Below are 57,671 nucleotides of genomic sequence, written 5' to 3'. Positions count from 1 at the left end.
TATTCTTGCATAAGGACAGACATAAATACAAAATTTTTCTTGTAAATAGGTAATATCCAAAGTAAAAAGTAAGCTAGCACAAAATAAAACTCCAAGTAAAAGTAGATGCTCACCAGGATTTTGAATATAATTGAAAAAATCTTCAGGAGGAATAAAGTACCAAAGTAAATTACTAACAGCAACTAAAGATATAAAATAAAAAATTATTACTCCAAGAAATTTTTTAAAATATTGTCCCTCATATTCTTTTTGTTTGTTATTGATATTTTTGCGAATTTTAAGAATTTTAGTTTGTATGATATCTCTATATATAACTCTAAAAATTGTTTGTGGACAACTCCAAGCACACCAAATTCTTCCACCTAAAGTTGTAATAAAAAAAATAAATAAAAAAAGAAATATAAGAATAAAAGGCATGAGATAAAATTCTTGTGTTGAAAAAGAAATAAAAAATAGGTTTAATTTAGAGTGATCAAAACTTAAAAGAAAAAAATGATTTTCATTAATTCTTATGAAAGGTAGAGCAAATATGACAATACTTGCAATTAAATATATAAAATATCGTTTTTTTGTATAGTTTGTAATGTGTCCTTGCATTTTTAGACCTTAATTATAATTTTTAGCACTTTGTAACTAAGGATTATAGCTGATAAAAACTAAAACAATTTTTAAATGCTTTCTAAGTTAGAATTAATAAGAAGTGTTTTATAATTATATTTCACAACAAAAATTTACACAGAAAGGTGGTGAGGACTGTGCCAGGAATCAAGGTGCATCCTAACGAGTCTTTTGATGAAGCGTATCGTAAATTCAAAAAACAAGTAGATAGAAATCTAGTTGTAACTGAAGTAAGAGCAAGAAGATTTTTCGAGCCTATGACTGAAATTCGCAAAAAACAAAAAATTTCAGCACGCAAAAAAATGCTTAAAAGACTTTATATGCTTAGACGCTACGAGTCAAGACTCTAACCCAAAAGCCCGAAAGGGCTTTTTTTATATCTGCAAACTTCATTTGGTATTAAAAAGTATTTATTATTTTTTGTTAAAATTTCTAATCTAGATTTTCTGTTTTTAGGATAAACTTATGAAAAAAATCAAAAAAATCATTCAAATTGGTATGATAGGTGGTTTAGCAGCTGTTGCTGGAGGTGCTTTAGCAGGTTGTGGAAGTAATAATGACAATGCAGATACTTTAAATCAAGCAGCTAATGCTCAAGGAGCTTTTGTAATTATCGAAGAAACAGCTCCAGGGCAGTATAAAATCAAAGATCAATATCCAAGTGATGAAACAAGGGTAGTTTTAAAAGATCTTAATGGTACAGAAAGAATTTTATCTAAAGAAGAAATGGATGCTTTGATTAAAGAAGAAGCAGCTAAAATTGATAATGGAACTTCAAATTTAACTAAAGACAATGGACAAATCAGTAGCGGAGGATTGAGTTTAGGAGAAACTTTACTTGCAAGTGCTGCAGGTGCTATTTTGGGAAGTTGGATAGGTTCAAAACTTTTCAATAATCAAAATTTTGCTAATCAACAACGCGGTGCTTTTTCAAATCAAAGTGCTTATCAAAGAAGTGTGAATAGTTTTAATAAAGCAGGCTCAACGAGTTCTACCTCAAGCGCTAAAAAATCAGGCTTTTTTGGTGGAGGCTCTAAAGCTGCAAGTTCTAGTTCTTCTTTTGGTTCTTAAGGATAAATAATGCAATTATTACAAGTAGACAAACTTCAAAAAGATTATTTAGAAAATATAGGTTTTTCTTGGCATACAGATGAAGATGGAAGTGATTATATTAGCAATAAGTTAGTTTGTGTTAAGGAAAGTGAAGCTAATGCTTATTATGAAGCGGTAAATGAGCTTTATGATATGTTTATTGCTGCAGCGCAAGAAGTGATTGATAATGATCGTTTTGATGAGCTTGGAATTCCTTTTAATCTTATTGATGCGATTAAGATGAGTTGGGAAAATGAGGTTCATTGGCATTTATATGGGCGTTTTGATTTAGCGGGTGGACTTGATGGTAAGCCTATAAAACTTATAGAATTTAATGCTGATACCCCTACTGCTCTTTTTGAAAGTGCGATTTTACAATGGGCGCTTTTAAAACAAAATGGAATGGATGAAAGCGCACAATTTAACAGCATTTATGAAAGTTTGATGGATAATTTTAAAAGACTTATTACCCTTGATGAAAGTGTTGAAGGGTTTGAAGAGCATTATCAAGGATGGAAAATTCTTTTTTCAAGTGTTGCAGGAAGCAAAGAAGAAGAAATCACTACAAAATTACTTTCTCATATAGCCAATGAAGCAGGTTTTCAAACTAATTTTTCCTTTGTAGATGAGGTAGAATTTAGTGAAGAAGGAATTTTTAAAGAGGGTGAAAATTATGAGTATTGGTTTAAGCTTATTCCTTGGGAGGATATAGCTATAGAAGAGGGTGAACTTGCTATGCTTTTAACTCAGATCATGCGTAATCAAAGAGCGATTATTTTAAATCCTGCTTATACGCTTTTATTTCAATCTAAGGGAATTTTAAAAATTTTATGGGAGCTTTATCCAAATCATCCATTACTTTTAGAAACAAAAGATACTCCTTTAGAGGGTAAAAATTATGTTAAAAAACCTGTTTTTGGTAGAGAAGGCGCAAATATAAGTATAATTAAAGATGGAAAAACTTTGCATGAAAATGTAGGTCCTTATGGGAATAATAAGGCTATTTATCAAGAATATGTAGAGTTTAATTCATGTGAAAACGAATACTATCAAGCAGGTGTTTTCTTTGCCTATGAAGGGTGTGGCTTAGGATTTAGAAAAGGTGGTCTTGTGCTTGATAATTATTCTAAATTTGTAGGACATATTATAAAGGATTGAAAAATGAAAATTGTTTGTTTAGATGCGGCAACTTTAGGGGATTATGATTTAAGTGTTTTTGAAAAATTTGGTTCTTTACAAATTTATACTACAACAAATAAAGAGCAAACCATAGAGCGTTTAAAAGATGCTAATGTCGCCATGACAAACAAGGTTGTAATTGATAAAGATGTGATTGATGCTTGTAAAAATTTAAAACTCATTTTAGAAACTGCTACAGGGGTTAATAATATCGATATTGAGTATGCTAAAGAAAAAGGTATTATTGTAAAAAATGCTGCTGGGTATTCTACTATGAGCGTTGTGCAACATACTTTTGCGTTTATGTTTGCTTTTTTAAATCAAGTGCTTTATTATGACAAATGGAGTAAAGAGGGTAAATGGTGTGAAAGTCCTATTTTTACAGATTATAGCAGAATTTTAAATACCTTAAGCGGTAAAAAACATGGTATTATAGGCTTAGGAACTATAGGTAAAGAAGTGGCAAAAATTTCAAAGGCTTTTGGAGCTGAAATTTATTATTGTTCTACGAGTGGAGCTAATAAAAACGCAGATTTTATACATTTAGAATTAAAAGATTTATTAAAAACTTGTGATATTATAAGTATCCATGCACCTTTAAATGAAAAAACTAAAAATTTACTCACCTTTGAAGAATTAAAGATTTTAAAAGATAATGCGATTTTGATTAATATAGGAAGAGGTGGGATTGTCAATGAAAATGATTTAGCTAAAATCATAGATGAAAAAAATATTCGTGTAGGGCTCGATGTTTTAGAAATTGAACCTATGATGAAAAATCATCCGCTTTTAAGCATTAAAAATAAAGAAAATCTTATTATCACCCCTCATGTTGCATGGGCGAGTAAGGAAGCTTTAAATGCTTTAATGGATATAGTTTATAATAATTTAAAAGAATGGATAGAAAATGGCAAGTGAACATAGTTTTGATATTTCAGCAGCTTTAGATAAGCAAGAGTTAAAAAATGCTTTTGAACAAGCTAAAAAAGAACTTGATAGTCGTTATGACTTAAAAGGAATTAAGTGTGAGATTGATTTAAGCGAAAAAGAGAGTATTTTTAAACTCAGTTCTTCTAGTGAAGGAAAACTTGATGTTCTAAAAGATATAGTGATTTCTAAACTTATCAAAAGAGGAATTAATCCTAATGCTATTAAAGAGCTTTCTCGTGAAAGTGGAGCAATGTTTCGTTTAAATTTGAAAGCAAACGATGCTATTGATAGTGAAAATGCTAAAAAAATCAATAAAGCTATTAAAGATAGCAAGCTTAAAGTTAACTCTTCGATTCGTGGTGAAGAAATTCGTGTTGTAGCAAAACAAATCGATGATTTACAAGCTGTGATGAAGCTTGTAAAAGAGCTTGATTTAGAGTTAAATGTCAGTTTTAAAAATCTCAAATAAGGTTAAATTTGAAACATTGTTTAGCTCTATGTTTTGTTTTTTTTCTTTGTGCTTGTAGTGTGAAAAATCAAAATTTTTCAAGTCAAAGCTTGATGGTTTTGATTGCTTCTCCTATGATAAAAATCAATGATGCAGCTTTTTTAAAAAAAGAAAATAATGCTTTAAATTTAGAAGTTTATAAACTAGGGCAAGCTTTTTTTGAACTCAAAATCAAGGATAAAATTTGCATCAATGCAGTGTGTTATGATAAAAAAGTGTTTAATCAAAAATTTTTTAAAAATGTATATTATGATGATATTTTAAGTGATGTTTTAAAGGCAAATGCTTTATGGCAGGGTAGAAATTTAGAAAAAACTGATTGTGGTTTTGAACAAAATTTAAAAGCAAAAAATTATGAAATTTTTTATCAAGTTTGTGATAATAAAGTAAGTTTTTTTGATAAAATTTCACATACTAAAATTATCTTAACGCATATTCAAAATTGAAGGATAGAGTTTGAAATTTTTTTTACTGGTATTTTGCTTTGTCAATCTAGCTTTAGCACAAGTTTATAAAGGTGAATTGTATTTTTATCATTTGCAAGATAAAGAAATTTTTGCCATAGTTTATGATAATGCACCTATGACTCCACTTTTTGACAGGGATAAAAATCAAACAAGTTCTAGTTTTTTAATTATTGATGATATAAATGGAAATTTAGAGATTCCGCTCGTTAAGACAAATGATTTTTGGCAGGATGAGCGTAAAAAATATAAAATCAATTCTTCTAAAATGCTTACATATGATAATAAAAATTTTCAAGGAGAAAATTTAGGAACAACTACTTTAGAACTTGTTGAAACGCAAGATGGCATTCGTATAAAGCGTAGTCTTGATTTTATAGGTTTTAATGATGATTTTAAAGAATTTCATCCTGTTCATAAGGGTGTATTTAGTTTTGAACAAATTCGCCAAAAACCTATTTTTTTACAAGATGGAAAAATTAGTTTTGAAGAATGGTATTATTTTTATGAAGATGGTATGAGTCGTGCTATTTTAGAGTTAAATAATTTTGTTTATGATATTAATGCTCACGCATTTGTAAAACTAAATGATTTGTATAATACTGAAAATCAAAAATTTCAAAATCTTTTACATGAGAAGCTTAAAAATACATGTGATGAGTGTTTTGAAGATCTGCAAAATCTACAATTTAATAATAATTTTTTGTTTAATAATGGAAAACTAAAAATTTGTTATCTACCTTTTGAAGGTCATTTTTTAGATGAAAATATTTGCGTAGAATTTAACGAAGATGAGCTTAAGGAATTTAAAAAATAATGGAAAAATTAAAAAATTTTTTAAGTTTAAAAAATATAGAAGATACTCAAATTTATAAAGAGCTTAAGTGTGCTAAAAATGAGGCTTTGATTCTTAGAGAACTTTGTAGAAATTATGTCGTTTCTATTTCTTCTATCAATGCCTTTACTTTATTATCGACAATTTTTGGAAATGATAAGTATCTTTATCTTGATGCTTTGGAGGATTTAAAAAAACTTATCGAAAGAGGTTTTGTAAATCAAAATTCGAGTTTTTTTAAAAGTTTAGAAAATAATAAAACTCAAACATTAACTCTTGCCTTATTGCAAAGTGAGCTTAGTCTAAGTGAATATTTTTTAGAATTTTTAGAAGCAAAACCTCGTTTAAACTTTGAGAAACAAGAGGCTTATGCAGATTATTTAGAATATTTAAAAGATGAATTTGTGCGTATTCAATTATACGAAAGATTAAGTTTTATACAAAAAAGTGCTTATAATAGTGAAATAAAAAATCAAATTAAACTTTATGAAAAACATATCAAAGAAAGATTAAAAAAAAGTAAATTTTATAATGTATTGGCTGATATTTTTAAAGAATACAATCTTGAACATAAAGAACAAATTATTTTTCTAGCACTTTTAAAAGAAGAATACGCCTTAAGTAATGAAAGTTCGATTTCTAGAGAAATGAATTCTTTACTTTCTTTAATCAGTGAAAATGATTTAGAAAGGCATAAAAATAAAAAACTATTACAAGAAAATGCTCCTCTTTTAAACTTAATCGAGTATGATGAATATTTAAATGCTTTTGGAGATATTTCTAAAAGTTTTTTTATTATTGATGAAATTTTACAAAGAATTATAAATTTTGAACCAAAACAAAGTAAAAAAATCAAAATTGAAAGTGTTTTAAAAGATCAAGATATTTTCGAGCTTATAGAACCAAGCACTGACATCAATGATATTATTATGCCTGAAAATACAAAAGAGCTTTTAGAAAATATTTTAAAACAACAAGATAAAAAAGTCCTAGAAAGACTTCATTCTTGGGGTATAAAGAGTAATAAAAATATAGAAGCTAAAATTATTTTTTATGGTCCTGCTGGTACTGGAAAAACTATGTCAGCTTTAGCTATGGCTAAATCAATGAAAAAATCTGTTCTTAGTTTTGACTGTTCTAAAATTTTGAGCAAATGGGTTGGAGAGAGTGAACAAAATGTAAGAAAAATTTTTGATACTTATAAAAATATCGTGCAAACTTGCAAACAAAGTCCTATTTTACTTCTCAATGAAGCCGATCAGTTTTTAAGTACGCGTGTAGATGGAAGTAGTGGTAGTGATAAAATGCATAATCAAATGCAAAATATATTCTTAGAGCAAATTGAGCGTTTTAGTGGTGTGATTATCGCTACGACAAATTTTTTAGAAAGCTTAGATAGTGCATTTTCAAGAAGATTTGATTATAAGATAGAATTTAAAAAACCTGATTTTAAAGATAGGCTTAAAATTTGGGAAAAATTTCTACCTAAAAAAGCATTATTTGAAAAAGATTTTGATATAAATATTTTATCAAATTATGAATTAAGTGGAGCACAAATTTTAATGGTGGTGAAGAATACAGCTTTGAAAGTAGCTGTATCACAAGATGGGGTTTTTAAAATGCAAGATTTTATAGAAAGCATACAAAAAGAATTAAATTCAAGTTTTGATAAAAGTAAGATTGTTGGATTTTAACTTTTTTAATGTTTTTGTATAGCGAACTATAAAATAAAACAAAGCTATAATTAAAGCACTCCATTCCCAAAACATAGGAATTTTTGGGGTTAAAAAATAATGATAACTTGCCAAAACTAAGCATAAATATCCTAGTTTTCTGATTTTACTAAGTTTTTTAAAGATTTTAAAAGAACTTAAAAGCATTAAAAATATGATTAAAAATGCGATAAATCCACTTGCTTCTAATAAACGATGTGAAATATCATCGAAAAGCCTTAAAATTTGAGCATTTCTATCAAAAATAAAATAATTTAAAAAGTGCAAAATCGCCCAAAAAGCTGCAAAAATACCTAAAATTTTAGGATAATTTTTTGTTTTTTTAAATTTAAGCAAAGAAAATAAAAGACTTAAATTTAAAAAGATCAAAGCAAATATTCCGGTGTAAATATAGGCTTCTTTTACAAAATCAAAGGCTTTTATGATGCGATAAAAGCCATAGATTAAACTTATGATAAAGCTAAAATAAGCAAGAAATTTAAAGTATTTTGTCTGCATTAAAAATTCACTTTCAAGTCCATGTTTTTATATAAACTTGCTACTTCTTTTTCATAGTCATTAAACATTAAAGTAGGCTTGGTAAAGAAGTCTCCTAAAGCCCTCTCGTTAGCTTGAGACCATCTAGGATGAGAGACATTAGGATTGACATTGGCATAAAAACCATATTCGTTTGGAGCGTAACTTTCCCAAGTGGATTTAGGCTGTTCTTTGGTAAATTCTATTTTAACTATGGATTTAATACTTTTAAAGCCATATTTCCAAGGGACAACAAGGCGTATTGGAGCGCCATTTTGAGGCTTTAAGGCTTTTTTATACATTCCTACTGCAAGCAAGGTAAGAGGATGCATAGCTTCATCCATGCGAAGTCCTTCTACATAAGGATAGTCTATAGTTGGAAATAAAGCGTCTTGATCGGGAAATTGGCTCTTATCTAAAAGAGTGGTGAATTTAACAAATTTTGCCTCGCTTGTAGGTTTTGCCATTTCAATCAAACGACGCAATTCAAAGCCTACCCAAGGTACCACCATAGACCAAGTTTCAACACAGCGAAAACGATAAATTCTTTCTTCTAGCGGGAATTTTAAAATATCCTCCATGCTTAAAGTTAAAGGTTTTTCTATTTCTCCACTGATATCGATTTTCCAATTTTGAGTATTGAAATTTTGTGCCAATGATACAGCCTTTTTTTTATCTGTTGAAAATTCATAAAAATTGACATAATTTGTAGCCAGTTCTTCATCGCTGATTTCAAGTTTGTTTGGATTAGTATCGCTTGTGAAATTTAAAGCAGATAATTTAGAAGCAAGCACGCTTGAACTTATTAAAGCACCTGCTCCAAGTTTTAAAAAATCTCTTCTTTTTTTATATAAATTCTCAGGGGTTATAATCATAATTTTTCCTTGTTAAAAATTTTTATTATTAAAACATAACAAGGATAATGATTATTAAATTTCTTGTAGAATTTTTTCGCAAATTTTTCTAGGGTTATTATCTTTATAAATAGGGCGTCCAACTACTATAAAATCGCTTAAATTTTCTTTAGCCATTGTTAAATTAGCGACGCGTTTTTGATCATCATTTTTCTCTCCAAATGGACGAATTCCTGGAGTGAGAGTTAGGAAATTTCTTTGAGTGTGTTCTTTGATGATTTTACTTTCAAAAACAGAGCATACCATACCATCAAGTCCATTTTCATAGGATATTTTTGAAAAATTAATTACAGCTTCTTCGATTTTTTGTCTATAAATACTAAAGAAATTTTCTTCATCAAAACTCGTAAGAGCAGAAACTGCTAAAACTAAAGGTCTTTTTGAAAATTTGCTAAGCCGTGTCATAACTTCTTGCATAGCTATTTTTCCAGCACTTGCGTGGATATTGATCATATCAACACCAAGTTTTGATATTTCTTCGCAAGCATCTGCCATAGTGTTGGGAATATCATGAATTTTAAGATCAAGAAATATTTTAAAATCATCAACTTTTTTAAGTTCTTCTATGAATTTAAAACCATCTCTTAAATATGCTCTTAAACCTACTTTTAACCATATGTCTAAATTTTTTAATTCTTTAGCAAGTTGCAAGCATTCTTCTTTTGTAGAAAGATCAAGTGCGACACAAAGCTTCATTTTTTAGCCTTTATCAAGGCATCTAAAACTCCATTTATAAATTTTGGAGAATTATCATTAGCAAGTTCTTTAGCAAGTTCTATAGCCTCATTGATAACAATGGCGCTAGGAGTATCGGTAAAAAGTAACTCATAAGCTCCAAGTCTTAGTATAGCTCTTTCTACATGTCCTAAAGCTGTAATTTGATTATCATTTAGAAATGAATTTAAGGTTTCATCAATATTGTTTAAATTGTCTAAAATTCCATGATATAAATTTAAAGTAAAATTTTTTTGTTCATTGCGTATTTTTTTTTCATCTAAAATTTCATCTACAAAAACGTTGTTTTGAGAATTTAATTCAAAAGCATAAAGTAAGGAGATGACGCTTTGGCGAACTTGATGACGCGTTGCCATTAAAGCTCCTTGCTTAAATTTAACATCTCGATTACAGTTGTCATAGCTTCAAAGCCTTTATTGCCTGCTTTGCTTCCAGCTCTTTCTATGGCTTGTTCTATTGTATCTGTAGTTAAAACACCAAAGCTTACAGGGATATTATGATTTAAACTCACATTGGCTATGCCTTTGGTGGTTTCTGCTGAAACATAGTCAAAATGCGGAGTTGAGCCACGAATTACTGCGCCTACGCAACAAATTGCATCAAATTTTTTGCTTTCTATAGCTTTTTTTAACGCATACGGAAGTTCAAAAGCACCAGGAACAAGTATAAGGCTTAGATTTTCCTCTTTGCCTCCGTGTCTTAAAAAAGCATCTTTTGCTCCTTCTACAAGGCGATCTGTGATGATATGATTAAATCTTGCATTAATGATAGCAATTTTTGTATTTGAGTCTAAATTTAATTTTCCTTCAATAATGTTCATTTGTTTTCCTTTATGATATTTTGTATTTCTAGTAATGTATTAACGCAATTTTTAAGGCGTGTAAGATTAAGCATATTAGGTCCATCGCATAAAGCCTCGCAAGGATTAATATGTGTTTCAAAGAAAAAGCCATCTATGCCTACGGCTGCTGCCGCTCTTGCTAAAGGTTCTACAAATTCGCTTTTCCCTCCGCTACTTCCACCTGCAGCCCCTGGCATTTGTACACTATGGGTAGCATCAAAAATAACTGGAGCAAATTCACGCATGATAACTAAAGAACGCATATCTACTACTAGATTTCCATAGCCAAAGCTAGCTCCTCTTTCAGCTACAAAAACACCATTTTTTTGAGCAGCTTCATAGCCTTCATCTTCTATACCACGGGTTTGTAGAACTTTTTTAACGCTGTATTTGATATCGCTTGGGTTTAAAAATTGTCCTTTTTTGATATTAACTTTTGCCTTAGTTTTTGCTGCGGCTACAAGTAAATCGGTTTGACGACATAAAAAAGCAGGAATTTGCAAGACATCAGCTACTTCACTTACAGGGTTTGCTTGATTGCTTTCGTGTATATCGGTTAAGATTTTCATGCCAAATTCATCTTTTACGCTTTGTAAAATTTTTAATCCTTCTTCAAGACCAGGACCTCTAAAAGAATTAATACTTGTGCGATTGGCCTTATCAAAACTTGATTTGAAATAAAATTCTATATTTGGGTTTTCATTAAAATTTTTTAATTGTTCGGCAACTTTAAAAATCAAATCTTTGCTTTCTATCACACAAGGACCAGCAATGAGTATCATTTTTTTCATTTTTTTCCTTTGTTCTTAACTAAAATTAATCCACCAAAAATAATGCCTATTATACCTAAAAAAACCATAGTACTTGGTAAATTATCTCCTAAAATTATCCCAACTATCATACTAAATACCACATCAAGATAACTAACTCCAGCAACTACTCCTGCTTGTTTAGCGATACCATAAGCTTTAGTGACATGAATTTGATAAATGGTGCCTAAAGTTCCCATAATGGCAATGATAAGCCAAGCTGTAAGACTTGGCATCACAAAAGGTGCTAGAATGAAATCTAAATGTAAAGAATCAAGATGCTGTGGTTCAAAAAATTCAGCACTGATCATAGAAATTAAAGGCATTAAGGTTCCTAAAAGGATAAAAGAAAAGGCAATTTGTTCTGTAGTGTAAGATTTTCTAAGTTCTCTTACACTTGTAAGAGCTAAAGCAGCTAAAAATCCACTCGTGATACCTATAACTGAATTTTTTAAATCAAAGCCTGAATGATTTAAATTATGAGCCCAAGGCTGAGCGATTAAAAGTACTCCACCAAATGCTATTAAAATTCCTATCCAGCCTTTGATGCCAATATTTTCTTTAAAAACAACAAAAGCTATTAAAGTAATAAAAATAGGAGCAGTTTTTTGAAAAGCAAAAGCTCCACCTAGTGTAATATTTGAAACATTATAGAAAAACATATATAGTGAAAGCGTGCCTACTACTCCACGAAATACCAAGAGCCAAAAATGTCCCCCTTCTTTATGTGCCTTAGATCGTTTTAAAAGATAGACTATGAAAAAAATTCCTATAATATTTCTAAAAAACATAATTTCTATAGAACTCATTTCCTTGCTAAGAATTTTTGCACAAGCTCCCATAAGTGCAAAGTCCAAACATGCTAAAATCATGAAATAAATTCCTAAATTATGCTTGATTACTTTTAGCATTTTTTTTCCTTGACTAAAATCTGGGTTAATTCTAGTCTTTTTTTGCTTAATATTAAGCCAAATTTTATATAATTTTAAAAATATAATTTTCTAGGAAAAAAATGCAAAGCATCATACTTATAGGTAAGCCAAATGTTGGTAAATCAAGTCTTTTTAATAGAATGGCAAGACAAAGAATAGCTATTACAAGTGATATTTCAGGTACAACTAGAGATACAAATAAAACAGAAATTCATATTCATTCAAAAAAAGCCATGCTTATTGATAGTGGAGGGCTTGATGAAAGTGATGAACTTTTTAAAAATGTGAAAAAAAACACTTTAAAAGTAGCCAAAGAAAGCGATATCATACTTTATCTAGTTGATGGAAAATTAGCGCCTGATGATGAGGATAGACAGTTTTTTTATTCTTTAAAAAAACTTGGAAAACCTATAGCCTTAGTGATTAATAAAGTAGATAATAAAAAAGATGAAGAAAGGGCTTGGGAGTTTGCAAATTTTGGCGTAAAGGAAATTTTTAATCTTTCAGTAACCCATAATGTAGGCTTAGATGAACTTTATGAATGGCTTGAAAAATTCTTACATGAAGAGTTTTTAATCCCTGATGAAGAAGAAAATTTAGAAGATTTTTTAGAACATTATGAAGAAGGAAAAGAATTTCAATTTAAAGAAGTCGATCAAAATCATATAAGAGTGGGTATTGTAGGGCGTGTAAATGTTGGAAAATCAAGTCTTTTAAACGCTTTGGTTAAGCAAGAACGCAGTGTTGTAAGTTCTATCGCAGGAACTACTATAGATCCTGTTAATGAAAGTATAGTTTATAAAGATAAAGTGATAGAATTTGTTGATACTGCAGGTATTAGAAAAAGGGGTAAAATTCAAGGACTCGAGCGCTTTGCCCTAAATCGCACGGAAAAAATTTTATCTCATTCTCAAATAGCACTTTTGGTTTTAGATGCGCATGAGGGCTTTAACGAGCTTGATGAACGCATTGCTGGGCTTGTGGCTAAGCATTATTTGGGTGTGATTATTGTTTTAAATAAATGGGATAAAAGTGAGATGGATTTTGATAAGACTGTAAAAGAATTGCGTCTTGATCGTTTTAAATTTCTAGCTTACGCACCTGTGATTAGTGTATCAGCTTTAAGTGGAAAAAGGGTGCATGTTTTACTCGATAAAATTTTGCAAATTTTTGAAAATTTCACTCAAAAAATCCAAACTTCTAAGCTTAATACTTTGATAGAAAATGCCACAAGAGCACATCCTTTGCCGCATGATTATGGGAAATTGGTTAAAATTTATTATGCAGTACAATATGACTTAGCACCGCCAAAAATTGCACTTATTATGAATCGTCCTAAGGCCTTGCATTTTAGCTATAAGCGTTATTTACAAAATCAAATCAGAAAAGAATTTAATTTCGAAGGTGTGCCTTTAGTGATTGCTTCGCGTAAAAAGGGCAGTAAAGAAAATGATGAAAGCTAAAAATATCGTTTTTATAGGATTTATGGGTTCTGGAAAAAGCACTTTAGCAAGAGCTTTGGCTAAGGATTTAGATCTTGTTTTTTTAGATAGTGATTTTTTAATAGAACAAAAATTTAATCAAAAAATCAGTGAAATTTTCGCACAAAAAGGCGAGATTTTTTTTAGAGAACAAGAGCAAAAAATGGCTGATTTTTTTAGTTCTTGTGAGAAAACTTGTATTGCTACAGGCGGGGGTTTTGTTAATGTTTCAAATTTAGAAAAAGTAGGTTTTTGTATTTATTTAAAAGCAAGTTTTGAATATTTAAAAAAGCGTTTAGACAAAGATGAAATTTCTAAAAGACCTTTATTTTATGATGAAATTAAAGCAAAAAAATTATATAATGAGCGTTTAAGCAAGTATGAACTAAAGGCAAATTTTATTTTAAATATAGAAAATAAAAATATAGATGAGCTTTTAAGCGAGATTAAAAAGGTGGTAAAATGAGAGTATTAACAGGCCTTCAGCCAAGTGGCGATTTGCATATAGGTAATTATTTTGGTGCGATTAAGCAAATGGTAGATGCACAAGAAAAAAGCCAAATGTTTATGTTTATTGCTAATTATCATGCCATGACTTCTTCTCAAGATGGAGAAAAAATTCAACAAAATTCCTTAAAAGCTGCTGCGGCTTTTTTAAGCCTTGGTATAGATCCGCAAAAGAGCGTTTTTTGGTTGCAAAGTGATGTTAAGGAAGTTATGGAGCTTTATTGGATTTTATCGCAATTTACTCCTATGGGTTTATTAGAGCGTGCGCATAGTTACAAGGATAAAGTTGCCAAGGGGCTTAGTGCTTCACATGGGCTTTTTTCTTATCCTGTTTTAATGGCAGCTGATATTTTACTTTTTGATACACAAATTGTCCCTGTAGGAAAAGATCAAATCCAACATGTTGAAATCGCACGCGATATTGCTTTAAAAGTTAATAATGAATGGGGAGAAATTTTTACCCTTCCAGAGGCTAAAGTTAATGAAGAAGTAGCTGTAGTTGTAGGCACTGATGGAGCAAAAATGAGTAAATCTTATCAAAATACTATAGATATTTTTAGCAGTGAAAAAACCTTAAAAAAACAAATTTCTTCCATAGTTACAGATAGTACCGCTTTAGAAGATCCAAAAGATTTTAAAATCTGCAATGTTTTTAAAATCGCAAAGCTTTTTTTAGATGAAGCAGGGCAAAAAGAATTACAAATACGCTATGAAAAAGGTGGTGAGGGTTATGGACATTTTAAAATGTATTTAAACGAGCTTGTAAATGCTTATTTTAAAGAAGCGAGAGAAAAATACAATGAGCTTTTAGAAAAGCCTTTGCATTTGAAAGAAATTTTAGATTTTGGTGCGACAAAAGCAAGAAAAATCGCCCAAGAAAAAATGCAAAAAATTTATGAAAAAATCGGATTTTAAGGAGTAGAAAATGCTAGATTTAAAAAATTTGCAAAATAATTTTGATGAAGTGGCTAAAAAGTTAAAAAATAAAAAAGTTGATGAAAATATCTTAAAAAAACTTGCTGAACTTTTTGCAAGTTTAAAAAAAGAAAAAACAGCTTTAGAAGAATTTCAAGCTTTTCAAAATAAATTCAGCAAAGAGCTTGCTACAGCCGAAGACAAAGAAAATTTAAAAGCAAAATTAAGCGAAAATAAAAGCAAAATTAATGAGCAAAGCGCTAAAGTAAATGCTTTAGAAAATGAGCTTGAAGAAATCGCTCATGCCATCCCAAATATTCCTGATGAGTCTGTGCCTGTGGGTGAAGATGAAGATGAAAATGTGGAGCTTAAAAAAATATTAAATCCGCCTAGCTTTGATTTTATTCCAAAAGAACATTTTGAATTGGGTGAGAGTTTAAATTGGCTTGATTTTGTGCGTGGGGTAAAAATTTCACAAAGTCGTTTTTGTGTACTTAAAAACGAAGGAGCTTTATTAAGCCGTGCTTTGGTAAATTATATGATAGATTTTAATAGAAGTCGTGGATTTGAATTTGTTAATGTGCCTTTTTTGGTAAATGGTGCTACTATGTTTGGGACAGGTCAGTTGCCAAAATTTAAAGAAGATATGTATAAAGTAGATGATGAGGATTTATATTTGATCTCAACTTCTGAAATTCCAGTAACCAATCTTTATAGTGGAGAAATTTTAGCGAGTGAAACTTTACCGATAAAAATGACTTGTTATAGTGCTTGTTTTAGAAAAGAAGCAGGCAGTGCAGGGCGTGATACAAGAGGTATTATAAGACAACACCAGTTTGAAAAAGTAGAGCTTGTAAGTATCACTAAACCTGAGCAAAGTGATAGCGTGTTTAATGAAATGCTTGAGTGTGCAAGTGATTTACTGAGTTCTTTAGGTTTAGCGCATAGACATTTGATGCTTTGCACTGGAGATTTGGGTTTTAGTGCAGCAAAAACTGTGGATCTTGAAGTGTGGCTTCCAGGACAAAATAAATATCGTGAGATCAGCTCGGTTTCAAATTGTCGTGATTTTCAAGCAAGACGCGCTAAAATTCGCTATAAAAATGAACAAGGAAAAAATGAACTCGTTCACACTCTTAATGGCTCATCTTTAGCGGTAGGAAGAACTTTGGTAGCGATTATGGAAAATTATCAAGATAAAGAAGGAAAAATTCATATTCCTGATGCTTTGAAAAAATATTTTTAAAGAGTATAGATGGCTGAACAAGAAGATATAATACTAGAAAAACCTGAAGATGGCTTAAATCAACCAAGACTCGATGAGAGTTTAGAGGGATTTAAGGGGCAAGAGGGGCAAGCTCCAGAAGATGAAGAATTTGCATCATTGCCAGAAGAATTACCTCAAGAAAATAGTGAGAGTGGTTTTAAATTTACAAGAGAAAGTGCGCCTGAAGATGTATCAACTTTTGAAGAAGTTGAAAGTCAAGAGCCTACGCCTTGGTATAAAGATCGTAAGTTTATGTCTCTTGTGGGTTTATCTTTGGGGATTATTTGTATTTTAGTTTTTACACTTTTTTATTTAACTTTTAGTGAAGGAAAAATTAAACCAGATATTATAGCTTCTAAGCCTTTAGAACAACCTGTTGTTATGCCTGATGAATCATATAAATACAATGATATGCAAAGAATTGATGGTATGATCCAAAAAGCAAATGCTTTATATTTAAAGGGTGAAGTTGAACAGGCTTTAAAAGTTTATGAGCAAGTTGCCGTATATAATGAATCTTTATCTAATTATAATTTAGGCGTTTCTCAAATGAATGAGAATAAATTCCAAGAAGCTTTTGAAAGCTTCAAGAAAGCTATAGCCAATGGAGAAAATCAAAGTGTAGCTGCTATCAATGCTGCTGTTTGTGCTTTAAAGCTTAATGATAAGGAAAAATTTAGATATTATATTGATTTAGCTCAAGTGTATCTTCCAAAAGAAGGAAAATCAAAATTATATGATTATTATTTAAGCTTGATTAATTATTACAAAGGATATTACCCTGAGGCCTTACAAATGTTACAAAGAACAGATGTGGAGCCGTATTCTGATGTTGCAAAGTATTTGTCTGCTAAAATTTATGCAAAAATGGACTTTGATTCCAAGGCTATACAGCAATTAAATTCTCAAGGCAATTTTGAATCTAGTTTATCTTTAGGTCTTTTATACGCTAGAATAGGAGAATATGCTAAAGCTAAAGTCGCTTTAAGTACAGCGATGAAAATTGAAAGAGATTTTAATCAGAGTTTAGCGGCTTTAACATTGGTTGATATTAAAACAGGAAATTATCAAGATATGTTAGCACGCTTGCAAAATTCTTATGATAATGATAAAGATAGATATAAGATTTTAGATACTTATAAAATTCAAGTTCGTTTAAATAAGGATCTTTTTAATATAGCAGTTGCTCAAAATTCTTTTTCAAAAGATTTGTTAAAAAAACAAAAAGATCAATTCGATTTACTTTTTTATTTTGCACCTTATCAAGTGTTTGATAGTAAGCAGGCTGCTTTGTATATTAAAAAAGCTAATGTTACAGATTTCGTTGATGATAGTGCTGATGCGGGAGTTTATCTTAATACAAGCAAGGCTCTTTCATCTACCAATGTAAAAATTGCCAATATTATTAACTATGCATTAAATCAGAAGTTACGCCTTGCTAACCAAGAATTTCAAAAACTTATCAAGGATTATCCAGAACATAGTATTTTACATTATAATTTGGCTTTAACCTATGCCCAAATGCAAAATTATGAACTTGCTTATAAGCATTTTTCAAGTTCATATCATCTTAATCCTAAAAATTACTTAGCAGGTGCTTTTGCTATGTTTTGTGCAAAATTAATTGATATTGATACAACTAAACTTTACAATGAAATTCTTGATAATATAGCTGCTGATTCTAATTTTAAAGCTAATATGCAAAAAAGTATGTTGTTTTTAGTTAATAATGATTATATTTCTATGCTTCCTTGTTTAGATGAAACAAAAAAAGACACGCCTTTGAGTTTGATTTTTGAAGCTATTGTTGCTAAAAATAATAACCTTAATAATCAAGTAGATGTGAAAATTGCTAAATTGCGTTCAGAGTTGCCTGAAGATATTTTGGCAAATATTTTGTATTTTAATTCTTTAAATTCAAATTTAAATATTAAAGAATATGCTCAAAATGCTCAAATTCATTTTAAAAATTTAAAACTTGATTATCGTAGTGTTTTTGGTGGGCCAAATATAGCTAGGGAATTTTATGTTAATTTAATGCATATTGCAGGGCTTTTAAATTTAGAAAGACAGAAATTTAAAGAGTTGATTAATGTTTCAGGAGCAAAAGATGAGGGTATTTTGCAAACTTTAGCTTATTTGGATATTTTTGCACAGCAATACGAGGAGGCTTATGCGCTTTACAATTCTTTGATTGATGATTATGGAGCTAAAGATACTAAAACTTTATTTTTAGCAGCCGTAGCAGCCGTAGGTGCAAATAATCCAAATTCAGCTATAGCGCTTTTGCAGCTTTCTAAACTTACAGATAAAAATAACAAAGAAAGTAAAGCAGCTCTTGGTATGTTGTATCAAGAAGTAAAGAACTATGAAGCTGCGATATCTCAGTATAAAACTTTACCTAATAATTTTAAGAGTGAATTTTTTACTTTTGATATTAATAACAACTAAAAATGCTTAGAAATTTCTAAGCATTTTTAGTTAAGCTTGAAGATCTAGAGTTTTTCCGCCTAGTTCATCAATGCGATCGCTAACTTTTTTAAGTGCCGCATCTATTGTATCTTGACTGATTTGAGGAAGTTCTCCACCCCACATTTTTTCTGCTTGCTCAAATCCTTTTTTCATACCTTCAAGACCTTTTTTCAATTTTTCAACATCGTCGCCACCGCCTTTAATAACAAAATCCGCGATGCGATTGGCTGTATTTTCCACTCCAAAAAAACCATCTTCACTTACAAGTTGTTGAAGTTCATCTGTATTCATATCAAGTGGATTTTTGCCACTGTAGCCTAAGGATGCAAAATCAATATTTGTAAGTATAGATTTCGCAGTATCTAAATTGGCACCATTTAAAAGACTATCTAGTCCAGTTTGGGCATTGCTCGAACCTATTACAGCATTCATTGTTTGCTGTTGAAACTGAACTAGGTAAATTTGTGTAATGCCCTTTCCACCAAGTGCATTTAATTTTTCAAGGGTATTTTTATCTACATCCTTGCTAGAATTAGCACTTTGAACATTTTTGTCTTTTGTGTTTTCCTTAGCATCATCTGCCTTCTTATTGCTAACTTGTGTTTGTGCCATGCTAGCGATATTTGAAAAAGTATTCACTTGCATATTTGCTCCTTTGTGTGAGGCTTTAATTTATATCGACTTTTGACTTAAAAAATTTATAAGGACATTAAATTCCTTATTTTCAAAGGAATTTAATGTTTTATTGTAGATAATAAGCAATTTGCTCTTTATTGAGAATGCGGATAAGATTGCTAGTACCTTCTACTCCTGTTGGAAAGCCTGCAGTTAGAAGATAGCATTTGTCTTCATCCATAAAACCTTTTTCAACACTTGATCTTACAGAGTCTTTTAATAATTCTGTAAGTTCATTACTTTTGTTAACCAAGATCGCAGGATTAACTCCCCAAACTATACTTAAAGAGTTTAAGGTTTTTTCAGAATGCCCTACTGCTATGATTTCTATATTTGGACGATATCTTGCAATCTTAATAGCAGATTTTCCGCTACTTGTTAAAGAAAAAATAGCATCAGCGTTAAGATCTGTTGCAAGATGAGCTGAAGAACGCATGATTTTATCTGTATTGTCTAAATCATTAAAATCATTAAATTTGTTATATGGATAGCGTTTTTCTGTTTCTATTATAGTTTGGCACATTATATCAACAGCGTTTGCAGGATCTATACCAACGGCGCTTTCTTCACTTAGCATTACTGCATCTGTTCCATCTAAAACAGCATTTGCAACATCTGAAATTTCAGCTCTTGTGGCGGTTTTGCTTTTGGCTAATGAAAAAAGCATCTGAGTTGCAGTAATAACAGGCTTAGAGGCATTGTTTGCTTTTTGTATAATTTCTTTTTGGATATTAGGAACTTTATAATAAGGTACCTCAATACCTAAGTCTCCTCTTGCAACCATTATACCATCGCTAGATTTAATAATCTCATCAATATTTTCTACTGCATCAAATTTTTCAATTTTTGCAAAAATAGATATTTTTGCGTTATTTTGTGCTAAAATTTCACGAACTTCATCAATATCGTGTGCATTTTGTACGAAAGATATTGCTAAAAAATCTACTTCATTTTTTATACCCCAAAGTAAATCATTTTTATCTTTTTGTGTAATAACATCAATATTGATTTTAGTATTCGGAAAATTAATACCTTTATTTGAGTTTAAAAAACCATCATTTTCTATAATGGTTTCAATTTTTTGATTATCTATGCTTACTACTTTAGCACGAATTGATCCATCATATAGATAAATATATTCATCAATTTTTAACATATCTAAAATGGATTTTTGATTGATGCTGATTTTATAATGATTTTGAGCAATCTTCTCCCCTAAAATTGTTTCACGATAAAAATCAAGTCTATCACCCTTTTTTAATTCAAATGGTTCTTTAAGTTCGCCTGTACGAATTTTAGGACCACTAATGTCTTGTAAAATTCCAATACGAGTATGCAATTCTTTAGCTACTCTTCTTATGGTATCTAAGTTTTTTTTATGATACTCATGTGTTCCATGAGAAAAGTTTAAACGGAAAACATTTACACCATTGATAATCATTTGGCGTAGAATTTCTTCCTTTTCACTTGCTGGACCTACTGTGGCTACAATTTTTGTTTTTTTAAGCATGGTAAACTCCTTTTGAAATTATTGTAGCTAAAAATAGAAACAAAATGATTACAATAATTCTGAAGAAAATTTATCTTCGTTAAATTCCATTCCTAGGTAATTACACACAAGCTTTGCATCTCTTTCAGCATTTCCTAAACAACTTGTTGCTCCAGGACTTGGAGTCATATTGAAAATAATACCAGGGGTTTCTGTGATGCTTGCTTCACCTAGCATTAATTCTCCTTTAGTTTTATCAATAACTTGCGGTCTTACGCCTCCAAAACCTTTCGCATAATAAATATCGCTTGCTTTAAGACTTGGGACTATTTTTTTGGCATCTTTAACAAATAAGCTTTTATCAACAAAAGGTAGTTCAAAAAGATAATTATAAAAGATGTAATTTCTAATTGTTGCATCTTTAAACATATTAAAAGTTACTTTTAAAACAGTTTTATCAAGTTTTAGCGCTTCAAAAAATTCTGGAACTGATTTTAGACCATGATAACGTTCTAGTTTTGGAATAACAAGTGCGGTAGGTCCAAAGCGAGTGTTCATATCAGCAAGTAAATCAGGATCTCCATGAAGAGCTGCAAATGGAAGTTTAGGATTTTGCACCATATAAACCTTACCATTTAAAAGTTTTTGTTTGGTTAAATAAAAACTTCCTGCAACAGGCCAACAAGACTTATCCATACCTAAGTTCATTTTATGTGCTAAATATAAAGAGTGCGCTCCAGCATTGACAACTACGCTTTTGGCATGGTATTCTTGATGATTTGAGGTTTTTAATATAAAAATATCTTCCTTTTTTTCTATGTGAATAATTTCTTGATTAAAGGCAACAAAAGTATTTTTATTTTGTTTTTGGGCTTGTTCTATTAGATTTATACTCATTTTCCCAAAATCTACAGTTGTAAAAACCTCGCCGCTTTCAACACCCATGGCGCAGATATTTTCAGGTCTATCTTGATTGCAATCTTCTCCTAAAACAACCTTGGGTTCAATTTGTTTGATTTTTGCTTTATCGAAAAATTTTATATAAGGATAAAGTTCTTTAAATTCTTCATAGCGTTTTTTCATATAATCACATTCTATATCTCCAACAGCTAGAGCCATTTTTTGATGAGAAAACATGAAATTATTTTGCGCATTTTGCATGAGTCCATATTTAACTATCATATCAGCTGTTCTTTTTACTTTTCGCGCTTTTTCTAAAGTATAATTGGTTTCAATATCTCCACAATGAATGGTTTGAGAATTACTCGTTCCCTTAGAATTTAATGTTGCAGCTGTATTATATTTTTCTATCAAAGCAATATTTTTAATATTTGTATATCTTGCAAGCTCGTAAAATAATGCTGCTCCTGAAATTCCAGCTCCGATGATAAGCACATCAAATTCTTGTTGGCTCATTGTTTTTCCTTTTTTTATTTTAATAAACTTTTTTCTAAATAGAAGTTTAATTGAATTTGTTTTACAAAAAGTTAAATTTCATTAAGGTTTGATATCAATGAGAATTTTTGTAACATTTTTAATAAAGTAAATTGGGATTTTCTTTTATAATCTTTTTCATTCCTCGAAAGATTAAAAGTTTATCATAAATTGCGTGATCGAAATAATTTGCTAAAAATTGCCCATCTCCACCAGTGAAATAAAGCTTTTTATTTTGAGCGGCATCTTTTATCAGTAGGTAAATTCCTTTAAAAACACCATAACTTAAAGCATCCATGGTTTTTTGTGGGAATGCATCAAGACTAACTTGAGTGTTAAATTCACTTTTTAATCGTGGTGAAATATGGCTATAAATTTTTTTATAATTTGCAATACCTGGCAAGATAAAACCACCAAGATGTATAGAATTAGAAATAATATCAATTGTAATAGCACTACCTGCATCTACAACAACTCCATCTTCAATAGTATAACAAGCTGCTATGCGATCGATTCCTAATCCTTGATAAATAGTATCAAATAAAAAATAAGGTTCAAGATTGATAAAATTTTTTTGATTTTTTAAATGTTCTTTGAGATGTTCATTGACATTGATATAAAAAATTTTTTGTTCATTTTTAAATTCTAAAAACTGATCTATACTAAGAGTAAAATATTTGTTATCATCTAGGAAATTAGCATTTGAATTCCCAATATCACAGAGTAGCATAGATATTAAATCCTTTCATTTCTAGATGATTTTTTGCTTTAGAGCAAAGAGAAGCCATGCTAAAAAAATATTTGTTATTTATGTTAATTTGCTGTGCTAGATTTTCTAAAAATAAGGCATCTTTCATTAAAAATTTTGTTTTTCCTGTATACATAAAAAGAATGCTATTTTGATCTTTAGCACAAATATAACTTTTTTTTCTAGTCAACATACTTAAGTCATAGGGCTTTAAATTTAATTTTAAAGCCTTTATTGTTTGTTCTAAAATTTTTATCATAGCAAATCTAAAATTTTATCTCCGTAGTAAAATTTACCATTTCCCATGAAAGAAATTTTATCAACAGCTTCTGAAAGTTTAAATACTTGTGCATTATCTAAATTTAGATTCATTTTGATAAGATAGCCTGTTTTTTCAAAAATATATAAATAATTATTGTATATATTGCTTTTTACAAAAATAGCAAATTCAAATTTTTTTTCCGCAATTTTTCTTAAGTTATAATCAGTTTTAATAATAGTGCCATCTTTTTCTAGTATAAAAATACCATCATCGCTAAGTGCAACATCTTTTATGTCAGCGTCAAGATAAAGAGTTCTAGCAGGGCTTACAACAATGATTTTTTTAGCTGTTGCTGCTATAAGTTTATCTCCGATTACGCTTAGATGGATTACATTGTTGAAAAAATTTTCTGCTGAAATAACCACATCTTTAATGATTTGAAGATTGTTTCTTGAAAGAATTAAAATTTTACCATCTAGTGTTGGATAAACGATGATATTGTCTAAAAATATAGGATTAGCGGTACGACTGTCTTGGGCTGGAGCTGAGGTTAGGGTTTGACTGAATTTAATACCCAAAGAACGATTTGCAAGAACTATGGTATTGTTTGCAAGTACAAGGGCTAAATCATCTCCATTAGAAGCTACTCCTACAACACTAGCGTCAAATTGAAAATTATAAATTTCATTATAAGAATTGTCAAAAATTTTTAAATTTCCATTGTTATCTGCAGTAAAATATTCCCCATCTTGATAAGCTAGAAGCATATAATTTTTAGGAAGTTTAAACTTGTCTATGGAGATATTATTTTTTAAGATAGCTGTATTATTGCTAAGTTTTGCAGAAACTAGATTCCAATCAACGATTTTACTTTTTAAATTGCTATTATGACTTAAATCTCCATCGGTTTGTTTTGGTTCAAAATATTGTCTTTTGGTGCCACAAGCACATAGAAATATTAAACAAAATAGTGTTAAAAATATTTTTTTCATTGTGTAATGCCTTGATAATGTTTGAGGTTTTTAGCTATTTGATTTAAACTTGAATTTTCTTTTATCTGAGAAAGTAAAACATTAGCTTCTTCGATTTTATTTTGCTCTAAAAGTTTGTAAGCTTCTAATAATTTATCATAATTTTTTAAAAATATCGATTTATCCCCTAAAGATAATGCGATAATATTTTTAAGTAAAGTGTTTGTTTGAGCATTATTATAAATTTGTTTTAGTTCATTTTGGAGAGTTGTATTATTAAAATCATTAATATTTTCTTTTAGTAAAAAGATAGCGTAAAGATTAGTATTTTTATTTTTAAGTTGTTCTAAAAGATTTTTATTGCTAGGATCTTGTATTAGATTGGCATAAATTTCATTTGCTTCTTTTGTTTTATAATCGTTTATTTTTGAGATTATAAAATTTCCAGCAAACCAAGCAACTAAAATTATCACAACAGCAGATATATAAAATTTATACTTGCGTATAAATCTCTCTCCTTTGATAAAATTTTCTATAAATTGTTCTTCTGTGTTAAGTTCATTTTTAACAGCTTTTAAATTATCTTTTAGTCCCAAAATTTATCCTTGAAAAAATATTTTTATTTTTGTATAGAAAAATTATGGTATTGTATCATATAAATTGCAAAATATCCTAAACAATTTAAAGCTTTTTATGATATAATTTTCAAAATTTTAACTTTTTTATTAAGGTTTAAGAAATGCAAATAGATGAGAAATTATTAAGCAAGCTTGAAAAATTAAGTGCTTTACAAATAACAAAAAACAGAAATGAAACCATTGTACAGTTAAGTGAAATTGTGAATTTTGTTGAAAAATTAAACGAACTTGATTTAGATTCCCAAGAGATTACTGTGAGTACTATAAAAGGTGGAGCTCCTTTGAGGATTGATGAGATAAGAAATAGCAATGTTATTGATGAGGTTTTGGATTGTGCTCCAAAAAAACAAGAACATTTTTTTGTTGTTCCTAAAATCATAGAATGATTAACTTAGCATTTAGTGCTTATTTGTAGAATAAATTTAAAACAAAAAAAATCAGAGAGTGATTGAAATGAATTTTTATTGGTTTGATGCTTTTATTTTAGGATTTACCTTGCTTTTAGGGCTTAAGGGTATTATCAATGGTTTGATAAAAGAAATTTTTGGGCTTTTGGGTATTATTGGTGGTGTTTTTATTGCTTCAAAATATGCAACTCAAGCAGCTGAATTTATACAAAGTACTTTTTATAAGATAGAAAATCAAAGCTTAGCTGGATTTGCTGGATTTTTGGCCATATTAATTATTTTTTGGATAGTTTGTTTATTGGTGGGTAATTTTCTTTCTAAGTTGATCAAATTAAGTGGCCTAGGTTTTTTAGATCGTATTGGTGGCTTTATATTTGGTGGGGCAAAAATCTTTTTAATTTTTGCAATTTTGGTTTTTTGTGTAGCAAGAATCGATTTTTTAAATGATAAATTAGATAATTTTGCTAAAAATAGCTATACTTTAAATTTACTTAAAGAAACGGGATCTTTTATTATGAATCAACCTTTAACAGAAAATAGTCTAGATCATGCTAGTGAAAAGTTGCAAGATATTGTAAGTGATTTAAACAATACTCAAAAAGGGGAGTGATATGCTGATAGAAAATGTGGAATATGATGTTTTACTTGAGAGATTTAAAAAAATATTAAGACAAGGCGGACTTAAATATACCAAGCAAAGAGAAGTACTTTTAAAAACTCTTTATCACAGTGATACTCATTACACACCCGAAAGTTTATATATGGAAATCAAACAAGCTGAACCTGATTTAAATGTAGGAATTGCAACTGTTTATCGTACTTTAAATTTGCTTGAAGAAGCAGAAATGGTAACTTCCATTTCTTTTGGTTCAGCAGGTAAAAAATACGAGCTTGCCAATAAACCTCACCATGATCATATGATATGTAAAAATTGCGGAAAAATTATAGAGTTTGAAAATCCTATTATAGAAAGACAGCAAGCCTTGATTGCAAAAGAACATGGTTTTAAACTTACAGGGCATTTGATGCAGCTTTATGGTGTTTGTGGTGATTGTAATAATCAAAAAGCAAAGGTAAAAATATAAATGTTTGATAATATTTTAGAGCAGCAAAGAATAGAAAAAGCTAAGGAATTAAAAAATTTAGGGATCAATCCTTATCCTCATTTTTTAGAAAAAGAAATGTCTTTAAAGACTTTTAAGGATAAATTTTCTTATATTTTAGAGCAAGTTGAAAAAAGGGATGAAAATATTAATGCTGTTGTTGCAGGACGTTTGAAACTTTTGCGTATAGCTGGGAAATCGATTTTTGCAAACATTGAAGATGAGGATACAAATTTACAAATTTATTTTAGTAAAGATAGCGTAGGCGAAGAACTTTATACGATTTTAAAAAAGAATTTAGAGGTGGGTGATATTGTTTTGATTAAAGGTTTTCCTTTTGTAACTAAAACAGGTGAGTTTAGTTTGCATGCAAGTGAAGTAAAACTCGCTACAAAAGCTATTGTTCCTTTACCTGAAAAATATCATGGATTAACAGATATTGAGCAAAGATATCGCAAACGTTATGTTGATATGATAATGAATGCCGAAGTTAGAAAAGATTTTTTAGTGCGTTCTAAGGTGGTGAGTTTGATTCGTCATTTTTTTGAAAATAAAGGCTTTTTAGAAGTAGAAACTCCTATGATGCATCCGATTGCAGGTGGAGCAAACGCTAAGCCTTTTGTAACTTTTCATAATTCTTTAGGTGTAGAAAGATTTTTAAGAATTGCTCCAGAACTTTATCTTAAAAGACTTATAGTGGGTGGTTTTGAGGCGGTTTTTGAAATCAATCGTTGTTTTAGAAACGAAGGTATGGATTTAACTCATAATCCCGAATTTACAACTATAGAATTTTATTGGGCTTATCATAATTATAAAGATTTAATGGATTTAACTGAAGAACTTTTTGCTTTACTTTTGGATAAACTTAATTTGGGAAAAACAATAGAATTTGATGGAAAAATGATAGATTTTTCCAAACCTTTTGAAAGAATAACCTATAAAGATGCACTTTGTAAATATGGTGGTTTAGATGGGGATTTAATCGAAGATAAGGAAAAAATTCTTACTAAATTAAAAGCTGATGGTTTTGAAGCGAATGAAAAGCTTGAACTTGGACATTTACAAGCTGAACTTTTTGATAATTATGTGGAAGAAAAATTGATCAATCCTACTTTTGTGATCGATTTTCCTATTTCCATAAGTCCTTTATCAAGACGTAGTGATGAGGATTCTCAGATTGCTGAGAGATTTGAGCTGTTTATTTGCGGAAGAGAATTGGCAAATGGTTTTAATGAGCTTAATGATCCGCTTGATCAATATGAGAGATTTTTAAAACAAATTGAAGCTAAAAATGCAGGCGATGAAGAGGCTTGTGAAATGGATGAAGATTTTGTAAATGCTTTGGGTTATGGAATGCCTCCAACGGCAGGGCAAGGTATAGGCATAGATAGACTTGTTATGCTTTTGACAAATAAAAAATCTATTCGAGATGTGATATTGTTTCCTGCAATGCGTCCATTAAAATCAGAACTAAAGGAGAAAGAATGAGTTTAGAAATGTTTGATAAAGAAATTTTTGATTTGACAAACAAAGAGTTAGAGCGTCAATGTGAAGGTCTTGAAATGATAGCGAGTGAAAATTTCACTTTACCTGAAGTAATGGAAGTTATGGGAAGTATCTTGACAAACAAATACGCAGAAGGTTATCCAGGTAAAAGATATTATGGTGGTTGCGAATTTGTTGATGAGATTGAAACTTTAGCTATTGAAAGATGTAAAAAACTTTTTAATTGTAAATTTGCTAATGTTCAGCCTAATTCAGGTTCTCAAGCTAATCAAGGTGTTTATGCGGCTTTGATTAATCCAGGTGATAAAATTTTAGGAATGGATTTAAGTCATGGTGGACATTTGACTCATGGTGCAAAAGTAAGTTCTTCAGGTAAAATGTACGAAAGTTGTTTTTACGGCGTAGAACTTGATGGAAGAATTGATTATGAAAAAGTAAGAGAAATTGCTAAAAAAGAAAAACCAAAACTTATAGTTTGTGGAGCTAGTGCTTATGCAAGAGTGATTGATTTTGCTAAATTTAGAGAAATCGCTGATGAAGTAGGCGCCTATCTTTTTGCTGATATAGCACATATTGCAGGTCTTGTTGTGGCAGGTGAGCATCCAAGTCCTTTTCCACACGCTCATGTAGTAAGCTCAACTACGCATAAAACTTTGCGTGGCCCAAGAGGTGGTATTATTATGACAAATGATGAAGAGCTTGCTAAAAAAATTAATTCTGCCATTTTTCCAGGTATTCAAGGTGGTCCTTTGATGCATGTAATTGCTGCAAAAGCAGTAGGATTTAAATTTAATCTTAGCGATGAGTGGAAAGTTTATGCAAAACAAGTAAGAACCAATGCTCAAGTTTTAGCTAATGTTTTAATGGATAGAAAATTTAAACTTGTTAGCGATGGAACGGATAATCACCTTGTTTTAATGAGTTTTTTAGATCGTGAATTTAGTGGAAAAGATGCAGATTTAGCTCTTGGAAATGCAGGAATTACCGCAAATAAAAATACCGTTCCAGGAGAGATTAGAAGTCCTTTTATCACAAGTGGATTAAGACTTGGAACTCCAGCCCTTACTGCCAGAGGTTTTAAAGAAAAAGAAATGGAAATTGTGTCAAATTATATTGCAGATATTTTAGATGATATTAATAATGAAAAATTACAAAAGAATATTAAACAAGAATTAAAAAAACTTGCAAGTAATTTTATTATTTATGAAAGGGCTATGTTTTGATTTCACCAATGGATATGTCGCTAATTAAAATAATTGGCGATCATTATTATATAAGACGCGATAAAATTGTAAATAAAATTACACATAGAGGTCGCTTATTTTTTGATAAATTTGAAAGAGTTGATGCTCCTTTAAATTTAAATGTCATGAGAGAACACGCTGCTAAAAAAATTGTTGTCGCTCATGATTTAATAACAAAAGATAATAAAGTAGAAAATATTGTCTTTGATTATAATGGTTTTAATGCTGAAAGATTTTATCACCGTGCACAACTTATTTTAAGAGAAGAAGGTTTTATAAATTTCACAGCCTATAAAACTAAAACTCCAGGACATTTACATCTTTATATTCATAAAGGACATACGGCGTTAAACGAAGGTTATTCTTTAGCGTCTAAACTTTCAATGATGTTTGCAAGTAAAATGCCAGTAGAATGGAAGGTGTTTCCTAGTATGGATGTACCTAGGGAATTTAATATTTTAATATTGCCTTATGAGGTTTATCAAAAGGAACGAGGAAGTTCTTGGTCTAAGCATATGTAAGAAAGGACAAATTATGGAAAATCAAAAAAATGAATTTGATGATATTATTTTAGAAAAAAGTAATAAAAGTGAAAAAGTAAAAAAAATTCTTTTACGAGTTATTGCTTTAGTTATTTTGTTTTTAGCTATCATGATAGTTATGAAGCTTATTAATGGTAGTGGTGATGAAAATACGCAAAATCAAAGTGTATTGCCAAGTGAACCTATAGCAACTCAAGACAATAACAATGATACTTCTTTTGAAAGTATGCCAATTACAGATAATACTTCAGCAGAAGATCAATTTGAGGCATTAAGAAAACAATTTCAAGATGAACAAAATACAACTCAAAATACAACAACCTCTAGTTCAAATAACAATGATACTACAAATTTTGCTATGCCTGATCAAGAAGTTCCAGCAGAACCAATAGCAACTACTTCAGCAAATACCACTCCACAAGCAAGTGCTCCCAAACAAGAAGTAAAACAAACTGCAAAACCTAAGGAAGAAGCAAAACAAACAGCTGTAAAAAAAGAAAAAGAAAGCACAAAACAAACCCCTAAAAAAGAACAAAATGCAAATGATTTATTTAAAAATGTTGATGCTAAACCTGTGCATCCAAGTGGTTTAGCATCGGGTATTTATGTGCAAATTTTCTCAGTAAGTAATTTGGATCAAAAATCAAAAGAACTTGCTTCTGTAAAACAGAAAGGTTATGATTATAAACTTTATAAAACTACAGTTGGAGGTAAAGAAATTACCAAGGTTTTAATAGGACCATTTGAAAAGGCAGATATTGCAGCAGAACTTGCTAAAATCCGCAAGGATATTGCAAAAGATGCTTTTTCTTTTACTTTAAAATGAAATTTTTAGCAGTTATAGGCGATCCTATTTCTCACTCTAAATCGCCTAGAATGCATAATAATGCTATTAAAGCCTTAGGGCTTGATAGCATTTATACACGCTATCATTTAAGAAATGCTAACTGTTTAAGAGAAGATTTTTTTAAATTAGGACTTAGTGGAGCTAATATTACTTTGCCTTTTAAGGAAAAAGCTTTAGATATTGCTGATGTGAAGGATGATTTTGCTAGAAATATTGGCTCTGCAAATACTTTATGCTTAAAAGAAGATAAAATTTACGCTTATAATACTGATGCTTTAGGTTTTTTAGAAGCTATTAAGGATTTTGATAATATAAAAAAAGCTTTGATTTTGGGTGCTGGAGGTACAGCTTTGGCGCTTGCTTATGCATTAAAACAAAAAGGCGTAGAAGTGTATATAGCTAATCGTAGTAAAGAAAGATTTAAAGATTTTTTAGCTTATCCAACTTATCTTTATAAAAACTTGCAAGATTTTGACTTTGATTTGGTTATAAATTCAACTTCTGCTGGATTAAAAGATGAAAATTTACCTTGTGATAGAGAGCTTTTAGATAGAATTTTACCTAAAGCTAAATTTGCTTTTGAGGTAATTTATGGCAGAGAAACACCTTTTTATAGATTGTGTAAAGAGTATCATTTAAAAATTAAAGATGGACTTGATATGCTTTTATGGCAAGGGGTTTTTGCTTTTGAGCTTTTTTTTGAAATACGAGATAAAAGAGAGATGATAAAAAATGCAATGCAACAGGCATTGATTTTAAAGTAGAATGATAGTTATTTTTTTGTATAAGAAAATCTTATTTTTTGTGTGAGAAAGTTTAATTTTCTCACAAGTTTTATCATTCAAATATTTCTACCCCATCTTGATTTTTACTTTGATTATTTTGATTTGTTGAAGATGGATTTGTAGGAATATTTTGTGTAGGCGTGTTTTCAATTGTATTATTTTGATTAAAATTTGTTTGAGGTAAGCTTTCTTCAAAGGTAGCATCGCCATCAAAACTATTAAAACCACTGTTTGTATTAGGTATAGTTTTGCCTATGTCTGTTGCTTTTGGTAGATTGTTATAAAGTGTATTTAATGTATTTTTATAAAAAGCTAAAAAACTTTTATCAATTTCAAAAGCAGGTTGCTCTAAACCTTTATTAAGTTGAGTTGGTACGGTGGAGATAGTAGTTTTAAACATATTAACCCCATCATCATTTTTAATAGGATAGTTAAGCGCAACTAAAGAATCTAGTTTAGTACTACTTGAAAGATTGGTTGAATTTTGTGGATTGTGTGCATCTATAAAATCTATTTTACCTTTAAAATTTATACCTAAATTGGATTTTACATAATCTCCACTCATAAAATTGCTTGTTTTTTGTGCATTTTTTTCTTCCGTATAAATACTGATTGAACTTTTAAGAGTGTAGTCTGGATTAGTAGTAACTATTTTATAGCCTTTTAGTTGAGCGATGGTTTTGATCTGCTCTTCTAAATTTCGTTTTAAAAGATCAATTTCTTTTTCTATGCGAATTTTAAGCACTGAATTTTCAAAATAATCAGAATAATTGTTATTTTGTTCTATATTAATAGGCTCAAGAGCAATGCTTACTCCAGAATCAATAGGTTCAACCTTTGTTGGAACTTGGGGTTTAAAATTTGGCATAGAAACATTGACAAAATTACTGCTTGTACCCCCACAAGCTGCTAAAATTAACATACTACTAGCAAGTAAAATATATTTTTTCATTTTTTACCTTTATTTAATGTGTTTGTGTTAATTATAGCAAGTTAAAGTTTTTTTGTTATATTTTTATAAAAGAAAATTAGGAAAGATATATGGAATTTTGGCAGCATATTTATTCAAATTTTAATGTTATAGCTTTTAGCATCTTTGGTTTAAAGGTGCATTGGTATGGCATTATGTATGTTATAGCTTTGCTTTTGGCTTTGCTTTTGGCTAAATTTTTTGTAAGAAAATTTCAACTAGACATTAATGAAAAACATTTGGATAGTTATTTTATATGGGTTGAAATAGGGGTTATTTTAGGTGCAAGGCTTGGATATATTTTGATTTATGATGCAAATACTATGTATTATATTACTCATCCTTGGCAAATTTTTAATCCTTATATTAATGGTGAATTTGTAGGTATTCGAGGTATGAGTTATCATGGAGCAATTATAGGATTTTTGATAGCTACTTTATTGTTTTGTAAAAAATATAAAACAAATCCTTGGATTTTTCTTGATTTGGTTGCTTTAAGTGTTCCATTGGCTTATGTTTTTGGTCGTATAGGAAATTTTTTAAATCAAGAGCTTTTTGGTCGCATTACAAATGTGCCTTGGGGAATTTATGTTGATGGAGTATTGCGCCATCCATCGCAACTTTATGAAGCATTTTTAGAAGGTATTGTTGTTTTTATTATAGTTTATTTAGCAAGATTTAAGCAAAGCTTTCAAGGGGAATTGATTCTTGTGTATGCTGGTGCTTATTCATTGGCAAGATTTATATGTGAATTTTATCGCGAGCCTGATTTTGGTATAGGTTTTGTTTTATGGGGTATGAGTATGGGACAAATTTTAAGTTTTATAATGTTTATAACAGCTTTGTTAGTTTATATTTGTATAAAGTTTAAAAAAGTAAATATTTAATCTATCTTAAAGACTTTTGTAATATAATGAAATGGATTTTTTTAATTTCTTTTTACAAAGGAGTAAAGATGCGTGAGCTTATCGAAGGTTATTTGGGTAAGAGCATTGAGGGCAAAAAAAGTAAAATGCCTGCGAAATTAGACTTTATCCAAAGTGCTTCAGGGCTTTTTTTAGGTCTTTTTATGTGGGTGCATATGCTTTTTGTTTCTACAATTTTAGTCAGTGAGGATTTTTTTAATTCTGTAGTGCATTTTTTAGAATTAAAATTTGTTTACGATAATCCTGTTATGAGTTATCTTACTTCATTTTTAGCCGCCTGTGTTTTAGTGGTTTTTTTCGTTCATGCTTTACTTGCAATGAGAAAATTTCCTATTAATTACCGTCAGTATCAAATACTAAGAACACACAGTAAAAAAATGAATCACAGCGATACTTCGTTATGGTGGGTTCAAGCTTTTACAGGTTTTATTATGTTTTTCTTAGGTTCTGCTCATCTTATTTTTATTGTAACCAATGCAGATAAAATCAGCGGCGATATGTCAGGAGATAGGGTTGTAAGTCATTTTATGTGGCTTTTTTATGCTGTTCTTTTAGTCTGTGTTGAACTTCATGGAAGTATAGGGCTTTATAGACTTTGTGTTAAATGGGGTTGGTTTGAAGGAAAAAATGTAAAAGAAAGTCGCAAAAAGCTTAAAACTGCTAAATGGATAATCAGTATTTTCTTCCTAGTTTTAGGTGTGTTAAGTCTTGCAGCATTTATAAAAATAGGTTATGAAAACTACCAAAATCAAACCCAAACTACTGCGATGATAAAAAACTACAATGGAGCAAATTATGAATATACAATATAGTGATGCTTTAGTAATAGGCGGAGGATTAGCAGGTCTTAGAGCGGCTATTGAAGTAGCAAAGAGTGGTCAAAGTGTAACACTTTTAAGTATTTGTCCAGTGAAGCGTTCTCACTCTGCAGCGGTGCAAGGAGGTATGCAGGCAAGTTTAGCAAATGGGGCAAAAGGTGAGGGTGATAATGAAGATCTTCACTTTGCAGATACAGTAAAAGGAAGTGATTGGGGCTGTGATCAAGAAGTAGCAAGAATGTTTGCTCAAACTGCGCCAAAAGCAGTGCGTGAGCTTGCGGCTTGGGGTGTGCCTTGGACTAGAGTTACTAAAGGTCCAAGAACTGTTGTAATCAATGCACAAAAAACTGTGATTGAAGAAAAAGAAGAAGCGCACGGGCTTATTAATGCTAGAGATTTTGGTGGAACTAAAAAATGGAGAACTTGCTATATCGCAGATGCAACAGGGCATTGTATGCTTTATGGTGTAGCAAATGAAGCCATTAAGCACCAAGTAAAGATCATCGATAGAATGGAAGCGGTAAGAATCATCCATGATGGTAAAAAATGCTTAGGTGTAATTGCTAGAGATTTAACTAATGGACAACTCATTGCTTATATTGCAAGAGGAACCATGATAGCAACAGGGGGCTATGGTAGAATTTATAAACAAACTACAAATGCGGTAATTTGCGAAGGAACGGGTGCAGCCATCGCTCTTGAAACAGGGCTTTGCAGACTTTCAAATATGGAAGCAGTGCAATTTCATCCAACTCCTATTGTGCCAAGCGGTATTTTGCTTACTGAGGGCTGTCGTGGTGATGGTGGAATTTTACGCGATGTGGATGGATATCGTTTTATGCCTGATTATGAACCAGAGAAAAAAGAACTTGCAAGCCGTGATGTGGTAAGTCGTAGAATGATGGAACATATTCGTAAAGGCAAAGGTGTAAAAAGCCCTTATGGGGATCATTTATGGCTTGATATTTCTATACTTGGAAGAGCTCATGTGGAAAAAAATCTCCGCGATGTACAAGATATTTGTAAAACTTTTAATGGTATTGATCCAGCAGATGAGGGTCCAAAAGGTTGGGCGCCAGTTCTTCCAATGCAGCATTATTCTATGGGTGGAATTAGAACTAAACCAACGGGTGAAAGTCAATGGTTAAACGGACTTTTTGCTTGTGGAGAAGCAGCTTGCTGGGATATGCACGGATTTAATCGTTTAGGTGGAAATTCATGTGCTGAAACTGTTGTAGCAGGTATGATAGTGGGAGATTATTTTGCAGATTATTGTAAAAATAATGGTGAAGTAATTGACACAAATGTAGTAAAAGACTTCTTAACTAAAGAGTATCAATATTTAAAATCTTTAGTAGATAAAGAAGGTAAACATAATGTTTTTGAAATCAAAAACAGAATGAAAGAAATCATGTGGGATAAGGTGGCCATCTTTAGAACAGGTGAAGGTTTGAAAGAAGCAGTAGATGAACTTGAAAAACTTTATAAAGATTCTCAAGACGTTAAAGTACATTGTAAAGAACTTGATTGTGCAAATCCAGAGCTTGAAGAAGCGTATAGAGTGCCAAGAATGTTAAAAATAGCACTTTGCGTAGCTTATGGAGCGCTTTTAAGAACAGAAAGTCGTGGGGCGCATTATAGGGAAGATTATCCAAAAAGAGATGATTTAAATTGGATGAAAAGAACCAATACTTTTTGGGTAGAAGGCGAAACCTTACCACGCATAGAATACGAAGAGCTTGATATTATGAAAATGGAAATTCCACCAGCATTTCGTGGATACGGTGCTAAAGGAAATATTATAGAAAATCCTTTAAGTGAAAAACGCCAAGCTGAAGTGGATGCTATCCGTGAAAAAATGGAAGCTGAAGGCAAAGGTCGTTATGAAATTCAAAACGCCTTAATGCCTTATGAATTGCAAGCTAAATATAAAGCACCAAACCAAAGAATAGGAGTTGATTATGAGTAGAAAATTGACAATAAAGGCATTTAAATACAATCCTTTAAGCAAAATTTCTAAACCACATTTTGTGACTTATGAGCTTGAAGAAACTCCTTTTATGACGGTTTTTGTATGTTTGACTTTGATTCGTGAAAAAATGGATGCGGATCTGAGTTTTGATTTTGTTTGTCGTGCAGGGATTTGCGGATCTTGTGCGATGATGATTAATGGAGTACCAAAACTTGCTTGTAAAACTTTGACTAAAGATTATCCTGATGGAGTGATAGAGCTTATGCCTATGCCTGCATTTAGACATATTAAAGATTTAAGTGTGAATACAGGCGAGTGGTTTGAAGATATGTGTAAGCGTGTTGAAAGCTGGGTGCATAATGAAAAAGAAACCGATATTTCTAAACTTGAAGAACGTATTGAGCCAGAGGTTGCGGATGAAACTTTTGAACTTGATCGTTGTATAGAGTGTGGAATTTGCGTAGCTTCTTGTGCAACTAAACTTATGCGTCCAAATTTCATAGCTGCTACAGGACTTTTAAGAACAGCTAGATATTTACAAGATCCGCACGATCATAGAACTATAGAAGATTTTTATGAATTAGTAGGCGATGATGATGGTGTTTTTGGTTGTATGTCATTGCTTGCTTGTGAAGATAATTGTCCTAAAGAATTACCTTTGCAAAGTAAAATCGCTTATATGAGAAGACAACTTGTTGCTCAAAGAAATAAATAAATCTTTCCTCTTTTTAAGGGGAAGATTATGAAAGAATTATTCCAAAAAATTTGGCAAAATGAACTCCAATTTTTAAATTTTGATGTTAAATTTCAAGATAAAAACAAACTTGATACGGCTGAGTGTGCGATTATTTTAAGTGTCAATAAAGACAATTATGAAAGATATTTTCTCTTAAAAGAATTTCAAGAGCTTTGTAAAAAAATTGATTTAAGAGTGGATATTTTTAGTATACAAAATGCTCAAATTTGTATTTTAAATCTTTTTAAATCAGGTTTTATTTCAAAGCAAGATTTGCTTAAGGCTCTAAAAATTTTAGAAAAAATTTCAAAAAATACCGAAATGCTTGATTTTATTTCACAAGAAAAAGTTCAAAGTATAGATCAAAAAGCTTTATTTCAAAATGATTTTAAAGAATTAAATACCATTAATTTAGAGCTTCAAAAGCTAAGTTTTGATGAAAATTTAAAATCAAGACTTCAAAAAACTTTGGAAAAATTTCAAAATTTAGAGTTTAATATAGCCATCACTGGCGTGATGAATGCAGGAAAATCAAGCCTTTTAAATGCTCTTTTAAAAAAAGATTTTTTAGGCGTTTCAAACATACCTGAAACAGCTAATTTAACAGTATTAAGTTATGGTAAGAGCGAAGAAGCAAAGATATATTTTTGGGATAAGAAAGAATGGCAAAATATACTTGAAAGTTCGCACTTTAATGCAGATTTAAAAGAATTTATTGACAAGCTGGATAAGAGTGTAAATATAGAGGATTTTATCAAAGTTAAACCTTTAATACAAAATATCGCACTTTGTGAGCTTAAAGATTTCAGTTCAGCTAAAAATAAAATTTCAGCTTTAATTAAAAAAATAGAAATTAAAAGTCATTTAGAATTTTTAAAAAATAATATTTCCATAGTTGATACTCCAGGACTTGATGATGTTGTAGTTCAAAGAGAAATTGTTACAAATGAGTATCTTAGAGAAAGTGATTTTTTAATTCATTTAATGAATGCTTCTCAAAGCTTGACTCAAAAAGATGCAGACTTTTTGGTGCATTGTCTTTTAAATTCAAGGCTGAGTAAGTTTTTAATTGTTTTAACTAAAGCGGATTTGTTAAGCAAAAAGGATTTAGAAGAAGTCATTGTTTATACCAAAGAAAGCTTAAAATCAAGACTTGTGGATTTAGATGAAAATTTGGTGGAAAAGATTGATTTTTTATGTGTGAGTGCTAAAATGGCAAGTGATTTTTATAAGGGTTTAGCGCCTAAGGAAAGTTTGCAAAAAAGTGGTATGCAAGAATTTGAAAACTATCTTTTTAACGAGCTTTATGCAGGAGAAAAAAGTAAGATTGCCTTAAGAGCTTACAAAAAAGAATTACATTTAGAGCTTAAAAATATTCTAAGCGAATATGAAATGCAAAATCATCTTATTAAGGAGAATAAACAAGGTGTAAGCGAAGAAAATCAAAAACTTTTACTTGAACTTCAAAAGCAAAATACCTTGTTAAAAGAAGCACAAGATGAAATTTCAAATTCCATTGCAAAACTTAAAAATATAGATAGTGGCATAGATAATCTTGTTTTACTTTTGGCTAAAAAATTAAAAGAACGCTTGATAGATGAGTTTAAATATTTGAAAAATAATGCACAAAAGCTTAATCTTTCTCGTATTTTAAATATAGTTGATATTACTACAAAAGATGGAATTAATGATATTTTAAGAGAAATTAAATTTGAAAATATTAAAAAAATCGAGGAGCTTAAAACAAATTTATCTTTAAAATATGATTTTTTAAAATATGATTTTGACAATGGTTTTGAAGGTTTTAAAGATGGAATTTCAAAAAATATAGATAGTATTTTTCAAAGCGAAAAATTTGCACTTTTAAGATTGAAAATTGAAAAATTAAGCAATCTAAAATCAGATTTATACGAGCTTGAAACGAATTTAGATACGGTTATTTTTGATACTTTTAAAGAATTTAAAATGAGCGAAATTTTAAATTCTTTAAATATCAATGGAGCATTTTTTGAGTTTTTAAATGATAAATTAAAACATTATGAAAAAAATCAAAAATCAAAATTAGAAAGTCTTGAAAAAGTTTTACAGAGTCTGAAAAATCAAGATATTAATATTTTAAATTCTTTTGAAGAAAATTTAGAAAAAATTGAAAAATTAAAACAACTTGAAATGGGGCTTTTAAATGCAGATTAGTCTTTTAAACGATTTTATAAAAGCCTATGAAAATACTTATAGTGTGAGTTTTGATGATAGTTTTAAAGGTCGTATTCAAGAGCTTTGTAAGGAACTTAATGAGCCTTTTATGCACGCAAGTTATGCTTTAGAAAATGAATTGAAAGAGCTTGTGTTTTCTTTAGATAAGAATGTTAATATTGCTATTATAGGACAGTTTTCAAGTGGTAAATCAAGTTTGCTAAATTTGATTTTAGGGCGTGATTGTTTGCCTACGGGTGTTGTTCCTGTTACTTTTAAACCTACTTTTTTACGCTATGCAAAAGAATATTTTTTAAGAGTAGAATTTGAAGATGGAAGTGATATTATCACAAATATAGAAAAATTAGCCTTTTATACGGATCAAAGAAATGAAGTAAAACAAGCAAAAAGTTTGCATATTTTTGCACCCATTCCTTTACTTGAAAAAATCACTCTTGTAGATACTCCAGGTTTAAATGCAAATGAAAATGATACTTTAACAACTCTTGATGAGCTTAAAAATATTCATGGGGCGATTTGGTTAAGTTTGATTGATAATGCAGGTAAAAAAAGTGAAGAAGATGCCATAAAAGCAAATTTAGAACTTTTAGGGGAAAATAGCATTTGTGTATTAAATCAAAAAGATAAATTAAATACAGAAGAGCTAGATAATGTTTTAAATTATGCAAAAAGTGTATTTTTAAAATATTTTGATAAGCTTATTGCCATTTCTTGTAAAGAAGCTAAAGATGGGCAAAGCTATGAAAAATCTAATTTTCAATCTTTGCTTGATTTTTTAACTCAGCTAGATACAACAGCTTTAAAAGAAAAATTTGTTAAAAGAAAAATTTTAAATTTATGCGAAATTTTAGAAGATGAAAACCAACTTTTTGTAGGTATTTTTGATCGTTTATTAAATCAATTTCAAAGTTATGAAAAGCATTTACTTTTAGCGTATGAAAATTTTTTAAAAGAGATTGAAATTTTAAACCATCAGATTTTAGAACAGCTTAAAAGCATTAGCGAAAGAATTTCTAGTGAAATTTTTGCAAGTGTTAAGGAAAAAGATGCTTATTTTTACAAAGAAAGCAAAGGATTTTTAAAGAAAGATTTATACACAAGATATGATTATAAAGCGCCTTATATTTCAAGTGACGATGCTTTTTTGGCAATGTTTTATAATTGTGATGTGATGAGTAAAGAGTTTAAAAAAATCAAAAATGAACTTTATAAATCTTTTGAAGAAATCAAGATGAAATTAAAAGACTTTGTAAACATACTTGAGAGAGAAATTTTGCTTTTTAAAGCAGAATTTTCAAACATACAAAAAGATCACATTTTCCAAAGTGATAAAAATTTTAGTGAATTAAGAGCTTTTTGCAATGCAAGTGATGAGTACTTTTTGAAAGATTTTAAAGAGCTTTTATTTAGAAGTATTTTAGAGCTTGATTTATTTTTTGAAAAATTAAATCTTAAGGCTTTTGCAAATTATGAAAATGCTACGAAACTAAGCCTTGCATTTTTTAGTCGTAAAATCAATGAAAGTCGTGTTCTTTATGAGCTTGATAGTTCTGAATTCGTACTTTTTTATCCTAAAAAAAGCGAAATTTATGAAAGAGTTTTAAATGAATTAAATGTTTATGAGTTTGAAACTTTGCTTATTAATAAGCCTATTTTGACAAAAATTGCAAAAAATTTTTTAGAACAAAGTCAAAATTTAATCCAAGAAAAAAATAAATTTTTAGATCTTAAAAAAGCAGAACTTCAAAAAAGAAGAGCACAGATTTTAAATGTTAGAGAAAGTATAAAGGAAGATTAATGAGAATATTTTTAACTTTATTTTTATTTTTTAATTCATTATTTGCATTAAGTGAACTAGAAGAGGGTTTAAAACTTTACGAGGCAAATAAATTTGATAAAGCTTATGAAATTTTTAAAAGTCTTTGTGAAAAAGATATTTCTAAAGCTTGTTTTTCTTTAGCTTTTATGCATGAAAGTGCTAGGGGTGTGAGTAAGGATTTAAATCAAGCTTATAAATTTTATGATAAAGCTTGTAAATTGGGTTTAGCAAATGCGTGTTCTAATATGGCTTTGCTTTTGCAAAATCAAGGTTATAAAAATGAAGCTCTTTTGGCTTTTAATAAAGCTTGCACTTTAGGAGAATCGTTAAGTTGTAATAATATAGCTTTATTTTATGAAAAAGAAAAAGATGGACAAATGGCCTCAAGTTTTTATAAAAGATCTTGTGACTTAAAAAATGCAAGAGCTTGTTATCAGTTAGGATCTTTATATGATAAAGGAGAACTTGTTAAAGCAAGTGTAAAATCTGCTCTTGCTTTTTATTCTAAATCTTGCACTTTAGGTTTTGGTGAGGCTTGTTATTTGCTAGGACGCTATAATCAACTAGAAAAACAAGATCTAACAAAGGCAAAAAGATATTTTGGAATGGCTTGCGATCAAAAACATCAAGAAGCTTGCGCAGCTTATAAAGAACTTAATTCTAAAGATATAGAGCTTTATTAAAAGTTCTATTTTCATTACTTTCAAAGATATACTTAAATAAAATTAAGAATAACACAAAATTTATCGCTTTTTAAAGTTAAATTTATATTAATAGGACTAATATAGTCTTGTTTAAATTATTATCAAGGAGAAGTAATGCAAGACAATATTATTGATCGCAGAAGCTTTTTTAAACTAGGGCTTCTAGGTGGTTCTGTAGTAGCAGCTAGCACTATAGGTGGCGGTGCTGTTTTAAAGGCAGCAGAACTTACGCATTCGCATCAAGCTTCACAAGGGAAATCAAATAAAGTTAGAGGTAGAATGTTTTTTCAAACTCAAACTGAATTTGATACCTTAAGTGCAGCCTGTGAAAGAATTTATCCTAAAGATGAGCAAGGAGAAGGAGCTATAGGTTTAGGCGTGCCTTATTTTATCGATAATCAGCTAGCTAGTGCTTATGGTTATAATGATAGAGAATATATGCAAGGGCCTTTCATGGAGGGTAAAGCTGAACAAGGCTATCAAACTCCTATGCAACGCAAAGATATTTTTTTAGAAGGCGTGCATGCTCTTGAAGAAAATGCTCAAAAGCGTTATAAAAAATCTTTTTCTTTGCTTAAAGGTGGAGATCAGGATAAAATTTTAAGCGATTTTGAAAAAGGAAAAATTCAAACTACAGGTTTTAAATCTTCTTATTTTTTCACACTTTTAAGAGATATGACAGTAGCTGGAGTTTTAGCTGATCCAATTTATGGCGGAAATGATAATAAAAATGGTTGGAGAATGATGCAATATCCAGGCGCACAAATGAGCTATGTGGATAAAATTGCAAGTGATGAATTTTTTAACATTGAACCTATGGGTTTAGCAGATATGGAGAGTTAAAATGGCTGAAGTATTAAAAAAAGTAGATGTGGTAACAGTTGGAGCAGGATGGACTGGAGGTATAGTGGCTGCAGAGCTTACTAAAGCAGGTTTGAATGTACTTAGTTTAGAACGCGGACATATGCAAAGTACTGAAAATTTTAATTTTATCCATGATGAGTGGAGATATGGGATTAATTATGGTTTGATGCAAGATTGCTCGAAAGACACTGTGACTTTTCGCCATGATCCTAGTGGTTTAGCCTTGCCTTATCGTAAAATGGGTTCGTTTTTATTGGGTAATAATGTTGGCGGTGCAGGGGTGCATTGGAATGGTTGGACTTTTAGGTTTATGCCTTATGACTTTGAAATTCAAACCCTAAGCAAACAAAGATATGGTAATAAATTAGGTAATGATTATACCTTGCAAGATTGGGGTGTGACTTATAAGGATATGGAGCCTTATTATGATAAATTTGAAAAAACCTGTGGGGTATCAGGTGAGCCAAATCCTTTAGCAGAAAAAATGGGAGCTTTTAGATCTAGTCCTTATCCACAAGAACCTCTTGAAAATACTAAAATGCTTAAACGATTTGAAAGTGCAGCAAAAAGTTCAAATTTACACACTTATCGTTTGCCAGCTTCAAATTCTAAAGGTGGCTATACAAACCCTGATGGTCAAGATTTAGCTCCTTGTCAATACTGTGCGTATTGTGAACGCTTTGGTTGTGAGTATGGCGCAAAAGCAAGTCCTTTAAACACAGTAATTCCAAAGGCTATGAGCACAGGTAAATACACCATACGCACTTATAGCAATGTAACGCAAATTCTTAAAAAAGACGGAAAAGTAACAGGGGTAAAATTTGTCGATACTAGAACGATGAAAGAGTATATCCAGCCTGCTGATATAGTTGTGCTTACAAGTTATATGTTTAACAATGCTAAGCTTTTAATGGTAAGCAACATAGGTGAGCAATACGATCCAAAAACAGGTAAAGGAACTTTAGGTAGAAATTATTGTTACCAAATGAATATGGGTACAACAGCTTTCTTTGATGAGCAATTTAACACCTTCATGGGTTCAGGTGCTTTAGGAACTACGAGTGATGATTTTAACGGAGATAATTTTGATCATTCTAAGGAAAAATTCCTTCATGGAGCTATGATTTATAGCGTTCAGCTTGGAACTCGCCCTATACAATCAGCCCCACTTCCAGCAGGAGCTCCAACTTGGGGTGCTGAATTTAAAAAAGCATTAAACTATAATTTCACAAGAGCTATTACCGTAGCAGGACAAGGTGCTTCTTTGCCTCATAAGAATAATTATTTAAGTCTTGATCCAACTTATAAAGATGCTTTTGGTATGCCACTTTTACGCTTAACTTATAATTTCACCGATCAAGATAGAGCTTTGCATAAATTTATCACAGATAAAACAGCTGAGGTAGCAAAAAGAATGCAAGGAGTAAAATCAATTAAAAAAGGCGCTTATCTTAAGGATTATAGCGTTGTACCTTATCAATCTACTCATAACACAGGTGGAACAACCATGGGCGCAGATAGAGAAACTAGTGTGGTTAATACTTATTTACAACACTGGGATGCGGATAATCTTTTTGTTGTAGGAGCAGGAAATTTCCAACACAATAGTGGATATAATCCAACTGATACTGTGGGAGCTTTGGCTTATCGCTGTGCTGAAGGTATTTTAAAATATCATAAAAGTGGAAAAAGCTTAGCTTGATAATAACTTGAGAGTTTTTGAAAACTCTCAAGATTATAAATTTTTAATTTTCTTCCGATATAGTATATAATATCAAGGAAGGCGAAAATGATTAATGGTACAAATTCTTATTCAAACTATAATTATACAAAAAGGCAAATGTAGTCTGCTCTTGGTGGTTGGAATCCAAGATTATTTTAATAAAATATCATAAAAAAAGGGTTTTCTATGGTAAATTTTGATACTCAATATACAAATATCAATTATCTAAATAATAACACAAGCAATAAAAAAGCTGTGCTTAAAAATGATGATGATGCTTATTATGAATCCATAATAAAAAAATTTGGAGATCTTGAAAAATTTAAAGAAGAAAATGGCTATAATGGATCTGCTGATGTAAAAGAAGTAGAAAACTCTTTATATAAAAGATATATGGAAGATAAACTAAGCAAGGATGAAATAAAAATACTTAATAAATTTGGCACAGACTATCTTACAGAAGGCGTAGATTTGTCCGCACTTCATAGACGAAAAGTTGATCTTTTAAAAACTCTTACAAGTATGAATGAATTTGAGAAAATATGGGGTGCTGAAAGGGCGCAAAGGGAAAAACAATTTTTTAATGAACTTGGTAAGCCACTTACTCAAGAAGATATAGATAGGTTCTTAACTAATAAAAACAATCAAAAAGAAGACAAAGAAACTTTCAAACCTATACAAGCAGAAAGTAAAAACAAAGAAACTTACAAAGATGATAGTAAAATGAATGAGCTTGTAAAAAAACTATTAGAAGGTAAATTTAGCACTAGTAAAGAATTAGAACTTCTTTTTGGTGTGAAATTTAGTGATGATGCAGGAGAATTTAACAAAATCCTTTCTTTAAATTCTGCACCAAAAAGTATAGATATTAAGGCTTGAAAATGCAAAAATTTAAATTATAAAAAGGATAAAAAATGTTAAATATCTTAACATATAAATTCAAGCCATCATTTTCATAAGGAAATTTTTTATTTAAATTAAGAATTTTAAGATGCGATGTTGAATTTAATGTCGTTATTTTGTGAGTTTTGTTGATAAGTTTTGGCTATGAAATTTTTAAAATCTTTATCAAAATTTGAATTTTTATCGTTGTTTTTTGAATCTTTATCTGTTTTTTCTAAGCTATTTTCTGAATTTTTGTCATCTTTTTCTTTATTTTCTTCTTCTTTTTCTTTGGCTTCCTCGGCTTTAAGCTTCATTGCTTCAGCTCTTGCTTCAAATTCCATTTTTGCAGCATTTACTGCAACTTTATAGTCTTGTGGGCTAGGATCAGCAGGAGCCATAGCTGCTGCTGCGATTTGTCTTGCATTGGCTATAGTTTCTTCTGGTGTGTTTCCTTTTTGCATGCTGATAGGAACTTCACCCGCTGTAGCATACATTTGATTATCAGGGCCTCTTGTGTAAGTAAAACTTGCGGCACCTGCTAAGCCACCGCCCGCTGCTTGATGTGCAGCTTCATGAGCCTTTACATTTCTATCGATACTTTGGAGTTCGCGAACTTGAGCTACTTCTTTTTGGCTTAGCTCTACGCCATTAACCATTTGGGTTTGTTCGCCATTTTTTTCTTTGTCATCTTTATTTTCACTAAGATTTTTTTCATCTTTTTGAGTGGAATCAGATTGATTTGTTTTATCAAAAGAAGGTTTGCTAGAGTAGTAATCATAAGAGTTATAACTTGAACTAATTTGCATTTATCCTCCTTTTTGTTTTTTAAATTTTAGGAATTTTAACGCATTTTGACTTAAAAATTTGATAAATTTTGTAAAATAATCATAAATACAATTTCAAAGGAATGTAATGATTTATGAAAATGATTTGATTTATATAGAGAAAGAGGAGGCTCAAGTGCCTTGGCTTAAAATTTTTACTAAAGAAATTTATAAAGAATTTAGCGATTGTCCTTTAGAGTTGCAAAAGGAACTTTTTGAAAAAATTTTAATTTGTGAAAAGGCTATGATAGAATTTTACAAACCTGAAAAAATCAATATCGCCTCTTTTGCAAATTATGTGCCAAGGGTGCATTTTCATGTTATGGCAAGATTTAAAGAAGATGCGTTTTTTCCTGAGTGTATGTGGGGAAAACAGCAAAGAGAAGTAATAAAGCTTGATTTGCCTAAATTTGAAGAATTTGTAAAATTTTTAAATAGTAAAATTTTTTAATTTTTATTAATGATTTGTTATGTTTTATCTAATAAAATTTTTATATTGAAAATTACTATAAAAAAGGAAAAAAATGAAAAAAGTTTTATTGAGTTCATTGGTTGCGGTGTCTTTGTTAAGCACAGGTTTGTTTGCTAAAGAATATACTTTAGATAAAGCACATACAGATGTAGGTTTTAAAATCAAACATTTACAAATTAGCAATGTAAAAGGAAATTTCAAAGATTATTCTGCGGTGATTGATTTTGATCCTGCGAGTGCTGAATTTAAAAAGCTTGATGCAACTATAAAAATCGCATCTGTAAATACAGAAAATCAAACAAGAGATAATCACTTACAACAAGATGATTTTTTCAAAGCAAAAAAATATCCTGATATGACTTTTACAATGAAAAAATATGAAAAAATCGATAATGAAAAAGGCAAAATGACAGGAACTTTAACTATAGCTGGAGTTTCTAAAGATATCGTTTTAGATGCTGAAATCGGCGGTGTAGCTAAAGGCAAAGATGGAAAAGAAAAAATAGGATTTTCTTTAAATGGAAAAATCAAACGCTCTGATTTTAAATTTGCAACAAGTACTTCAACTATTACTTTAAGTGATGATATTAATTTAAATATCGAAGTTGAAGCAAACGAAAAATAATTTTTTAGTCTAAGAGTCTTGCTCTTAGACTTTGTAAATTTTTATCCAAATTTTCTTCACTTTCTTGCCAAATCAATTTAAAATCCGGTTTAAAATTTTCATTTTCTAAATTAAATTCCGTGTTTTTCAAGGTGGATTCTAAAAAAGCAAGATGATTTAAAGCTTGATTTTTATCATTAAAAATTAAAATAAAATCATTTTCTACGATAAAAATTTTTGCTCTAAAGCGTTTTAAAATTTTTGCAATTTGTTTTAAAATGAGTTTGGTATAGCTTTCTTTGGTATCTTTTAGTTCATTAAAATGAAGCAAGGCAATGATATAGTTGTTTTTTCCTTTTGTAAAGCGTGTAAGGCTTTTTTCATTGGGTAGCTTTGTTAAGGTGTCAAAAAAAGCTAACCTATAAGCGTAATTTAAAAGATAAAGACAAAAAACCAAGCTTGCAAATTCAAAATATCTTATTCCTGCTCCTTCTTGGAATAAAAATTGAAAATACGCAGTAAAAAATGCGATAAGAAGATAATATTCTTTAGTTTTAAAGGTTTTGATAAAAATGAGTATTAAGCCGACTAAAAAAAATAAAAATCCTAATTCACTCACAGGTTTAAAAAAATCTAATGCAATAAAATGAAATTCTAAACTAGCGCTATTAAAAGTAGTATTTCTAGGTAAAATGATACTTAAAATGCCTATAAAAATAAGGGTTGTAATTGAAGCAATATTTTTTTTATTTAAAATTAAAGCATGGTGTTTTCCAAGGCAAAATAGGGTAAAAACCATAGGTAAAAACAAGGCGACAAATAAATTAGCTTGAAAAAAACTTGTATAAAAATAAGGTAACTTGGCTCCTAATAATACTAAAGTCAAAAAGAAAATTTTTGAATTTTTAAAGTAAAAGGATAACACAAGTGCTGAAATTTCAAAAATAAAGCTCAATGATATTAAAAAATCTAATAAAAACATTTCAAATCCTTGATTTTAATAAAAGTGATAATTGTATAGAAAAAAGCTTAAAAGCGGGTTTTATTTAAATTTAGCAATTTCATCTTGTATGGTTTGTTCTATATGAAGTAATTCTTCATGAGTTTTTTTGCTATTTTCTAAAAGTTCATCAAATTTAAAGCCAAGCATAACAATACGATATAAATTGGGTTTATATTTTCTCCAATTATATAAAGTGCTAACATCAATGTCTAGTTCATATGCCATATCACGCTTGCTCTTTTTTGTCATTTTTTACCTTAAAAATTTAGCCTTTAAAAAATTTTACATTAAAATTTCTTTATTAAAAACACTTGAAATATTCAATCTTTTATATAAAATATATTTAATATTTCAATATTAATTAAGTTATAGTATGGAATAATAGTTTTTATAAAATTTTTATTTAAGGAGAATTACATGGAAGGTGCAAGTGGCGGGTCTATTTTTGTAACAATATTATTGTTTGTATTATACATGTTGCCCGCTATTATTGGTTTGAGCAGAAAGCATTCTAATTGGCTGATAATTTCTTTGCTAAATTTGTTTTTTGGTTGGACTATTATTGTTTGGCTTGTTTGTTTAATATGGTCTTTTACGGGAAGTTTTAAGCAAACTATTATTATTAAAGAAAAAAATGAGAAATAGGAGAAAAAATGACAAAATTTTTAAGCATTTGTAGTTTAATTGCGATGTTGTTAAGTGGTTGTGGAAGTGATTTTCCTGGACAACCTAGCGATGTGGCTAGAGTTCAGCAAAACAAATATCCAAATGGAAATTTAAAAGAAGAAATTCCCTATAATAAAGATTCAAGAATACATGGGTTAAAAAGAGCTTTTTATGACAATGGTCAGCTAAGAGCTGAAGAAAATTATAAAAATGGAAAAAAAGATGGAATTAGCAGGGAATATTCTAGAAATGGGCAATTACTTGAGGAGGTTCATTTTAAAGATAATCGCGGATATGGTGATTTTGCAAGCTATTATGAGAATGGAAATATGAGAGCAAAGGGAAAACTACTTGGCTATAATGAAGATGGTATGCCAGAATTTGAAGGTAATTACAAGGAATATTATGAAAATGGAACTTTAATGTGTGATTATAATTTTGATAATAAAGGTAAATTTGATGGAGTGCAAAAGCGTTATGATGAAAATGGCGCCTTAGAAGACGAAGAGAATTATAAAAATGGACTTAAAAATGGAGTCTTTAGAGAATATAAAAAAGGGGAGATTGTAAGAGAAGAAGAATATAGAAATGGTATTTTAGTAGCAAAACCTAAAAATTAGAGGAGTTTAGATATGTTTAAAAAAGTAATTTTATTTTTCTTAATGGGGTTTGCCTTGCTTCAGGCCAACTCATTAGACAAATGTGATAATACGGCAGTTGTTTCAAATCTTAAAGAAAAAATTCCTAGTGAAATTTTTAAAAATCTTTATGAATTATCCGGACTTAAAGCCCAAGGGATTGATTATGAAGATTATGTAAAAGGCCTCAAAGAAATGGCTAAGCATGATGGAATGGTAAATTACACTGATATGATCGAAATTAATTCCATTTCAAATTTTGATCTTAATTTTGATTCTTGTATGGCTACGATTAATGCTGTCTTAAAAGGGGAACAGAGAAAAGGTCTTTGGAGTGTTGTTTATAAGGTTTCTAACATAAATCAAGTGAAAATTACAGATATAACTTATATCAATGGAGATTTCCAATAATATTTTTATTAAAGTAAGTCAATAGAATTAATTTCATGACTTACTAATATTTTATACTCAATTAATTTCAAGTCTTTTTTTGATACAATTTCTTAAAAATTTTTATAAGTAAAAAATTTAAGGAAAATCATGGTTGAAGTAAAAAATCTTACTATGCGTTTTGCAAATCAGCTTTTATTTGAAAATGTTAATTTAAAGCTTGTTAGAGGACAAAGATATGGACTTATCGGTGCTAATGGTGCGGGAAAATCGACTTTTTTAAAAATTCTTTCAGGAGAAATTGAGTCAAGTAGTGGTGAAATAGTATTTGATGAAGGCTTGAAAATCGCAGTTTTAGGACAGGATCAATTTGCTTTTGAAAACTACACCATCAAAGATGCAGTGATGTGTGCAAATAAGCGTTTATATGAGGCCTTAAAAGAAAAAGAAAAGCTTTATATGAGCGAGGAATTTACTGATGAGATCAATGAGCGTTTAGGTGAGCTTGAGATAATAACGGCTGAAGAAGATCCAAATTATGATTGTGAAACACGTTGTGAAAAAATTTTAAGTTCTTTAAAGATTAAAGATTTTGATGCTTTAATGAGCACCTTACAAAGTGCGGATAAATTTAAAGTCTTACTGGCTCAAGTTTTATTTTTGGGTGCGGATGTGCTTTTTTTAGATGAGCCTACAAATAATCTTGATTTAGAGGCGATTTCTTGGCTTGAAAATGAACTTTTAAGACATGAAGGGACTTTGGTTGTCATCTCTCATGATAGGCATTTTTTAAATAAAATTTGCACAAGAATTTTGGATGTGGATTTTAAACAAATTCGTGATTTTGCGGGAAATTACGATGATTGGTATATGGCTTCAACGCTTTTGGCAAAACAAGCTGAGCTTAAACGCGATAAAACCTTGAAAGAAAGAGAAGAATTAGAAAATTTCATTCGCCGTTTTAGTGCGAATGCTTCTAAGGCAAAACAAGCCACAAGCCGCGCTAAGGCACTTGAAAAACTAGAGCTTGAAGAGATTAAAATTTCAAGCCGTAGAGATCCTAGCATAGTTTTTAGAACCAATCGTGAAATAGGTAATGAAGTTTTAGAATTTAAAGGTATAGGCAAGGCTTATGATAAACAACTATTTTCAAATTTGGAGCTAAAAATAGAAAAAAATGATAAAATCGCTTTGATTGGGGCAAATGGTGTGGGCAAAAGTACTTTGGCAAAAATCATCGCCCATGCTATAAGTCCAGATAGTGGATTTATACATCTTGGGGCAACTATAGAGCTTGGATATTTTCCTCAAGATACAAGTAATTTAATTTGTGAAAATTTGAAACTTTACGAATGGCTTATGAGTGAAAAATTTAAAGATCTAGATGAAATCCGTAAGTGTTTAGGTAGAATGCTTTTTAGTGGCAGTGATCAAGAAAAGATGGCAGCAAGTTTAAGTGGGGGTGAAAAACATCGTTTAATGCTTTCTCGTTTAATGCTAGAGCGTCCGAATTTTTTGCTTTTAGACGAACCTGATAACCATTTAGATCTTGAAAGTATTATTGCATTAGGTGAAGCTTTATATAATTTTAAAGGTGTAGTGCTTTGTATCAGCCACGATAGGGAGTTAGTTTCTGCTTTTGCTAATAGAATTTGGCATTTAGAAAATGGTAAGCTTACGGATTTTCGTGGAACTTATCAAGAATTTTTAGGAGAAAATGATGGCTAAATTTAGAATTCAATACAGCGCAGGTTTTGGGCACTATACGCAAAATCACAAGGGTTTTGGACCTACGATTTATATAGAAGAGGTCGTAGAGTTTGATAATGGCAAGGATTATTTTGATTATATAGATTTTTATAAAACTTATTCAAAGAGCGATGATACTTATTTTCATATTAGTTTTTTAGAAGATAGACCTCTAAGCGATAAAGAAATCACGATTCGCAATGAATACCGCAAAATGCGTGATGAAAACTGTAAAAAAGCCAAGGAAGAATTTATAGCCAATAATGAGCTTGATGTGGAGCATTTGCCTACTCATCATGATTGAAAAACATTAATTTTTGCATAAAAAAGGAACACTTTTTGCTTGTATAGTTTTTGCATATTTTGAAAGGAGAAAACTATGCAGGTAAATTATAGAACGATCAGCTCGTATGAATACGATGCTATTAGTGGTCAGTATAAACAGGTGGATAAACAGGTTGAAGATTATTCTTCATCTGGAAATTCTGATTTTATGGATATATTAAATAAGGCGGATGAGAAGTCAAGCGGAGATGCTTTAAATTCTAGCAATAGTTTTCAAAGCAATGCGCAAAACTCAAATTCAAATTTAAGTAATTATGCTCAAATGTCAAATGTTTACGCTTATCGTTTTAGACAAAATGAAGGCGAGTTGTTTATGAGAGCTCAAAGTGCTAGCGTTCACAATGATCTTACACAACAAGGTGCAAATGAACAAAGTAAGAATAATACTTTGTTAAATGATTTATTGAACGCAATTTAATCAAAAGCTCCATTTTGGAGCTTTTGTATTTACTTGCAAGAATTTATAATTTCTCTATTTCAAAAGGTGCAAAATTTTTACAAAAAATTTCAAATTCTTGCTCCTCTTTTTCATTTAATTTGATATGTAATATAGCTTTGCAATCCTTAAAATCTTTTGTGAAATTAAAAGAATAAGTTTTTAAAAAATGTTCAAAACGATTTAAATTTTTTAAATCAATAGCAATGGTTATATTTTTTTTCAATTCGAATGAAAGTAAAGAAGAATTATTAATCACGGCATTTGCCGCATCATTATAGGCTCTTACAAGTCCCCCTGTACCAAGTTTTATACCGCCAAAATATCTTACAGTGATTAAAGCCGCATTGATAAGATCATAGCCCCTTAGAACATTTAAAGTTGGCATTCCAGAAGTTCCTTTAGGTTCTCCATCATCGCTTTTATCTTCTACAATTTGATTAAAATCATTTAAAACACGATAAGCATAGACAAAATGAACAGCTTTTGGATGCTCTTTTTTTAGCGTTTCTATTAAAAATTTAAAATCTTTAAAAGGGCAAAGAAAAGATAAGAAAATAGATTTTTTAATATCGATTTGTGTTTGAAAAATTTGATCAATAGTTTGCATTTTTGCCTTTTTTTGTTTAAAATTATACTTATAAAAACTAAAATCAATTTGATGTTAATTTTTAAGATGTTTGATATTTATATGATTTGCATTGATATTTTAAGTTTAATTTTGTAAAATTTTCATTATGGAAAAAATCAAAAATTATAAACTTATCATCATTTTACTTAGTCTTGATTTGTTGGCTTTGCTTTATGGAATTTCAACACTGAGTATTAGTACTGATGAAGCTGATATTTATTTTGGTGAGCAGGGTAAATCACTTATTTTTTCCCATAGTTTGCTTTATTATATATCTCATTTTGGAACTTTTATTTTTGGGCAAAATGATTTTGGTTTAAGGCTTCCTTTTTTATTTTTTCATTTTTTAAGTTGTTTGCTTTTGTATTTGCTAGCTTTAAAATATACTAAAACTAAAATTGATGCTTTTTTTTCTTTATTGTTATTTGTTTTATTGCCGGGTACTGTTGCAAGTGCTTTACTGGTTAATGCCGCATCTTTGGTGATTTTTTTAACCCTTGCTATATTATGTGCTTACGAATATGAAAAAAAATGGCTTTTTTATATATTATTGATTATAGTGTTATTTGTTGATAAATCTTTTAATATTTTATTTTTAACTTTTTTCTTTTTTGGAATTTATAAAAGAAATGCTATTTTATTTACCTTATCTCTTGTTTTGTTTGGAGCGAGTATTAGTTTTTATGGTTTTGATACAGGTGGTCGTCCAAGAGGTTATTTTTTAGATACTTTAGGAATTTTTGCTGCATGTTTTTCTCCTTTGGTTTTTGTGTATTTTTTTTATACTATTTATCGTTTGACTTTTCAGAAATATAAAAATTTATTATGGTTTTTAATGAGCGTAACATTTGTATTTTGTTTGTTGCTTTCTTTAAGACAAAAACTTTTTTTAGATGATTTTTTGCCTTTTTGTGTTATTTGCACTCCTTTACTTATAAAAACTTTAATGCAAAGTTATAGGGTGAGATTACCAGTTTTTCGATTAAGGTATAAAATCTTTATAGAATGTTCTATAATTTTTTTGATATTTTGTTACTTTTTAATCGTCGCTAATCAATTATTGTATTATTTCATAAACAATCCAAATCGTCATTTTGCCAATAATTATCATTTTGCTAAAGAATTGGCGCTAGAATTAAAAAAACAAGATGTTTTAGAGCTTGCAACAGCCCCAAGTTTGCAAAAAAGATTGCGATTTTATGGAATAAAAAATAGCAATAAGTTTTATTTAAAAGCTTTAAAACAAGCCGATAAGCATGATATGGACAAAAAAATTGTTAAAGTAAAACTTGGAAAATATGAAAAAGTATATCAGATTTTAAACTATGATTAAAGCTTTCAGTTTGTTGGAATTTGTGTTTATAATTCTCATTTTAGGTATAGTTTTTAATTTAGGCAGTCTTTACTTAAAAAAAGACAATCTACTAGAAGGTGCAATACAAATTCTTAATGATATCCAATATACCCAAAGTTTAGCCATGATGCAAGAAGGCATAAGAGTTGATGAGTTGGCTATCGCAAAAAGAGAGTGGTTTAAAAGTAAATGGCAGATTTATTTTATAAAATCAGCTGCCACAGGTTATGATCAAACATATACTATTTTCTTGGATAAAAATGGCGATGGAAATGCTAATTTAGGTAAAACTGAAATCAATATAGATAGAGAAATTGCTGTTGATGTAATCAATCATAACAAATTAATGAATTCAGGTCAAAGTGGAGTTATTAGTAAAGATGATGAAAAAACTACACAAAGATTTAATCTTACAAAAAGATTCGGAATAGAAAAGGTTGAATTTAAAGGATCTTGTTCAGGATTTACTAGATTAGTATTTGATGAAATGGGCAGAGTGTATTCTCCGTTAAAAAATGCCAATTATGCATATGAAAAAACTTTAGCAAAGAATAATTCAGATTGCATTATACGTTTGTTATCAAAAAAGGATGCTCTTTGTATCGTTATAGATACGCTTAGCGGTTATGCTTATATTCCAGATTTTAAAACACTTAAAAGTCAATTTGTTAATATAAAAAATAAAAATTACGAGTGCTCTAAAATATAGCCCCCATTTTTTAACCCACCAAATACTTATATAAATACTTACACAAATATTTATATTATTTAATCCTTTATTTAATCCCCTTTTAAGTTTAATTGGTTATACTTTCATTTCCTTTTTTGAAAAAAAGGACTTAAAATCTTTTAAATTATAAAGTTTCACTAACTGAGTAGATTTTATAAATTAACTTTATTTTAGATTTTTTAAGTTTTTAAATTATTTGAGTTTTTAACTTTCTTAATTTTTTAATTTAAAACTAAAAAGCTTTTTTATAAATCTTGTTTTTAATTTAAAAACTTTTCTTTTAAAAATGATTTTTTGTTTTGTTCTTTTAACTTAGTATTGTTATTCAAATCTTATTAGTCAATCTTTGAAATCTAAATAAGTGATCGATTGAGCCAGAAAGATTTAGGCATAAGTAATTATGTAAAATCTATTCAATCTAATTTAAAAAGATTAAAAGCTTTTCTTTTAATCTTTTATAACTTTTTCTTTGAAGAAAAAGATTAAACTATCTATAATTTTTATGGAGAGTTTGATCCTGGCTCAGAGTGAACGCTGGCGGCGTGCCTAATACATGCAAGTCGAACGATGAAGCTTCTAGCTTGCTAGAAGTGGATTAGTGGCGCACGGGTGAGTAAGGTATAGTTAATCTGCCCTACACAAGAGGACAACAGTTGGAAACGACTGCTAATACTCTATACTCCTGCTTAACACAAGTTGAGTAGGGAAAGTTTTTCGGTGTAGGATGAGACTATATAGTATCAGCTAGTTGGTAAGGTAATGGCTTACCAAGGCTATGACGCTTAACTGGTCTGAGAGGATGATCAGTCACACTGGAACTGAGACACGGTCCAGACTCCTACGGGAGGCAGCAGTAGGGAATATTGCGCAATGGGGGAAACCCTGACGCAGCAACGCCGCGTGGAGGATGACACTTTTCGGAGCGTAAACTCCTTTTCTTGGGGAAGAATTCTGACGGTACCTAAGGAATAAGCACCGGCTAACTCCGTGCCAGCAGCCGCGGTAATACGGAGGGTGCAAGCGTTACTCGGAATCACTGGGCGTAAAGGGCGCGTAGGCGGATTATCAAGTCTCTTGTGAAATCTAATGGCTTAACCATTAAACTGCTTGGGAAACTGATAGTCTAGAGTGAGGGAGAGGCAGATGGAATTGGTGGTGTAGGGGTAAAATCCGTAGATATCACCAAGAATACCCATTGCGAAGGCGATCTGCTGGAACTCAACTGACGCTAAGGCGCGAAAGCGTGGGGAGCAAACAGGATTAGATACCCTGGTAGTCCACGCCCTAAACGATGTACACTAGTTGTTGGGATGCTAGTCATCTCAGTAATGCAGCTAACGCATTAAGTGTACCGCCTGGGGAGTACGGTCGCAAGATTAAAACTCAAAGGAATAGACGGGGACCCGCACAAGCGGTGGAGCATGTGGTTTAATTCGAAGATACGCGAAGAACCTTACCTGGGCTTGATATCCTAAGAACCTTATAGAGATATGAGGGTGCTAGCTTGCTAGAACTTAGAGACAGGTGCTGCACGGCTGTCGTCAGCTCGTGTCGTGAGATGTTGGGTTAAGTCCCGCAACGAGCGCAACCCACGTATTTAGTTGCTAACGGTTCGGCCGAGCACTCTAAATAGACTGCCTTCGTAAGGAGGAGGAAGGTGTGGACGACGTCAAGTCATCATGGCCCTTATGCCCAGGGCGACACACGTGCTACAATGGCATATACAATGAGACGCAATACCGCGAGGTGGAGCAAATCTATAAAATATGTCCCAGTTCGGATTGTTCTCTGCAACTCGAGAGCATGAAGCCGGAATCGCTAGTAATCGTAGATCAGCCATGCTACGGTGAATACGTTCCCGGGTCTTGTACTCACCGCCCGTCACACCATGGGAGTTGATTTCACTCGAAGCCGGAATACTAAACTAGTTACCGTCCACAGTGGAATCAGCGACTGGGGTGAAGTCGTAACAAGGTAACCGTAGGAGAACCTGCGGTTGGATCACCTCCTTTCTAGAGTACAAAGTAATAAGTCTCACAACTATTACTTCAAATATATAAACTCAATTGATTCTTGTTTAGATTTCAAAGATTGATGATAAAGCTAATTGTTTATGGGGAATTAGCTCAGCTGGGAGAGCGCCTGCTTTGCACGCAGGAGGTCAGCGGTTCGATCCCGCTATTCTCCACCATTTATTAAGGGCCTATAGCTCAGCTGGTTAGAGTGCACCCCTGATAAGGGTGAGGTCACAAGTTCAAGTCTTGTTAGGCCCACCATAAAAAAGATTTGAATAAAGAAGCTTTAAAATCTAAAGCAAGTATATAAAGTAGATTAAATATAAAATATAAACTCTAAATACTTAGATTTATTTTTATCTTTAGCTATAAAAGAATATACTTTAATAGATATAAATAACATATACATTATGTATTTATATTTATAATGATTATGTTAATATATATACTTCCTTTAGGTTTTAAACCTAAATGTTCTTTTTAATTATCATTGTTAAGAGTCACAAGCAAGTTTTAATAAAAACAATTTTACAGGACTTGTTAAAGGATAAAACCTATTTATCTTTTCTTTAGTTTAACTTAACTTTTAGCTGTCTTTATTTCTATGAATAAAGAGAATATTAGATTTAAGGATTATAAATTAAAGACAAGTTTCAAACTCACAGCTTAGTTGAGACTAAATCATTTAGTTTTATATTAAGTGTTTGAATGCTTTCCGTCTTAAGATAAAGAAGTCTTATCATAAAAACTTTAACAAGGAAGTGATGCGTTTTAGAATCAATAA

The 57,671-nt window shown here is 30.3% G+C and carries 59 protein-coding genes, 2 tRNA genes, 1 rRNA gene and 2 pseudogenes (1 of these 64 running past the window's edge); 44 read left to right on the top strand and 20 right to left on the bottom strand.

Going from position 1 to position 57,671, the window contains the following annotated elements; translation table 11 throughout:
- Positions 1-597 (bottom strand): annotated as a pseudogene (gene ccoG, locus AJN69_RS04250) (cytochrome c oxidase accessory protein CcoG) (it extends 781 nt beyond the left edge of the window).
- Positions 598-755: 158 nt separating this feature from the next.
- Here ccoG and rpsU point away from each other — a divergent pair.
- The 8 genes from rpsU (at position 756) to AJN69_RS04210 (ending at position 7,320) form a co-directional block, all read left to right on the top strand.
- Positions 756-968 (top strand): 30S ribosomal protein S21, encoded by a 213-nt coding sequence (gene rpsU, locus AJN69_RS04245; RefSeq protein ID WP_002780697.1) that lies wholly within the window; start codon positions 756-758, stop codon positions 966-968.
- A 115-nt stretch (positions 969-1,083) separates the two neighbouring features.
- The gene (locus AJN69_RS04240) at positions 1,084-1,689 is read left to right on the top strand and encodes a UPF0323 family lipoprotein (protein ID WP_044778507.1); all 606 of its coding nucleotides are present in this window, start codon (positions 1,084-1,086) and stop codon (positions 1,687-1,689) included.
- 9 nt (positions 1,690-1,698) lie between these two features.
- Positions 1,699-2,868: a glutathionylspermidine synthase family protein gene (locus AJN69_RS04235; protein WP_002831077.1), complete on the top strand. Its 1,170-nt coding sequence runs from the start codon at positions 1,699-1,701 to the stop codon at positions 2,866-2,868.
- 3 nt (positions 2,869-2,871) lie between these two features.
- Positions 2,872-3,807, top strand: a complete 936-nt coding sequence (locus AJN69_RS04230; RefSeq protein ID WP_070210141.1) for a D-2-hydroxyacid dehydrogenase — start codon at positions 2,872-2,874, stop codon at positions 3,805-3,807.
- Positions 3,797-4,288, top strand: a complete 492-nt coding sequence (locus tag AJN69_RS04225) for a YajQ family cyclic di-GMP-binding protein (protein WP_002933971.1) — start codon at positions 3,797-3,799, stop codon at positions 4,286-4,288. Before AJN69_RS04230 ends, AJN69_RS04225 begins: the two co-directional genes overlap by 11 nt.
- 8 nt (positions 4,289-4,296) lie before the next feature.
- Entirely contained in the window at positions 4,297-4,773 is a 477-nt protein-coding gene (locus AJN69_RS04220; protein WP_002933969.1) for a hypothetical protein, read from the top strand.
- Between the two features lie 10 nt (positions 4,774-4,783).
- Positions 4,784-5,608, top strand: a complete 825-nt coding sequence (locus tag AJN69_RS04215) for a hypothetical protein (protein ID WP_070210142.1) — start codon at positions 4,784-4,786, stop codon at positions 5,606-5,608.
- Positions 5,608-7,320: an ATP-binding protein gene (locus AJN69_RS04210; protein ID WP_002861139.1), complete on the top strand. Its 1,713-nt coding sequence runs from the start codon at positions 5,608-5,610 to the stop codon at positions 7,318-7,320. The genes AJN69_RS04215 and AJN69_RS04210 overlap by 1 nt, the downstream gene beginning before the upstream one ends.
- On the opposite strand, the gene AJN69_RS04205 is transcribed toward AJN69_RS04210, so the two are convergent.
- The 7 genes and pseudogenes from AJN69_RS04205 to AJN69_RS04175 form a co-directional block, all read right to left on the bottom strand.
- Positions 7,285-7,857 carry a sulfite oxidase heme-binding subunit YedZ gene (locus AJN69_RS04205; RefSeq protein WP_053872455.1) on the bottom strand — a complete coding sequence of 191 codons (573 nt, stop codon included), beginning with the start codon at positions 7,855-7,857 and terminating at the stop codon, positions 7,285-7,287. The genes AJN69_RS04210 and AJN69_RS04205 overlap by 36 nt on opposite strands.
- A complete protein-coding gene (gene msrP / locus AJN69_RS04200) occupies positions 7,857-8,750 on the bottom strand; it encodes a protein-methionine-sulfoxide reductase catalytic subunit MsrP (RefSeq protein ID WP_070287894.1) in 894 nt (297 codons plus the stop codon). Before msrP ends, AJN69_RS04205 begins: the two co-directional genes overlap by 1 nt.
- Before the next feature lie 57 nt (positions 8,751-8,807).
- Positions 8,808-9,485: pseudogene (gene pyrF, locus AJN69_RS04195) on the bottom strand (orotidine-5'-phosphate decarboxylase); the annotation flags it as partial.
- A complete protein-coding gene (gene nusB, locus AJN69_RS04190) occupies positions 9,482-9,880 on the bottom strand; it encodes a transcription antitermination factor NusB (protein ID WP_002854405.1) in 399 nt (132 codons plus the stop codon). The pseudogene pyrF and the gene nusB, both read right to left, overlap by 4 nt.
- On the bottom strand, positions 9,880-10,344 hold the full coding sequence (gene ribE / locus AJN69_RS04185; protein ID WP_002854278.1) for a 6,7-dimethyl-8-ribityllumazine synthase: 465 nt from the start codon (positions 10,342-10,344) through the stop codon (positions 9,880-9,882). The genes nusB and ribE overlap by 1 nt, the downstream gene beginning before the upstream one ends.
- The gene (kdsA, locus tag AJN69_RS04180) at positions 10,341-11,156 is read right to left on the bottom strand and encodes a 3-deoxy-8-phosphooctulonate synthase (protein WP_002854449.1); all 816 of its coding nucleotides are present in this window, start codon (positions 11,154-11,156) and stop codon (positions 10,341-10,343) included. Before kdsA ends, ribE begins: the two co-directional genes overlap by 4 nt.
- Positions 11,153-12,085, bottom strand: coding sequence for a DMT family transporter (locus AJN69_RS04175; RefSeq protein WP_002877515.1), 933 nt, complete (start codon positions 12,083-12,085; stop codon positions 11,153-11,155). The genes kdsA and AJN69_RS04175 overlap by 4 nt, the downstream gene beginning before the upstream one ends.
- A 101-nt stretch (positions 12,086-12,186) precedes the next feature.
- Between AJN69_RS04175 and der the strand changes: the two genes are divergently transcribed.
- Genes der through pflB form a run of 5 tightly spaced genes read left to right on the top strand, consistent with a single transcriptional unit; the run spans position 12,187 to position 18,727 of the window.
- Positions 12,187-13,569 carry a ribosome biogenesis GTPase Der gene (der, locus tag AJN69_RS04170; RefSeq protein ID WP_070287893.1) on the top strand — a complete coding sequence of 461 codons (1,383 nt, stop codon included), beginning with the start codon at positions 12,187-12,189 and terminating at the stop codon, positions 13,567-13,569.
- Complete coding sequence (locus AJN69_RS04165; RefSeq protein ID WP_079264319.1) at positions 13,556-14,053, top strand: shikimate kinase; 498 nt, start codon at positions 13,556-13,558, stop codon at positions 14,051-14,053. Before der ends, AJN69_RS04165 begins: the two co-directional genes overlap by 14 nt.
- On the top strand, positions 14,050-15,009 hold the full coding sequence (gene trpS / locus AJN69_RS04160; RefSeq protein WP_070287890.1) for a tryptophan--tRNA ligase: 960 nt from the start codon (positions 14,050-14,052) through the stop codon (positions 15,007-15,009). Before AJN69_RS04165 ends, trpS begins: the two co-directional genes overlap by 4 nt.
- A gap of 10 nt (positions 15,010-15,019) precedes the next feature.
- Positions 15,020-16,255, top strand: coding sequence for a serine--tRNA ligase (gene serS, locus AJN69_RS04155; protein ID WP_070252413.1), 1,236 nt, complete (start codon positions 15,020-15,022; stop codon positions 16,253-16,255).
- Between the two features lie 9 nt (positions 16,256-16,264).
- The gene (gene pflB / locus AJN69_RS04150; protein WP_070287888.1) at positions 16,265-18,727 is read left to right on the top strand and encodes a motility protein PflB; all 2,463 of its coding nucleotides are present in this window, start codon (positions 16,265-16,267) and stop codon (positions 18,725-18,727) included.
- A gap of 30 nt (positions 18,728-18,757) precedes the next feature.
- Here pflB and AJN69_RS04145 read toward each other — a convergent pair whose 3' ends face one another.
- From AJN69_RS04145 to AJN69_RS04115, 7 genes are all read right to left on the bottom strand, one after another.
- A complete protein-coding gene (locus tag AJN69_RS04145; protein WP_002860276.1) occupies positions 18,758-19,393 on the bottom strand; it encodes a hypothetical protein in 636 nt (211 codons plus the stop codon).
- A 97-nt stretch (positions 19,394-19,490) separates the two neighbouring features.
- Positions 19,491-20,933, bottom strand: a complete 1,443-nt coding sequence (pyk, locus tag AJN69_RS04140) for a pyruvate kinase (protein ID WP_002865887.1) — start codon at positions 20,931-20,933, stop codon at positions 19,491-19,493.
- Positions 20,934-20,981: 48 nt separating this feature from the next.
- Entirely contained in the window at positions 20,982-22,328 is a 1,347-nt protein-coding gene (locus tag AJN69_RS04135; RefSeq protein WP_070210144.1) for an FAD-dependent oxidoreductase, read from the bottom strand.
- A gap of 118 nt (positions 22,329-22,446) precedes the next feature.
- The gene (locus AJN69_RS04130; protein ID WP_002854234.1) at positions 22,447-23,076 is read right to left on the bottom strand and encodes a type III pantothenate kinase; all 630 of its coding nucleotides are present in this window, start codon (positions 23,074-23,076) and stop codon (positions 22,447-22,449) included.
- The gene (locus AJN69_RS04125; protein ID WP_070287886.1) at positions 23,063-23,353 is read right to left on the bottom strand and encodes a tram-like protein; all 291 of its coding nucleotides are present in this window, start codon (positions 23,351-23,353) and stop codon (positions 23,063-23,065) included. Before AJN69_RS04125 ends, AJN69_RS04130 begins: the two co-directional genes overlap by 14 nt.
- Positions 23,350-24,348, bottom strand: a complete 999-nt coding sequence (locus AJN69_RS04120; RefSeq protein ID WP_002861152.1) for a hypothetical protein — start codon at positions 24,346-24,348, stop codon at positions 23,350-23,352. Before AJN69_RS04120 ends, AJN69_RS04125 begins: the two co-directional genes overlap by 4 nt.
- Complete coding sequence (locus AJN69_RS04115; protein ID WP_002851102.1) at positions 24,345-24,923, bottom strand: hypothetical protein; 579 nt, start codon at positions 24,921-24,923, stop codon at positions 24,345-24,347. The genes AJN69_RS04120 and AJN69_RS04115 overlap by 4 nt, the downstream gene beginning before the upstream one ends.
- 143 nt (positions 24,924-25,066) lie before the next feature.
- Between AJN69_RS04115 and gatC the strand changes: the two genes are divergently transcribed.
- From gatC to AJN69_RS04075, 8 genes are all read left to right on the top strand, one after another.
- The gene (gene gatC / locus AJN69_RS04110) at positions 25,067-25,351 is read left to right on the top strand and encodes an Asp-tRNA(Asn)/Glu-tRNA(Gln) amidotransferase subunit GatC (RefSeq protein ID WP_002854550.1); all 285 of its coding nucleotides are present in this window, start codon (positions 25,067-25,069) and stop codon (positions 25,349-25,351) included.
- 67 nt (positions 25,352-25,418) lie between these two features.
- The gene (locus AJN69_RS04105; protein WP_002882168.1) at positions 25,419-25,982 is read left to right on the top strand and encodes a CvpA family protein; all 564 of its coding nucleotides are present in this window, start codon (positions 25,419-25,421) and stop codon (positions 25,980-25,982) included.
- A 1-nt stretch (position 25,983) separates the two neighbouring features.
- Complete coding sequence (locus AJN69_RS04100; RefSeq protein ID WP_002854230.1) at positions 25,984-26,457, top strand: Fur family transcriptional regulator; 474 nt, start codon at positions 25,984-25,986, stop codon at positions 26,455-26,457.
- Positions 26,458-27,963, top strand: coding sequence for a lysine--tRNA ligase (gene lysS / locus AJN69_RS04095; RefSeq protein ID WP_070210145.1), 1,506 nt, complete (start codon positions 26,458-26,460; stop codon positions 27,961-27,963).
- Complete coding sequence (locus AJN69_RS04090; protein ID WP_002861154.1) at positions 27,960-29,204, top strand: serine hydroxymethyltransferase; 1,245 nt, start codon at positions 27,960-27,962, stop codon at positions 29,202-29,204. Before lysS ends, AJN69_RS04090 begins: the two co-directional genes overlap by 4 nt.
- Positions 29,201-29,746 carry a DUF1882 domain-containing protein gene (locus AJN69_RS04085; RefSeq protein ID WP_002859481.1) on the top strand — a complete coding sequence of 182 codons (546 nt, stop codon included), beginning with the start codon at positions 29,201-29,203 and terminating at the stop codon, positions 29,744-29,746. Before AJN69_RS04090 ends, AJN69_RS04085 begins: the two co-directional genes overlap by 4 nt.
- A 13-nt stretch (positions 29,747-29,759) precedes the next feature.
- Positions 29,760-30,593, top strand: a complete 834-nt coding sequence (locus AJN69_RS04080; RefSeq protein ID WP_053872461.1) for an SPOR domain-containing protein — start codon at positions 29,760-29,762, stop codon at positions 30,591-30,593.
- Entirely contained in the window at positions 30,590-31,378 is a 789-nt protein-coding gene (locus tag AJN69_RS04075; protein WP_002861156.1) for a shikimate dehydrogenase, read from the top strand. Before AJN69_RS04080 ends, AJN69_RS04075 begins: the two co-directional genes overlap by 4 nt.
- A gap of 73 nt (positions 31,379-31,451) precedes the next feature.
- On the opposite strand, the gene AJN69_RS04070 is transcribed toward AJN69_RS04075, so the two are convergent.
- The gene (locus tag AJN69_RS04070) at positions 31,452-32,351 is read right to left on the bottom strand and encodes a membrane lipoprotein lipid attachment site-containing protein (RefSeq protein WP_070287885.1); all 900 of its coding nucleotides are present in this window, start codon (positions 32,349-32,351) and stop codon (positions 31,452-31,454) included.
- Between the two features lie 89 nt (positions 32,352-32,440).
- On the opposite strand from AJN69_RS04070, the gene lgt reads away from it, so the two are divergent.
- The 10 genes from lgt to AJN69_RS04020 all read left to right on the top strand — a co-directional run bounded on the left by lgt (position 32,441) and on the right by AJN69_RS04020 (position 45,024).
- On the top strand, positions 32,441-33,256 hold the full coding sequence (gene lgt, locus AJN69_RS04065; protein ID WP_002854600.1) for a prolipoprotein diacylglyceryl transferase: 816 nt from the start codon (positions 32,441-32,443) through the stop codon (positions 33,254-33,256).
- A gap of 68 nt (positions 33,257-33,324) precedes the next feature.
- Complete coding sequence (locus AJN69_RS04060) at positions 33,325-34,107, top strand: fumarate reductase cytochrome b subunit (RefSeq protein WP_002854660.1); 783 nt, start codon at positions 33,325-33,327, stop codon at positions 34,105-34,107.
- A complete protein-coding gene (locus tag AJN69_RS04055) occupies positions 34,091-36,082 on the top strand; it encodes a fumarate reductase flavoprotein subunit (RefSeq protein ID WP_002854193.1) in 1,992 nt (663 codons plus the stop codon). Before AJN69_RS04060 ends, AJN69_RS04055 begins: the two co-directional genes overlap by 17 nt.
- The gene (locus AJN69_RS04050) at positions 36,075-36,800 is read left to right on the top strand and encodes a fumarate reductase iron-sulfur subunit (protein ID WP_002938180.1); all 726 of its coding nucleotides are present in this window, start codon (positions 36,075-36,077) and stop codon (positions 36,798-36,800) included. The genes AJN69_RS04055 and AJN69_RS04050 overlap by 8 nt, the downstream gene beginning before the upstream one ends.
- 27 nt (positions 36,801-36,827) lie before the next feature.
- Positions 36,828-39,014, top strand: a complete 2,187-nt coding sequence (locus AJN69_RS04045) for a dynamin family protein (protein ID WP_070283018.1) — start codon at positions 36,828-36,830, stop codon at positions 39,012-39,014.
- Positions 39,004-40,833 (top strand): dynamin family protein, encoded by a 1,830-nt coding sequence (locus AJN69_RS04040; protein WP_070287884.1) that lies wholly within the window; start codon positions 39,004-39,006, stop codon positions 40,831-40,833. The genes AJN69_RS04045 and AJN69_RS04040 overlap by 11 nt, the downstream gene beginning before the upstream one ends.
- Entirely contained in the window at positions 40,833-41,537 is a 705-nt protein-coding gene (locus tag AJN69_RS04035) for a tetratricopeptide repeat protein (RefSeq protein WP_044778528.1), read from the top strand. The genes AJN69_RS04040 and AJN69_RS04035 overlap by 1 nt, the downstream gene beginning before the upstream one ends.
- A gap of 135 nt (positions 41,538-41,672) precedes the next feature.
- Positions 41,673-42,401 carry a gluconate 2-dehydrogenase subunit 3 family protein gene (locus AJN69_RS04030; RefSeq protein ID WP_002870810.1) on the top strand — a complete coding sequence of 243 codons (729 nt, stop codon included), beginning with the start codon at positions 41,673-41,675 and terminating at the stop codon, positions 42,399-42,401.
- Position 42,402: 1 nt separating this feature from the next.
- Entirely contained in the window at positions 42,403-44,124 is a 1,722-nt protein-coding gene (locus AJN69_RS04025) for a GMC family oxidoreductase (RefSeq protein WP_070210148.1), read from the top strand.
- Positions 44,125-44,331: 207 nt separating this feature from the next.
- Positions 44,332-45,024, top strand: a complete 693-nt coding sequence (locus AJN69_RS04020; protein WP_053872204.1) for a hypothetical protein — start codon at positions 44,332-44,334, stop codon at positions 45,022-45,024.
- A 107-nt stretch (positions 45,025-45,131) separates the two neighbouring features.
- Here AJN69_RS04020 and AJN69_RS04015 read toward each other — a convergent pair whose 3' ends face one another.
- On the bottom strand, positions 45,132-45,836 hold the full coding sequence (locus tag AJN69_RS04015) for a putative metalloprotease CJM1_0395 family protein (protein WP_070287883.1): 705 nt from the start codon (positions 45,834-45,836) through the stop codon (positions 45,132-45,134).
- 106 nt (positions 45,837-45,942) lie between these two features.
- Between AJN69_RS04015 and AJN69_RS04010 the strand changes: the two genes are divergently transcribed.
- Entirely contained in the window at positions 45,943-46,305 is a 363-nt protein-coding gene (locus AJN69_RS04010; protein WP_070287882.1) for an HIT family protein, read from the top strand.
- 73 nt (positions 46,306-46,378) lie between these two features.
- Entirely contained in the window at positions 46,379-46,951 is a 573-nt protein-coding gene (locus AJN69_RS04005; RefSeq protein WP_002868710.1) for a YceI family protein, read from the top strand.
- Positions 46,952-46,955: 4 nt separating this feature from the next.
- Here AJN69_RS04005 and AJN69_RS04000 read toward each other — a convergent pair whose 3' ends face one another.
- Positions 46,956-47,912 carry a membrane protein gene (locus AJN69_RS04000; RefSeq protein WP_044778534.1) on the bottom strand — a complete coding sequence of 319 codons (957 nt, stop codon included), beginning with the start codon at positions 47,910-47,912 and terminating at the stop codon, positions 46,956-46,958.
- Between the two features lie 60 nt (positions 47,913-47,972).
- Positions 47,973-48,182 (bottom strand): transcriptional regulator, encoded by a 210-nt coding sequence (locus tag AJN69_RS03995; RefSeq protein ID WP_002778401.1) that lies wholly within the window; start codon positions 48,180-48,182, stop codon positions 47,973-47,975.
- Positions 48,183-48,350: 168 nt separating this feature from the next.
- On the opposite strand from AJN69_RS03995, the gene AJN69_RS03990 reads away from it, so the two are divergent.
- The 6 genes from AJN69_RS03990 to AJN69_RS03965 all read left to right on the top strand — a co-directional run bounded on the left by AJN69_RS03990 (position 48,351) and on the right by AJN69_RS03965 (position 52,139).
- The gene (locus AJN69_RS03990) at positions 48,351-48,578 is read left to right on the top strand and encodes a superinfection immunity protein (protein WP_002855619.1); all 228 of its coding nucleotides are present in this window, start codon (positions 48,351-48,353) and stop codon (positions 48,576-48,578) included.
- 8 nt (positions 48,579-48,586) lie between these two features.
- The gene (locus AJN69_RS03985; protein WP_044778536.1) at positions 48,587-49,219 is read left to right on the top strand and encodes a toxin-antitoxin system YwqK family antitoxin; all 633 of its coding nucleotides are present in this window, start codon (positions 48,587-48,589) and stop codon (positions 49,217-49,219) included.
- 12 nt (positions 49,220-49,231) lie between these two features.
- The gene (locus tag AJN69_RS03980; protein ID WP_044778537.1) at positions 49,232-49,648 is read left to right on the top strand and encodes a hypothetical protein; all 417 of its coding nucleotides are present in this window, start codon (positions 49,232-49,234) and stop codon (positions 49,646-49,648) included.
- 129 nt (positions 49,649-49,777) lie between these two features.
- A complete protein-coding gene (locus AJN69_RS03975) occupies positions 49,778-51,355 on the top strand; it encodes an ABC-F family ATP-binding cassette domain-containing protein (protein WP_044778539.1) in 1,578 nt (525 codons plus the stop codon).
- Positions 51,345-51,680 carry a hypothetical protein gene (locus tag AJN69_RS03970; protein ID WP_002859498.1) on the top strand — a complete coding sequence of 112 codons (336 nt, stop codon included), beginning with the start codon at positions 51,345-51,347 and terminating at the stop codon, positions 51,678-51,680. Before AJN69_RS03975 ends, AJN69_RS03970 begins: the two co-directional genes overlap by 11 nt.
- A 75-nt stretch (positions 51,681-51,755) precedes the next feature.
- The gene (locus AJN69_RS03965) at positions 51,756-52,139 is read left to right on the top strand and encodes a hypothetical protein (RefSeq protein WP_070210150.1); all 384 of its coding nucleotides are present in this window, start codon (positions 51,756-51,758) and stop codon (positions 52,137-52,139) included.
- 43 nt (positions 52,140-52,182) lie between these two features.
- Here AJN69_RS03965 and AJN69_RS03960 read toward each other — a convergent pair whose 3' ends face one another.
- A complete protein-coding gene (locus AJN69_RS03960) occupies positions 52,183-52,767 on the bottom strand; it encodes a YigZ family protein (protein WP_070210151.1) in 585 nt (194 codons plus the stop codon).
- Between the two features lie 127 nt (positions 52,768-52,894).
- Here AJN69_RS03960 and AJN69_RS03955 point away from each other — a divergent pair, with 127 nt between their 5' ends.
- From AJN69_RS03955 to AJN69_RS03935, 5 genes are all read left to right on the top strand, one after another.
- Positions 52,895-54,121: a hypothetical protein gene (locus AJN69_RS03955; protein ID WP_070210152.1), complete on the top strand. Its 1,227-nt coding sequence runs from the start codon at positions 52,895-52,897 to the stop codon at positions 54,119-54,121.
- Positions 54,114-54,851, top strand: coding sequence for a hypothetical protein (locus tag AJN69_RS03950; protein WP_053872949.1), 738 nt, complete (start codon positions 54,114-54,116; stop codon positions 54,849-54,851). Before AJN69_RS03955 ends, AJN69_RS03950 begins: the two co-directional genes overlap by 8 nt.
- A gap of 520 nt (positions 54,852-55,371) precedes the next feature.
- Positions 55,372-56,884, top strand: a 16S ribosomal RNA gene (locus tag AJN69_RS03945).
- Positions 56,885-56,987: 103 nt separating this feature from the next.
- Positions 56,988-57,063: transfer RNA gene (locus AJN69_RS03940), tRNA-Ala, on the top strand.
- Between the two features lie 8 nt (positions 57,064-57,071).
- A tRNA-Ile gene (locus AJN69_RS03935) sits at positions 57,072-57,148 on the top strand.
- The last annotated feature ends 523 nt before the right edge of the window (positions 57,149-57,671 follow it).

It is taken from the genome of Campylobacter sp. BCW_4338, from assembly GCF_001763255.1.
Lineage (GTDB): Bacteria > Campylobacterota > Campylobacteria > Campylobacterales > Campylobacteraceae > Campylobacter_D > Campylobacter_D jejuni.
Note: the sequence above shows the minus strand (reverse complement) of the source record. Positions and strands in the feature narration are given on the sequence as shown.

Bases quoted from the DNA above. Each gene is read 5' to 3' on its own strand.
- AJN69_RS04240 (WP_044778507.1), top strand. From the start codon at position 1,084: ATGAAAAAAATCAAAAAAATCATTCAAATTGGTATGATAGGTGGTTTA.
- AJN69_RS04235 (WP_002831077.1), top strand. From the start codon at position 1,699: ATGCAATTATTACAAGTAGACAAACTTCAAAAAGATTATTTAGAAAAT.
- AJN69_RS04230 (WP_070210141.1), top strand. From the start codon at position 2,872: ATGAAAATTGTTTGTTTAGATGCGGCAACTTTAGGGGATTATGATTTA.
- AJN69_RS04225 (WP_002933971.1), top strand. From the start codon at position 3,797: ATGGCAAGTGAACATAGTTTTGATATTTCAGCAGCTTTAGATAAGCAA.
- AJN69_RS04210 (WP_002861139.1), top strand. From the start codon at position 5,608: ATGGAAAAATTAAAAAATTTTTTAAGTTTAAAAAATATAGAAGATACT.
- AJN69_RS04205 (WP_053872455.1), bottom strand. From the start codon at position 7,857: ATGCAGACAAAATACTTTAAATTTCTTGCTTATTTTAGCTTTATCATA.
- msrP (WP_070287894.1), bottom strand. From the start codon at position 8,750: ATGATTATAACCCCTGAGAATTTATATAAAAAAAGAAGAGATTTTTTA.
- nusB (WP_002854405.1), bottom strand. From the start codon at position 9,880: ATGGCAACGCGTCATCAAGTTCGCCAAAGCGTCATCTCCTTACTTTAT.
- ribE (WP_002854278.1), bottom strand. From the start codon at position 10,344: ATGAACATTATTGAAGGAAAATTAAATTTAGACTCAAATACAAAAATT.
- kdsA (WP_002854449.1), bottom strand. From the start codon at position 11,156: ATGAAAAAAATGATACTCATTGCTGGTCCTTGTGTGATAGAAAGCAAA.
- AJN69_RS04175 (WP_002877515.1), bottom strand. From the start codon at position 12,085: ATGCTAAAAGTAATCAAGCATAATTTAGGAATTTATTTCATGATTTTA.
- der (WP_070287893.1), top strand. From the start codon at position 12,187: ATGCAAAGCATCATACTTATAGGTAAGCCAAATGTTGGTAAATCAAGT.
- AJN69_RS04165 (WP_079264319.1), top strand. From the start codon at position 13,556: ATGATGAAAGCTAAAAATATCGTTTTTATAGGATTTATGGGTTCTGGA.
- trpS (WP_070287890.1), top strand. From the start codon at position 14,050: ATGAGAGTATTAACAGGCCTTCAGCCAAGTGGCGATTTGCATATAGGT.
- serS (WP_070252413.1), top strand. From the start codon at position 15,020: ATGCTAGATTTAAAAAATTTGCAAAATAATTTTGATGAAGTGGCTAAA.
- pflB (WP_070287888.1), top strand. From the start codon at position 16,265: ATGGCTGAACAAGAAGATATAATACTAGAAAAACCTGAAGATGGCTTA.
- AJN69_RS04145 (WP_002860276.1), bottom strand. From the start codon at position 19,393: ATGCAAGTGAATACTTTTTCAAATATCGCTAGCATGGCACAAACACAA.
- pyk (WP_002865887.1), bottom strand. From the start codon at position 20,933: ATGCTTAAAAAAACAAAAATTGTAGCCACAGTAGGTCCAGCAAGTGAA.
- AJN69_RS04135 (WP_070210144.1), bottom strand. From the start codon at position 22,328: ATGAGCCAACAAGAATTTGATGTGCTTATCATCGGAGCTGGAATTTCA.
- AJN69_RS04130 (WP_002854234.1), bottom strand. From the start codon at position 23,076: ATGCTACTCTGTGATATTGGGAATTCAAATGCTAATTTCCTAGATGAT.
- AJN69_RS04125 (WP_070287886.1), bottom strand. From the start codon at position 23,353: ATGATAAAAATTTTAGAACAAACAATAAAGGCTTTAAAATTAAATTTA.
- AJN69_RS04120 (WP_002861152.1), bottom strand. From the start codon at position 24,348: ATGAAAAAAATATTTTTAACACTATTTTGTTTAATATTTCTATGTGCT.
- gatC (WP_002854550.1), top strand. From the start codon at position 25,067: ATGCAAATAGATGAGAAATTATTAAGCAAGCTTGAAAAATTAAGTGCT.
- AJN69_RS04105 (WP_002882168.1), top strand. From the start codon at position 25,419: ATGAATTTTTATTGGTTTGATGCTTTTATTTTAGGATTTACCTTGCTT.
- AJN69_RS04100 (WP_002854230.1), top strand. From the start codon at position 25,984: ATGCTGATAGAAAATGTGGAATATGATGTTTTACTTGAGAGATTTAAA.
- lysS (WP_070210145.1), top strand. From the start codon at position 26,458: ATGTTTGATAATATTTTAGAGCAGCAAAGAATAGAAAAAGCTAAGGAA.
- AJN69_RS04090 (WP_002861154.1), top strand. From the start codon at position 27,960: ATGAGTTTAGAAATGTTTGATAAAGAAATTTTTGATTTGACAAACAAA.
- AJN69_RS04080 (WP_053872461.1), top strand. From the start codon at position 29,760: ATGGAAAATCAAAAAAATGAATTTGATGATATTATTTTAGAAAAAAGT.
- AJN69_RS04075 (WP_002861156.1), top strand. From the start codon at position 30,590: ATGAAATTTTTAGCAGTTATAGGCGATCCTATTTCTCACTCTAAATCG.
- AJN69_RS04070 (WP_070287885.1), bottom strand. From the start codon at position 32,351: ATGAAAAAATATATTTTACTTGCTAGTAGTATGTTAATTTTAGCAGCT.
- lgt (WP_002854600.1), top strand. From the start codon at position 32,441: ATGGAATTTTGGCAGCATATTTATTCAAATTTTAATGTTATAGCTTTT.
- AJN69_RS04060 (WP_002854660.1), top strand. From the start codon at position 33,325: ATGCGTGAGCTTATCGAAGGTTATTTGGGTAAGAGCATTGAGGGCAAA.
- AJN69_RS04055 (WP_002854193.1), top strand. From the start codon at position 34,091: ATGAATATACAATATAGTGATGCTTTAGTAATAGGCGGAGGATTAGCA.
- AJN69_RS04050 (WP_002938180.1), top strand. From the start codon at position 36,075: ATGAGTAGAAAATTGACAATAAAGGCATTTAAATACAATCCTTTAAGC.
- AJN69_RS04045 (WP_070283018.1), top strand. From the start codon at position 36,828: ATGAAAGAATTATTCCAAAAAATTTGGCAAAATGAACTCCAATTTTTA.
- AJN69_RS04040 (WP_070287884.1), top strand. From the start codon at position 39,004: ATGCAGATTAGTCTTTTAAACGATTTTATAAAAGCCTATGAAAATACT.
- AJN69_RS04035 (WP_044778528.1), top strand. From the start codon at position 40,833: ATGAGAATATTTTTAACTTTATTTTTATTTTTTAATTCATTATTTGCA.
- AJN69_RS04030 (WP_002870810.1), top strand. From the start codon at position 41,673: ATGCAAGACAATATTATTGATCGCAGAAGCTTTTTTAAACTAGGGCTT.
- AJN69_RS04025 (WP_070210148.1), top strand. From the start codon at position 42,403: ATGGCTGAAGTATTAAAAAAAGTAGATGTGGTAACAGTTGGAGCAGGA.
- AJN69_RS04020 (WP_053872204.1), top strand. From the start codon at position 44,332: ATGGTAAATTTTGATACTCAATATACAAATATCAATTATCTAAATAAT.
- AJN69_RS04015 (WP_070287883.1), bottom strand. From the start codon at position 45,836: ATGCAAATTAGTTCAAGTTATAACTCTTATGATTACTACTCTAGCAAA.
- AJN69_RS04010 (WP_070287882.1), top strand. From the start codon at position 45,943: ATGATTTATGAAAATGATTTGATTTATATAGAGAAAGAGGAGGCTCAA.
- AJN69_RS04005 (WP_002868710.1), top strand. From the start codon at position 46,379: ATGAAAAAAGTTTTATTGAGTTCATTGGTTGCGGTGTCTTTGTTAAGC.
- AJN69_RS04000 (WP_044778534.1), bottom strand. From the start codon at position 47,912: ATGTTTTTATTAGATTTTTTAATATCATTGAGCTTTATTTTTGAAATT.
- AJN69_RS03995 (WP_002778401.1), bottom strand. From the start codon at position 48,182: ATGACAAAAAAGAGCAAGCGTGATATGGCATATGAACTAGACATTGAT.
- AJN69_RS03990 (WP_002855619.1), top strand. From the start codon at position 48,351: ATGGAAGGTGCAAGTGGCGGGTCTATTTTTGTAACAATATTATTGTTT.
- AJN69_RS03985 (WP_044778536.1), top strand. From the start codon at position 48,587: ATGACAAAATTTTTAAGCATTTGTAGTTTAATTGCGATGTTGTTAAGT.
- AJN69_RS03980 (WP_044778537.1), top strand. From the start codon at position 49,232: ATGTTTAAAAAAGTAATTTTATTTTTCTTAATGGGGTTTGCCTTGCTT.
- AJN69_RS03975 (WP_044778539.1), top strand. From the start codon at position 49,778: ATGGTTGAAGTAAAAAATCTTACTATGCGTTTTGCAAATCAGCTTTTA.
- AJN69_RS03970 (WP_002859498.1), top strand. From the start codon at position 51,345: ATGATGGCTAAATTTAGAATTCAATACAGCGCAGGTTTTGGGCACTAT.
- AJN69_RS03965 (WP_070210150.1), top strand. From the start codon at position 51,756: ATGCAGGTAAATTATAGAACGATCAGCTCGTATGAATACGATGCTATT.
- AJN69_RS03960 (WP_070210151.1), bottom strand. From the start codon at position 52,767: ATGCAAACTATTGATCAAATTTTTCAAACACAAATCGATATTAAAAAA.
- AJN69_RS03955 (WP_070210152.1), top strand. From the start codon at position 52,895: ATGGAAAAAATCAAAAATTATAAACTTATCATCATTTTACTTAGTCTT.
- AJN69_RS03950 (WP_053872949.1), top strand. From the start codon at position 54,114: ATGATTAAAGCTTTCAGTTTGTTGGAATTTGTGTTTATAATTCTCATT.